Source organism: Pseudomonas sp. GL-RE-29 (genome assembly GCF_019947275.1).
Taxonomy (GTDB): Bacteria; Pseudomonadota; Gammaproteobacteria; order Pseudomonadales; family Pseudomonadaceae; genus Aquipseudomonas; species Aquipseudomonas fluorescens_A.
In genome coordinates this window covers 1-53,865 of the sequence record NZ_JAGYGD010000032.1, presented here as the reverse complement: position 1 = coordinate 53,865, position 53,865 = coordinate 1, and the positions used below count along the sequence as shown (strand labels likewise).

The 53,865-nt window shown below is 59.0% G+C and carries 67 protein-coding genes (1 of these 67 only partly in view); 30 read left to right on the top strand and 37 right to left on the bottom strand.

The window, feature by feature from the left end; translation table 11 throughout:
* The 9 genes from KGB21_RS22930 to KGB21_RS22890 form a co-directional block, all read right to left on the bottom strand.
* A protein-coding gene (locus KGB21_RS22930) for a recombination protein NinG (protein WP_223506825.1) crosses the window boundary here: on the bottom strand, positions 1–337 show its 5' portion. 248 nt of this gene lie to the left of the window's left edge; only the first 337 of its 585 coding nucleotides appear in the window; its start codon is at positions 335–337; its stop codon lies beyond the left edge, outside the window.
* Positions 334–492: a hypothetical protein gene (locus tag KGB21_RS22925; protein WP_223506824.1), complete on the bottom strand. Its 159-nt coding sequence runs from the start codon at positions 490–492 to the stop codon at positions 334–336. The genes KGB21_RS22930 and KGB21_RS22925 overlap by 4 nt, the downstream gene beginning before the upstream one ends.
* Positions 489–959, bottom strand: a complete 471-nt coding sequence (locus KGB21_RS22920) for a hypothetical protein (protein WP_223506823.1) — start codon at positions 957–959, stop codon at positions 489–491. Before KGB21_RS22920 ends, KGB21_RS22925 begins: the two co-directional genes overlap by 4 nt.
* A 96-nt stretch (positions 960–1,055) precedes the next feature.
* The gene (locus KGB21_RS22915; RefSeq protein WP_223506822.1) at positions 1,056–1,715 is read right to left on the bottom strand and encodes a replication protein P; all 660 of its coding nucleotides are present in this window, start codon (positions 1,713–1,715) and stop codon (positions 1,056–1,058) included.
* The gene (locus KGB21_RS22910; RefSeq protein WP_223506850.1) at positions 1,715–2,476 is read right to left on the bottom strand and encodes a YdaU family protein; all 762 of its coding nucleotides are present in this window, start codon (positions 2,474–2,476) and stop codon (positions 1,715–1,717) included. Before KGB21_RS22910 ends, KGB21_RS22915 begins: the two co-directional genes overlap by 1 nt.
* Entirely contained in the window at positions 2,476–3,132 is a 657-nt protein-coding gene (locus KGB21_RS22905) for a phage antirepressor KilAC domain-containing protein (RefSeq protein ID WP_223506821.1), read from the bottom strand. Before KGB21_RS22905 ends, KGB21_RS22910 begins: the two co-directional genes overlap by 1 nt.
* A gap of 188 nt (positions 3,133–3,320) precedes the next feature.
* Positions 3,321–3,560 (bottom strand): hypothetical protein, encoded by a 240-nt coding sequence (locus KGB21_RS22900; RefSeq protein ID WP_223506820.1) that lies wholly within the window; start codon positions 3,558–3,560, stop codon positions 3,321–3,323.
* A gap of 20 nt (positions 3,561–3,580) precedes the next feature.
* Positions 3,581–3,769: a hypothetical protein gene (locus KGB21_RS22895; RefSeq protein ID WP_110658565.1), complete on the bottom strand. Its 189-nt coding sequence runs from the start codon at positions 3,767–3,769 to the stop codon at positions 3,581–3,583.
* Positions 3,770–3,799: 30 nt separating this feature from the next.
* The gene (locus tag KGB21_RS22890) at positions 3,800–4,006 is read right to left on the bottom strand and encodes a Cro/CI family transcriptional regulator (protein ID WP_223506819.1); all 207 of its coding nucleotides are present in this window, start codon (positions 4,004–4,006) and stop codon (positions 3,800–3,802) included.
* A gap of 106 nt (positions 4,007–4,112) precedes the next feature.
* On the opposite strand from KGB21_RS22890, the gene KGB21_RS22885 reads away from it, so the two are divergent.
* From KGB21_RS22885 to KGB21_RS22825, 13 genes are all read left to right on the top strand, one after another.
* Positions 4,113–4,886, top strand: a complete 774-nt coding sequence (locus KGB21_RS22885) for a S24 family peptidase (protein WP_223506818.1) — start codon at positions 4,113–4,115, stop codon at positions 4,884–4,886.
* 77 nt (positions 4,887–4,963) lie between these two features.
* The gene (locus KGB21_RS22880) at positions 4,964–5,335 is read left to right on the top strand and encodes a hypothetical protein (RefSeq protein WP_223506817.1); all 372 of its coding nucleotides are present in this window, start codon (positions 4,964–4,966) and stop codon (positions 5,333–5,335) included.
* A gap of 428 nt (positions 5,336–5,763) precedes the next feature.
* Positions 5,764–6,204 carry a hypothetical protein gene (locus KGB21_RS22875; protein WP_223506816.1) on the top strand — a complete coding sequence of 147 codons (441 nt, stop codon included), beginning with the start codon at positions 5,764–5,766 and terminating at the stop codon, positions 6,202–6,204.
* 413 nt (positions 6,205–6,617) lie between these two features.
* The gene (locus tag KGB21_RS22870) at positions 6,618–7,040 is read left to right on the top strand and encodes a hypothetical protein (protein WP_223506815.1); all 423 of its coding nucleotides are present in this window, start codon (positions 6,618–6,620) and stop codon (positions 7,038–7,040) included.
* Positions 7,037–7,246, top strand: coding sequence for a hypothetical protein (locus tag KGB21_RS22865; protein ID WP_223506814.1), 210 nt, complete (start codon positions 7,037–7,039; stop codon positions 7,244–7,246). Before KGB21_RS22870 ends, KGB21_RS22865 begins: the two co-directional genes overlap by 4 nt.
* A complete protein-coding gene (locus tag KGB21_RS22860) occupies positions 7,227–7,448 on the top strand; it encodes a hypothetical protein (RefSeq protein ID WP_223506813.1) in 222 nt (73 codons plus the stop codon). The genes KGB21_RS22865 and KGB21_RS22860 overlap by 20 nt, the downstream gene beginning before the upstream one ends.
* Positions 7,445–7,645 (top strand): DUF551 domain-containing protein, encoded by a 201-nt coding sequence (locus KGB21_RS22855; RefSeq protein WP_223506812.1) that lies wholly within the window; start codon positions 7,445–7,447, stop codon positions 7,643–7,645. The genes KGB21_RS22860 and KGB21_RS22855 overlap by 4 nt, the downstream gene beginning before the upstream one ends.
* Positions 7,646–7,802: 157 nt before the next feature.
* Positions 7,803–8,903, top strand: coding sequence for a hypothetical protein (locus KGB21_RS22850; protein WP_223506811.1), 1,101 nt, complete (start codon positions 7,803–7,805; stop codon positions 8,901–8,903).
* A 7-nt stretch (positions 8,904–8,910) separates the two neighbouring features.
* Positions 8,911–9,693, top strand: a complete 783-nt coding sequence (locus KGB21_RS22845) for an ERF family protein (protein ID WP_223506810.1) — start codon at positions 8,911–8,913, stop codon at positions 9,691–9,693.
* Positions 9,677–10,294: a lambda exonuclease family protein gene (locus KGB21_RS22840; protein WP_223506809.1), complete on the top strand. Its 618-nt coding sequence runs from the start codon at positions 9,677–9,679 to the stop codon at positions 10,292–10,294. The genes KGB21_RS22845 and KGB21_RS22840 overlap by 17 nt, the downstream gene beginning before the upstream one ends.
* Positions 10,295–10,303: 9 nt before the next feature.
* A complete protein-coding gene (ssb, locus tag KGB21_RS22835) occupies positions 10,304–10,774 on the top strand; it encodes a single-stranded DNA-binding protein (RefSeq protein WP_223506808.1) in 471 nt (156 codons plus the stop codon).
* Position 10,775: 1 nt separating this feature from the next.
* Positions 10,776–11,132 (top strand): hypothetical protein, encoded by a 357-nt coding sequence (locus KGB21_RS22830; protein WP_223506807.1) that lies wholly within the window; start codon positions 10,776–10,778, stop codon positions 11,130–11,132.
* 81 nt (positions 11,133–11,213) lie between these two features.
* Positions 11,214–11,525, top strand: coding sequence for a hypothetical protein (locus KGB21_RS22825; RefSeq protein ID WP_223506806.1), 312 nt, complete (start codon positions 11,214–11,216; stop codon positions 11,523–11,525).
* Here KGB21_RS22825 and KGB21_RS22820 read toward each other — a convergent pair whose 3' ends face one another.
* Complete coding sequence (locus KGB21_RS22820; protein WP_223506805.1) at positions 11,526–12,104, bottom strand: hypothetical protein; 579 nt, start codon at positions 12,102–12,104, stop codon at positions 11,526–11,528. It abuts the gene before it with no gap.
* 99 nt (positions 12,105–12,203) lie between these two features.
* On the opposite strand from KGB21_RS22820, the gene KGB21_RS22815 reads away from it, so the two are divergent.
* Positions 12,204–13,199, top strand: coding sequence for a phosphoadenosine phosphosulfate reductase family protein (locus KGB21_RS22815; protein WP_223506804.1), 996 nt, complete (start codon positions 12,204–12,206; stop codon positions 13,197–13,199).
* A 7-nt stretch (positions 13,200–13,206) separates the two neighbouring features.
* On the opposite strand, the gene KGB21_RS22810 is transcribed toward KGB21_RS22815, so the two are convergent.
* A complete protein-coding gene (locus tag KGB21_RS22810; protein ID WP_223506803.1) occupies positions 13,207–13,392 on the bottom strand; it encodes a hypothetical protein in 186 nt (61 codons plus the stop codon).
* Between the two features lie 78 nt (positions 13,393–13,470).
* Between KGB21_RS22810 and KGB21_RS22805 the strand changes: the two genes are divergently transcribed.
* The 10 genes from KGB21_RS22805 (at position 13,471) to KGB21_RS22760 (ending at position 23,197) form a co-directional block, all read left to right on the top strand.
* Entirely contained in the window at positions 13,471–15,285 is a 1,815-nt protein-coding gene (locus KGB21_RS22805) for a DNA cytosine methyltransferase (RefSeq protein WP_223506802.1), read from the top strand.
* A gap of 173 nt (positions 15,286–15,458) precedes the next feature.
* Positions 15,459–15,824: a hypothetical protein gene (locus KGB21_RS22800; protein WP_223506801.1), complete on the top strand. Its 366-nt coding sequence runs from the start codon at positions 15,459–15,461 to the stop codon at positions 15,822–15,824.
* Positions 15,821–16,051, top strand: a complete 231-nt coding sequence (locus KGB21_RS22795) for a hypothetical protein (protein WP_223506800.1) — start codon at positions 15,821–15,823, stop codon at positions 16,049–16,051. The genes KGB21_RS22800 and KGB21_RS22795 overlap by 4 nt, the downstream gene beginning before the upstream one ends.
* The gene (locus KGB21_RS22790; protein WP_223506799.1) at positions 16,048–16,197 is read left to right on the top strand and encodes a hypothetical protein; all 150 of its coding nucleotides are present in this window, start codon (positions 16,048–16,050) and stop codon (positions 16,195–16,197) included. The genes KGB21_RS22795 and KGB21_RS22790 overlap by 4 nt, the downstream gene beginning before the upstream one ends.
* Positions 16,198–16,246: 49 nt before the next feature.
* Entirely contained in the window at positions 16,247–16,438 is a 192-nt protein-coding gene (locus KGB21_RS22785; protein ID WP_223506798.1) for a hypothetical protein, read from the top strand.
* Between the two features lie 228 nt (positions 16,439–16,666).
* Positions 16,667–17,848: a tyrosine-type recombinase/integrase gene (locus KGB21_RS22780; RefSeq protein ID WP_223506797.1), complete on the top strand. Its 1,182-nt coding sequence runs from the start codon at positions 16,667–16,669 to the stop codon at positions 17,846–17,848.
* Positions 17,849–17,886: 38 nt separating this feature from the next.
* Positions 17,887–19,659 (top strand): N-acetylglutaminylglutamine amidotransferase, encoded by a 1,773-nt coding sequence (locus KGB21_RS22775; RefSeq protein ID WP_223506796.1) that lies wholly within the window; start codon positions 17,887–17,889, stop codon positions 19,657–19,659.
* A gap of 3 nt (positions 19,660–19,662) precedes the next feature.
* Positions 19,663–21,411 (top strand): N-acetylglutaminylglutamine synthetase, encoded by a 1,749-nt coding sequence (ngg, locus tag KGB21_RS22770; RefSeq protein ID WP_223506795.1) that lies wholly within the window; start codon positions 19,663–19,665, stop codon positions 21,409–21,411.
* Between the two features lie 159 nt (positions 21,412–21,570).
* Positions 21,571–22,761, top strand: a complete 1,191-nt coding sequence (locus tag KGB21_RS22765; protein ID WP_223506794.1) for an osmoprotectant NAGGN system M42 family peptidase — start codon at positions 21,571–21,573, stop codon at positions 22,759–22,761.
* Between the two features lie 208 nt (positions 22,762–22,969).
* Positions 22,970–23,197: a YheU family protein gene (locus tag KGB21_RS22760; RefSeq protein WP_003199186.1), complete on the top strand. Its 228-nt coding sequence runs from the start codon at positions 22,970–22,972 to the stop codon at positions 23,195–23,197.
* On the opposite strand, the gene csrA is transcribed toward KGB21_RS22760, so the two are convergent.
* From csrA to KGB21_RS22745, 3 genes are all read right to left on the bottom strand, one after another.
* Complete coding sequence (gene csrA / locus KGB21_RS22755; RefSeq protein ID WP_034151046.1) at positions 23,186–23,377, bottom strand: carbon storage regulator CsrA; 192 nt, start codon at positions 23,375–23,377, stop codon at positions 23,186–23,188. The genes KGB21_RS22760 and csrA overlap by 12 nt on opposite strands.
* Positions 23,378–23,530: 153 nt before the next feature.
* On the bottom strand, positions 23,531–23,863 hold the full coding sequence (locus KGB21_RS22750) for a YnfA family protein (RefSeq protein WP_223506793.1): 333 nt from the start codon (positions 23,861–23,863) through the stop codon (positions 23,531–23,533).
* A gap of 64 nt (positions 23,864–23,927) precedes the next feature.
* Positions 23,928–24,743, bottom strand: a complete 816-nt coding sequence (locus KGB21_RS22745; RefSeq protein WP_223506792.1) for an SDR family oxidoreductase — start codon at positions 24,741–24,743, stop codon at positions 23,928–23,930.
* 280 nt (positions 24,744–25,023) lie between these two features.
* Here KGB21_RS22745 and KGB21_RS22740 point away from each other — a divergent pair, with 280 nt between their 5' ends.
* Entirely contained in the window at positions 25,024–25,182 is a 159-nt protein-coding gene (locus tag KGB21_RS22740) for a DUF3309 family protein (RefSeq protein ID WP_170948722.1), read from the top strand.
* Between the two features lie 75 nt (positions 25,183–25,257).
* On the opposite strand, the gene KGB21_RS22735 is transcribed toward KGB21_RS22740, so the two are convergent.
* The 10 genes from KGB21_RS22735 to KGB21_RS22690 all read right to left on the bottom strand — a co-directional run bounded on the left by KGB21_RS22735 (position 25,258) and on the right by KGB21_RS22690 (position 34,729).
* A complete protein-coding gene (locus tag KGB21_RS22735) occupies positions 25,258–27,357 on the bottom strand; it encodes an LTA synthase family protein (RefSeq protein WP_223506791.1) in 2,100 nt (699 codons plus the stop codon).
* Between the two features lie 275 nt (positions 27,358–27,632).
* Entirely contained in the window at positions 27,633–28,238 is a 606-nt protein-coding gene (locus KGB21_RS22730) for an START domain-containing protein (protein ID WP_223506790.1), read from the bottom strand.
* Positions 28,239–28,279: 41 nt separating this feature from the next.
* Complete coding sequence (locus KGB21_RS22725; protein WP_034151051.1) at positions 28,280–28,534, bottom strand: YkgJ family cysteine cluster protein; 255 nt, start codon at positions 28,532–28,534, stop codon at positions 28,280–28,282.
* A 155-nt stretch (positions 28,535–28,689) separates the two neighbouring features.
* Complete coding sequence (locus KGB21_RS22720; protein WP_223506789.1) at positions 28,690–29,157, bottom strand: translation initiation factor 2; 468 nt, start codon at positions 29,155–29,157, stop codon at positions 28,690–28,692.
* A 99-nt stretch (positions 29,158–29,256) separates the two neighbouring features.
* Positions 29,257–30,696 (bottom strand): PLP-dependent aminotransferase family protein, encoded by a 1,440-nt coding sequence (locus KGB21_RS22715; RefSeq protein WP_034151053.1) that lies wholly within the window; start codon positions 30,694–30,696, stop codon positions 29,257–29,259.
* 255 nt (positions 30,697–30,951) lie between these two features.
* Positions 30,952–31,764: an OmpA family protein gene (locus KGB21_RS22710; RefSeq protein WP_223506788.1), complete on the bottom strand. Its 813-nt coding sequence runs from the start codon at positions 31,762–31,764 to the stop codon at positions 30,952–30,954.
* Positions 31,761–32,117, bottom strand: a complete 357-nt coding sequence (locus KGB21_RS22705) for a DUF4398 domain-containing protein (protein WP_223506787.1) — start codon at positions 32,115–32,117, stop codon at positions 31,761–31,763. The genes KGB21_RS22710 and KGB21_RS22705 overlap by 4 nt, the downstream gene beginning before the upstream one ends.
* Before the next feature lie 9 nt (positions 32,118–32,126).
* Entirely contained in the window at positions 32,127–32,951 is an 825-nt protein-coding gene (locus KGB21_RS22700; protein ID WP_223506786.1) for a substrate-binding periplasmic protein, read from the bottom strand.
* A gap of 98 nt (positions 32,952–33,049) precedes the next feature.
* Positions 33,050–33,979: an electron transfer flavoprotein subunit alpha/FixB family protein gene (locus tag KGB21_RS22695; RefSeq protein ID WP_116579999.1), complete on the bottom strand. Its 930-nt coding sequence runs from the start codon at positions 33,977–33,979 to the stop codon at positions 33,050–33,052.
* Positions 33,980–34,729: an electron transfer flavoprotein subunit beta/FixA family protein gene (locus KGB21_RS22690; RefSeq protein WP_007987229.1), complete on the bottom strand. Its 750-nt coding sequence runs from the start codon at positions 34,727–34,729 to the stop codon at positions 33,980–33,982.
* Between the two features lie 548 nt (positions 34,730–35,277).
* Here KGB21_RS22690 and KGB21_RS22685 point away from each other — a divergent pair.
* Positions 35,278–36,942 (top strand): electron transfer flavoprotein-ubiquinone oxidoreductase, encoded by a 1,665-nt coding sequence (locus KGB21_RS22685; RefSeq protein ID WP_223506785.1) that lies wholly within the window; start codon positions 35,278–35,280, stop codon positions 36,940–36,942.
* A 192-nt stretch (positions 36,943–37,134) separates the two neighbouring features.
* On the opposite strand, the gene KGB21_RS22680 is transcribed toward KGB21_RS22685, so the two are convergent.
* Positions 37,135–38,025 (bottom strand): AraC family transcriptional regulator, encoded by an 891-nt coding sequence (locus KGB21_RS22680; RefSeq protein ID WP_034151060.1) that lies wholly within the window; start codon positions 38,023–38,025, stop codon positions 37,135–37,137.
* Positions 38,026–38,216: 191 nt separating this feature from the next.
* On the opposite strand from KGB21_RS22680, the gene KGB21_RS22675 reads away from it, so the two are divergent.
* Positions 38,217–39,269 carry an NAD(P)-dependent alcohol dehydrogenase gene (locus KGB21_RS22675; protein ID WP_223506784.1) on the top strand — a complete coding sequence of 351 codons (1,053 nt, stop codon included), beginning with the start codon at positions 38,217–38,219 and terminating at the stop codon, positions 39,267–39,269.
* Here the strand turns inward: KGB21_RS22675 and KGB21_RS22670 are convergent.
* The 6 genes from KGB21_RS22670 to KGB21_RS22645 all read right to left on the bottom strand — a co-directional run bounded on the left by KGB21_RS22670 (position 39,266) and on the right by KGB21_RS22645 (position 45,123).
* Complete coding sequence (locus KGB21_RS22670; RefSeq protein ID WP_034151062.1) at positions 39,266–40,069, bottom strand: IclR family transcriptional regulator; 804 nt, start codon at positions 40,067–40,069, stop codon at positions 39,266–39,268. The genes KGB21_RS22675 and KGB21_RS22670 overlap by 4 nt on opposite strands.
* A 60-nt stretch (positions 40,070–40,129) precedes the next feature.
* Entirely contained in the window at positions 40,130–41,440 is a 1,311-nt protein-coding gene (locus KGB21_RS22665) for an MFS transporter (protein ID WP_223506783.1), read from the bottom strand.
* A 171-nt stretch (positions 41,441–41,611) separates the two neighbouring features.
* On the bottom strand, positions 41,612–42,760 hold the full coding sequence (dgoD, locus tag KGB21_RS22660; RefSeq protein ID WP_007903915.1) for a galactonate dehydratase: 1,149 nt from the start codon (positions 42,758–42,760) through the stop codon (positions 41,612–41,614).
* A 48-nt stretch (positions 42,761–42,808) separates the two neighbouring features.
* Positions 42,809–43,429 (bottom strand): 2-dehydro-3-deoxy-6-phosphogalactonate aldolase, encoded by a 621-nt coding sequence (locus tag KGB21_RS22655; RefSeq protein WP_034151064.1) that lies wholly within the window; start codon positions 43,427–43,429, stop codon positions 42,809–42,811.
* Between the two features lie 19 nt (positions 43,430–43,448).
* The gene (locus KGB21_RS22650) at positions 43,449–44,441 is read right to left on the bottom strand and encodes a 2-dehydro-3-deoxygalactonokinase (RefSeq protein WP_034151065.1); all 993 of its coding nucleotides are present in this window, start codon (positions 44,439–44,441) and stop codon (positions 43,449–43,451) included.
* 199 nt (positions 44,442–44,640) lie between these two features.
* The gene (locus KGB21_RS22645) at positions 44,641–45,123 is read right to left on the bottom strand and encodes a GNAT family N-acetyltransferase (protein ID WP_034151066.1); all 483 of its coding nucleotides are present in this window, start codon (positions 45,121–45,123) and stop codon (positions 44,641–44,643) included.
* A gap of 186 nt (positions 45,124–45,309) precedes the next feature.
* Between KGB21_RS22645 and KGB21_RS22640 the strand changes: the two genes are divergently transcribed.
* From KGB21_RS22640 to KGB21_RS22630, 3 genes are all read left to right on the top strand, one after another.
* Positions 45,310–46,515, top strand: a complete 1,206-nt coding sequence (locus KGB21_RS22640; RefSeq protein ID WP_223506782.1) for an MFS transporter — start codon at positions 45,310–45,312, stop codon at positions 46,513–46,515.
* An 84-nt stretch (positions 46,516–46,599) separates the two neighbouring features.
* Positions 46,600–46,938, top strand: a complete 339-nt coding sequence (locus KGB21_RS22635) for a hypothetical protein (RefSeq protein ID WP_034151068.1) — start codon at positions 46,600–46,602, stop codon at positions 46,936–46,938.
* 39 nt (positions 46,939–46,977) lie between these two features.
* Positions 46,978–47,232: a hypothetical protein gene (locus tag KGB21_RS22630; protein WP_034151069.1), complete on the top strand. Its 255-nt coding sequence runs from the start codon at positions 46,978–46,980 to the stop codon at positions 47,230–47,232.
* Positions 47,233–47,372: 140 nt separating this feature from the next.
* Here KGB21_RS22630 and KGB21_RS22625 read toward each other — a convergent pair whose 3' ends face one another.
* From KGB21_RS22625 to KGB21_RS22600, 6 genes are all read right to left on the bottom strand, one after another.
* A complete protein-coding gene (locus tag KGB21_RS22625) occupies positions 47,373–48,302 on the bottom strand; it encodes a PfkB family carbohydrate kinase (RefSeq protein ID WP_223506781.1) in 930 nt (309 codons plus the stop codon).
* Entirely contained in the window at positions 48,295–49,761 is a 1,467-nt protein-coding gene (locus KGB21_RS22620; protein WP_223506780.1) for a purine-cytosine permease family protein, read from the bottom strand. The genes KGB21_RS22625 and KGB21_RS22620 overlap by 8 nt, the downstream gene beginning before the upstream one ends.
* A gap of 215 nt (positions 49,762–49,976) precedes the next feature.
* A complete protein-coding gene (locus KGB21_RS22615; protein WP_034151071.1) occupies positions 49,977–50,975 on the bottom strand; it encodes an ADP-ribosylglycohydrolase family protein in 999 nt (332 codons plus the stop codon).
* Complete coding sequence (locus tag KGB21_RS22610; protein ID WP_223506779.1) at positions 50,972–51,685, bottom strand: GntR family transcriptional regulator; 714 nt, start codon at positions 51,683–51,685, stop codon at positions 50,972–50,974. The genes KGB21_RS22615 and KGB21_RS22610 overlap by 4 nt, the downstream gene beginning before the upstream one ends.
* 189 nt (positions 51,686–51,874) lie before the next feature.
* Entirely contained in the window at positions 51,875–53,557 is a 1,683-nt protein-coding gene (locus KGB21_RS22605; protein WP_223506778.1) for a DUF2875 family protein, read from the bottom strand.
* Positions 53,554–53,865, bottom strand: a 312-nt coding sequence (locus KGB21_RS22600) for a DUF3274 domain-containing protein (RefSeq protein WP_223506777.1), incomplete at its 5' end; no start/stop codon positions are given. The genes KGB21_RS22600 and KGB21_RS22605, both read right to left, overlap by 4 nt.

Below are 53,865 nucleotides of genomic sequence, written 5' to 3'. Positions count from 1 at the left end.
CAGTTCGATAATGGCCGGAGTGATATTGGCCATCGTGGTACCGCCCGCAGCTGATGCATGGCAGCTCGGCGTCACGTTCGCGCACCCAGGCGTTGAAGGCGATCTGCGTATCTTTGAGGTGCTCGGCCCGACTCTTCAGCTTCTCCTTGCGAACCTTGATTTCCCGGCGTTCAATCTGGGCCAGCGACTTGCGCGCCTTCTCCTGATTCACATCCTTGATGGCTAGGCCGCACTTGGGGCTGCACACAGCCTGTCCCAGACGTTGCGGCGGAAAGCTGATGCCGCAGGCTGGGTTCTTGCACTTCTTCGGGCGTGGCTGTTTTGCGACGAGACTCATGCAGCCACCCCCATCAAATGCTCGGCCAGCAGAACCCAGGCCACCGGCGGCAGCACGAAGCAGACCGCAGTCATCCAGAAGCCTTTCGCCAAAGCGATGCCGCACACCCAGGCGGTGACCATGACCAACATGGAAACGCTATTGGTCGCGCTCATGCCGCCACCTCGCCCAGCAGATCCGTGAACACCACCCCGCGCTCCGTGAAGTCGGACACGATGCGATCGGTGTAGGCGATGCCCTGCGCACGGCTGAACAACCGAGTTACCGGAAATCCGTCCGGACCGAACAGCGAGCACCCCCCCATCATCTCGAGCTTCTGCCCGTAGCTCAGGTGACGCATGGTCTGGTACCAAGCCGCACGAAAATCGTCTTCCTCGTTCAGCAAGATCTGCACGCCGAAGTGCAGCTTGCAGTAACGTCGGGCGTCCTCCACGTCACCGATCTGCGTCATCGCAGCGATGCGCTGGTACAGCGAGAACCACAGTGCGTTTTGGTCCAGGGTGCGATCCTTCCCCGGGCGCAGCGACACAACGACGAACTTCTTCTCGCGGAACATGGTGGTCAGGCTGGTAATGGCCTCAGACAGCTTGGCCTGGCAGTTGACGCTGATCTTGTCGCTCATGACGTCACCGCCATTGTGATCAGGACGCAGAACACGCCGATGGAGAAACCAGCCATGGTGCAGGCCAGCGTGGTCATAGTTTTGTTGGTCGTCGGCTTACCCATGGGCATGCCCTCCCCGGTTCTTGCGCAAGTCAGCCAAGGCCTTGTTGCCGATCGCCGCGGTCACGCGACCGTCGACCCGCTGAGGCAGCGCAAGCGGAATGTTCCGCAGACGCTCACCGGCCAGCATCATTCGGATGGTGATGTCGTAGTTACGGTCGAACAGCTTGCGACTGACTTCGGCCTTCATCGTGTTCAGCGCGTTGAAGCCACACTGGCTGGCGGCGTGGTACACGGCCTGATGCGACCACTCCCTGCCTCCCGCCTTACTCGGGTGAGCATTGGCAACGGATTCGGCGTAGGCGGCTTCGTGGGATGGAATGCCGAGAGCTTCAGGGGTTGGCTGGCACATCTGGATGAACTTGCCCACCGATGGCGCGAAGTCGCTACCGAGCTTGCGGCAGTTCTGCAGGCCGAAGCGGATTTGCTCGATCTGCTTAATGCCTTCGGCCATGAACGCCTTCACCCAAGTGCGTTTGGCGGTCATGAGCGCTTCATCGGTTGGCCACGCTTGCCGCCAAGCGGGGAAGATCGCCTGCAACTCCTTGAACAGCGAGTTCACGACGTCGGCGGTACCGGTGTCGATCTTGAGCGGAGCAGTCTCCACGGAAGGCAGGTTGCCCAAGGTCTGCATGAGCTGATTCGGGGTCTTCATCACAGAACCCCCAAATCATCAGCCCAACTCCGGTCGTCGAAGTCGGGGCCGTTGGCCTGGCGACGTGGCGGGAACGGGTGGACGTTGCTGTACACCTTGACCTCGTCCTCCCAGCGCTTACCGTTGAGCCAGGTGGTCGGCATTGGGATGTACTTCCCGCCATCCTTGATCCAGTCAGCGGACACGACCTGCGCAGCCAGTCCATTGGCGATCACGGCGAACAGATCATCGGTGACCTTGAGCTTCGCCCATGCCTTCTGCGCCTTGGCTTTGTCCTGCTTGCGTGGGTACAGCGACCAGAACTTCGGGAACAGATCATCGGCCGTCGCTTGCGACGTATGCTTTTGATCTATTGGTTCATGGTTAGTGGTTAGTGGTTCTTGGTTAGGTGCCGATTCGTGCACGACTGGTGCACGCTGCGTGTTGTTTCCTGCACGCTTCGTGCGCTTGTCCGCTTCACGCTTTTCTGCAATTTCCTTATTTTTCAGGGCTGTAGCGTGATAGGCGCTAACTTCATCCTGAATGCGGGTCTGGACGTAACGACCATCAACAAGCTCGAAGAACTTGCGCAAAACAAGCTCAACTGCGTCGACTTCGTCCTTATTTCTGGCCCAGCACCAGTCGATTGCTTCTTCCAGCGTAGGGAAGCGTTCACGGTCATAGCACGCATCGAGCAAGAGCGTGTACGCGCCGTGCTCAAGCATGGTGAGGCGCCCGGCCTTCTTGTGGTAGTCACCGATGTTGCGTTTGAAGTAATGCATCATGCGACCTCCCGAATTTGATACTGAGCCCACAAGCCAGCAACCCAGGTGACGCCCTTGGGGGTGAATTTGGACTGGTTGAAGGCATGCCCGCCGTCAGTGGTGCCGGCTCGCACCTCAAAGCGCCCTGCGTCGATGTGAGGCTGATACGCCTGCCATTCGCCGCCCATGCGGTACATGATTTTTTTGTCGATCAGGAATTCACGGAATCGCGACTCGTTGGCCTTCAGAAGCTTGGCGGTCTGGCGAAAGCCCTTGAGCCCCGTCGAATCGACGTACTTCTCGACGAAGGCAATTTTCGGAGCTGCCTCAATCAGGGCCTGACAGGCAGCCTGCTGCAGCTCGAACTGTTCCGCCCAGGCACGGGCGGCGGCGGCCGGATTGGAGAAGTCAGGGAGCGTGGCAATAACCCGCGGCCCCTCCAGCTCTTTCAGCTTTTGCAGCACGGATCGGCGAACGGCTTTCGATTCGCGCATGCCTACGAGCATGCATTGATCGAGGGTCAGCTCGTAGCTGGCCATATCCACGCGGCTTTGGGGGTGTGCAATTGTTTTGCACTCCCCCAGCTCATCGCCGAGCTCGTCTTGCACGCGGATAATGAACTGGTCGTTCCGGACTTTCGGCTCGCCAGCCTGGCTGCGCGCCTCGTTGACCATGTCGCGAAGTTCGATGCTGGAAATTGTGCGCGACACGTTTTGCGGATGGAGAAAATGTGTCGCGGACTTTTTCAGGCCCTGTACATCATTGTTAGAGGTATGCATAATCGGCCTCACAGAGATTTACGCAGTACGCAACTGAAAAAGCCGACCTAGTCCGTCGGTTTTTTTGTGCCTGCGATTTGGGGTCAAACACTTTTCAGGGCCTCATCAGCCCGGCTTTTTGTTTGGGAATAGGGTCGCCTGAACGGCTGGACCGTCCCCGTCATCGTCTTGGGTCTCGTCCTGGTGACGATGAGCTTTTCAATCCTCTCCTTGGCCAACTGCTCGATCGGGATTCCGAGCATGGTGGCGACTTCGTCAAGAAATTTGATGTCGTCTACGTCCGCGATCTGCCGCAGAAGCAGCTCGCTCTGGTTCTCAGGCATAAAGCCTCCATTGGGGGCCTTCAGGCGATGTCTTGAATCCGGGTAAGCTCATCCCTCATCTGCTGAATGGCAGCTTTCAGAATTTCACGGGCCAGCACGGCTTTTTGAGTGCCGTGGATCTTTGCAAGCGAGCGCAGGTATTCGTCGTACTCATCGCTAAGACGAACCTTGGTTTCGTTGTGATTTAGGTGTTTTGGGTCTTCGTACATTTGTTGCTCCTTGCTGCACTGGAAATTTATTTAGGCTGCGGATCTTTTTTCGGGCGCTTGCGAGGGAAAGGGCCGGACTTCTTCGGCGGTATAACTGCCGTCGAGTTGTTGAGTTACGTAGATGTCGCGTCCGACGCGAATCGCCTTACTAAGCCCGCCCTGGGTCATTCCGAGCAGCCGGGCGGCCTCTGCCTGCCCTTTATCAATTGCGAATTGTTTGATGTGTATCCGGCTCATGGGATGCCTCCACGGGTTCTAATGACCAAATATTACCTTTGGCATTTTTAAAAGTAAATACCTATGGCATTTGTTGCATTATTACCGGAAGGAATAACATTTGGAGATGAGCAAAAAACCTTTACCGCCAGACAGAAAAGAGGAATGCCTTCGCTTGAAGGCAATCTTTAACTCACGCAAATCAGAACTGGGCTTGACCCAGGAGAAGCTCGCGCACGCTTTGGAAATGAACCAGAGCTCCGTTAGCCACTATCTGAATGGCGTGAATCCACTCAACGTTCATGTCGCGGCGGCTTTCGCTCGAATTCTGGGCGTAGAGGTTTCGACCTTCAGTGAGCGCCTGGCAGAAGAAATAGCAGCGATGGCTGGGGCGGCGCCCGCCCGATCAGATTTGACTAACGCAGTACTGCTAGGCCCTCTTGACGTATGGGATGATGAGACTCCGCTCGATGATGACGAGGTGTATGTGCCGTTCCTCAAGGAAGTTGAGCTATCCGCAGGTAGCGGACGCAGTGCGGTTCAGGTTTCACCTAAACAAAAACTTCGATTTGGCAAAATCACACTGAGGCGCCAAGGGGTTCAGCCTTCAGAGGCCGTATGCGTGAGCGTCAGCGGCAACAGCATGCAGCCCGTCCTTCCAGATGGAAGCACCGTAGGTGTGGACAGGGGCGCCACGTCTATCAGCGATGGGAAGATGTACGCTATTGACCATGCCGGGCAGCTCCGGGTGAAGACGCTCTATAGGCTTCCTGGTGGTGGTGTGAGAATGCGCAGCTTCAATCGGGAAGAACACCCGGATGAGGAATACACCGCGCAGGAAATGGCAGATGCCGGGATCGAGATTCTTGGTCGCGTCTTTTGGTCTTCAGTCCTCTGGTAACCAGTAAATCTCTGCACCCTAACGATTTATCGCTCTTCCCTATTTAGTAGCACTATCAAGTAGATGGAGATTCAAGCATGGAAGCTGGAGAGAAGAGCTGCCCTTACTGCGCCGAAGTCATCAAGGCCGAGGCAATTCGCTGCAAGCACTGCCAGGCAAATCTCGAATCAACCCCAGCCAGACTTCCAGATCCGCCAAAAAAAGGCATGGGGATGTTTGGCAAAGTTGTGATCGGCCTGGTGGCTGCCATCGCACTCTTTCTTACGTTTGGCGCGATCGTTGGCAACACGCCAGAAGGCAAGGCTAAAGCTCGCGCGCGAAACGCTATCGAGCTGTGTCGGCATGAAGAAAGTAGCTACGCAGGTGGCGCTGGTGCTCGAAGCATAATCACCGGCGCTTGCGAAAAACTGGAAGGAGATTTCAGATCTCAATTCGGACACGCCCCATAAGCTACTGCAAATAAAGAGCCCGCCTTGAGCGGGTTTTTTTATTCCCATTGAAAATATTATTGCCATTGGTATTGACCAATAATAATGCCATCGGTATTGTTAACCCATCGCAGCGACACACAGTCACTGCGAAGGGCCTCAAAGGGCCTGACCGCTCTTTAACAGTCAGGAATCTTCGCGGATCGATCCCCGGCAACGGGCACAGCGCGAAACACAAATTTCGATCTCCATGCCAGCTCTGGAACTGGCCGGGCTCCCTACAAGGGAGAACGCCAAACCATGCAAGCCACCTGGGAAGAACGCCGAACACGAAATGCGTGACCTGGGCAGGTGGGGAAACCGCGGCGCCGAGCATGGGGCGGAAAACAGATTTCACTGGCTGGCCTTGGCGACAGGGCCAGACGGGAAATCAACTGGAGGAAACAAAGATGAATCCGCTCGAAAGTTTGCCCGGCCAGCTGTTGGCCTGCCTCCTTGTCGGGGGGGCATGTTTCTGCGCAATGCTCCTGATCGTCGGGCTTGGAAAAGTTTGGCGCCATGTTTGGGGCTGGATCGATGATTCAGAGCCTGGCCGCAACCCGGTCCTTGAATTCATGGCAAGGCTGCGCGGCTGGACGCAATACGACACCGAGGGCAGCAGCAAGTATTTGTGGTGGAAGGACAAGAAGGGCGAGTCGCATCCCGACGTTTTGCTCTTCTTCTTTCCCATAACGATATTCGCCCCGCTTGCGATCTATCTGAGCATCAAGCTTTACCCTCTTCTGCTGACTGCGCTGACCCTTCTGGTCGTTGCCTACGTCGCACGATTTGCTCGACGGCATCGAAAGTTGTTCGACAAGCATCTGAAAGACCCGAACGCGCACAACTGAACAACCAGCGCCACGTCAGCCTGACGGTAACTGCCCTATACCGGTGATGGTTGAGGAAGTGGGTGGTCACTTCTAATCCGGTTAACCCACCCGAGCACCTGGTACTCCCCAGCACCAGGCCGCATCGGAGAGTGATCGAAGCGTGCCCAAGCGGGCTGCAGCGCTAGGATCGCAAAGCCCCGGAAATCTCCTGAGCCGGATCTGCCGGCCAATACCAGAAACGCGGCGGGAAACAAGCAGGCGTAGCGCCCTGGTGTTTCGATCGCTCTCCGATGCGGACGATTCTGCACCGCGCAATGCGGCCCCCTGCATCGCTTATCTGAAAAGTGGATCGCGCCAAATAGCCCGCGGTCCATATGTTTAAAACGGATGGGCGGCCCTCGCCTACTCCACCTCGCCACTTGGAGGCGATCATGAACGCAACACAGCTTGCTCAGTTGAGGCTTGAACGCCGCCTGCCGCCTCCAGTGAGCGAAAGCCCGCACGATGACGCTCGGGCGGAATGGATTTACAACGCAGCCGAGGACTTGCTGCGCGGCAACAATGTGTCATTCCAGCGCCGTATGCGCGCTCCGCAGGGTGTGACGGCTGAGGAATTCGCTCTGGCGGTCGACGAGTACGTGAATAACCGGCTTGCTGATAGTGAGGTGCACTCGTCGGCACTTGGCTGGCTGCTGATCACGGCGGCGATTGGGAATGCAGACAAGACTGCGGTGGCCGAGTTGTTAGGCCGCAGCGACCACCCGCTGGGCAAGCTTGGCGAGATTGCCGAAGTCCTGCTTGAGCCGCTCGCTGATGACGCGCTCGTCGCCAAAGCCGAAGACGATGAGTTGTGAGCCCTCACATCCAGATAGACAAAGACATCGATGAACTGACCCGCGAAACCTGCCCTCCTCTCTACGAGGTGCTGGCCCTGCGCAACATCGCCAGCTTCCTGCAGGCGAACACGATCACCATCGAAGAATTCCACCACTACTGCGAAAGGCTGAATCGTGCGGTTGCGAGCCGGCCAAGGAGTTGCAATGAGCACTGCACCGGTTAAAACGCTGATCGATGAGCAGCTGGACGAGTTGCCAGAGCATATGGCCGTGCCAAGCGACCGCCTGCTGATGGTGTTCAAGGGGCTGACGATGTGGGACGCCATGCAAGCAGCTGAGCGGGCGCACATTGAAAACCCGCAGGCCTGGAGCCGGCGTGCCTGCCTGTGCGGTGAATGGACTTTGGCATATGAGGTTCGGACATGAGCGATTGGATCAGCATCACCGACAGCCTGCCAGCGCCGAACAAAACGGTTCTGGTGTGTCGCGTAGGCAAAACCCGCCACCAGCCGTTCTTTGCAGTCAGGAAGAATCGCGAACTGAAGCCATGGGAATACATCGACGGCGATACCTGCCACACCAGGATCACACACTGGCTGCCGATCCCGGATATGCCGAAATGACCGCCTACCAAAAAGCCCGCAGGCTCTACGTCTGGCGAGGCTCGGCCATTGTTCTGGCCGGCTCTACCTTCGTCATGCTGGCCAGCTCCTACTGCTCTCAGCTCACCCAATAACCCACACCTTCAAACGCTGCGAGCATCGCGGCCAAGGATTTCTCATGTCCGCAGAACAGCAACTGGCCGTCGTGCCGCCGCAAGAAACCGCCCTCGCCGTCTACTCCGCTGAAAAAGGTCTTGAGCCTTGGCTACAGAAGATCCGCACCGAGATCGACGGCTTCACGCCGGACATCAGCACCCGCAAGGGTCGTGATGCGATCGCCTCCATGGCCTACAAGGTGGCCCGGTCCAAGACCGCTCTGGACGACGTCGGCAAGAAGCTGGTGGCCGACCTGAAGGAAGTGCCCAAGAAGATCGACGCCGAGCGCAAACGCGTTCGCGACACCTTGGACTCATGGCAGGAAGAGGTTCGGCGCCCACTGAACGAATGGCAGGCTGCCGAGGATGCCCGGGTCGATAAGCACAACGACGCGATCGAACGTATCCGGCTGCTGGCCGTAGATCTGGACGGCATCACCGCGGAAGATCTGGCCGACCGCGTAGCTCAGCTTGAAGCAGTTGCCATGGGTGATGACTGGGAAGAGTTCGAACCGGAAGCCGCTCGCGCCAAGGACAAGGCACTGGGGGTGCTTCGCGCTGCCCTCACCGCCCGCCAGCAATACGAAGCAGAGCAGCTGGAACTGGCGCGACTGCGCAAGGAGAAAGAAGAGCGCGACAAGAAGGACCACGAAGAGCGAATCGCCCGCGAGGCTGCCGAGCGCGCCACTCGTGAAGCAGAAGAGAAGGCTCGGCTTGAGCGTGAAGCTGCGGAACAGCGCATCCGTGATGAGAAGGCTGCCGCCGAGAAGCGAGAGAGCGACCTGAAGCTGGCAGCCGCCGAATCCGAACGCAAGGCTGAGCAGGCCAAGCGCGAACAGATCGAGGCCGAGCAGAAAGCGGAGCGCGACCGATTGGCAGCCATCGAAAGCCAGAAGGCGGCCGTTGAGCAAGCCAAGCAGGAAGAAGCGGCCCGCCAGAAAGCAGCGGCTGACGAAATCCTGCGACAAGAGCGGTTGCGCGAACAGGACAAAGAGCACCGCCGCTCAATCAACCTTGCGGCACTTCAAGCCTTCGTGAAGGGCGGCATGACCGAAGAATGCGCGAAGCAGGCAATCACGCTGATCGCCAGCCGCCAGATCCCCGCCATTTCAATTCAATACTGAGGTCGCCATGAGCAATCTTGCAGTGAAAGACCAGGTCGAGCGTTTGCCGGCCATCCAAACCGAGTCGGCGACCATCATGTCGATCATCCAGCAGGTGGCCATGAGCCCCGATGCTGACATCGACAAGATGGAGCGACTGATGCTGATGCACGAACGCTTCCAGGCTCAGCAGGCGAAGCAGCAGTACGACGATGCACTGGCTCAAATGCAGGAAGAAATGCCGGTGATCGGCGAGCGCGGTGGCATCAAGGACAAGAACGGGCGAGTACAGAGCACCTATGCGCTCTGGGAAGACGTCAACGAAATGATCAAGCCGGTGATGGCCAAGTATGGATTCGCCATTACCTTCCGCACCCCTCGCAACGAGCGAGGCATCGAGGTTGAAGGTGTGCTGAGTCATCGCGCTGGCCACCGGGAAGTGACTTCGATTGTCCTGCCTGTCGACGCGTCGGGCAGCAAAAACGGTGTGCAGGCAGTCGCCTCCAGCGTCAGCTACGGCAAACGCTACACCGCAGGCCTGCTGCTGAACTTCACCACCACCGGCGAAGACGACGACGGCAACGGCCCAGCCGCGCAGGTGACGCCGCGCGTGACTTCAGCGCAGGCCGCGCAGCTCGCCATCCTGCTGGAGAAATGCAGCGACAAGGCGAAAGAGGCTTTCAAGAAGATGCACGGCACCCCGGCATCGGTTGAGAAATCTCTGTTCGACCAGGTGCTCGCAATGCTCACCAAGTCAGCGACCCAAAACAGCAAACCGGCCGAGGATAAAGGCAATGAAAATAATCAGTAACGTAGAGCAAGGGACTCAAGAGTGGCTGGATCTGCGCCTGGGTATCGTGACCTGCTCGGAGTTGGACACCCTGCTGGTCAATGGCAAGGGCGAAGCAGGCTTCGGCGCCGGCGCATTCACCTACATGAACACGCTGATCGGCGAGCGCATCACAGGTGAAGCTGCCGATCCGTTCCAGGGTAACCGGCACACCGAGCGCGGCCATGAATACGAGGGCATCGCCCGCGGCCTGTACCAGTCGCAACTGGATGTCACCACCGAGCAGGTTGGCATCATCCTGAATCACGGGATTGGCTACTCGCCAGACTCCCTGATCAGCGAGGACGGCCTGTGCGAGATCAAGACCAAGCTGCCGAAGTTTCAGGTGGAAGTGATCCTGTCCGGCGAGATCCCCAAGGAACACGTCGCGCAGTGCCAGGGTGGCCTGTGGGTGTCGGATCGCGAGTGGATCGACTTCGTCAGCTACTGGCCGGGCATGAAGCTGTTCGTGAAGCGTGCCTACCGCGACGAAGTGATGATTCGCAAGATGAGCGAACGGGTCAAAACCTTCTATGAAATCCTCGACGAGCGCATGAATCGCGTGCTCGGCATCGCCGCTTAAGGACATTCCATGCCAACACTTACCGACGTCGGCCGCATTGGTCGTGACGCTGAACTGCGCTTCACCCCTAGCGGTGACCCCGTGATCAATCTGGCGCTGGCTTGCGATTACGGCCGCAAAGGCCAGGACGGCAAGCGCCCGACCCAATGGGTTGACGCCACCCTCTGGGGCAAGCAGGCTGAAGCCATGGCGCCCTATCTGCTCAAGGGCCAGCAGCTCTACTTCACCATGGAAGACGCCCACATCGAAACGTACGCCAAGACCGGCGGCGGTGAGGGCTTCAAGCTGACGGGCAAGATCATCCTGATCAAGTTCGTCGGCTCGCCGCCTCAGGCCGCCAACCAGCCGCAGCAGTCCAGGCCACAGCAACCCCGGCACCAGGCGGCGAACCGGCCAGCGCAAAACCAGCAGGCCGCCCCGCCCGATAGCTTCGACGACGACATCCCCTTCGCGCCCCTCCACCATTTAAACGGTGTCTGACATGGACCAAGCATTCGAAGAAGCCGCGAAGCGGCAAAGCGGACTGGAGGCGGCGAAAGCTGCCTTCTTTGCTTCTGGGGGTCAGGCGCAACTGATCCCGACTGGCCTCGGCAAGGACAGCCCCGGCATCGCTCAAGTACCGAAACCGGCCTACGGCTATCGGAACATCGAGGCGCCGAAGAGTAAGCGCGGAAGACTCATCAGCGACGATGAAAAGGCCGCTCTCGCCGCTCAGTTGGTGGAGTGCAAAGCAGTCGGCATGACGCGCTACAAGGCCAGCAGGCATCTGGATATCAGCGAAACGCTATGCCGCCGGTTGATCGCCGACTACTCAATCGACTTCCCGGCATCAGCCTGATGCGCAGGATGGCACGCGTGCAACAACGCAAACGACAAACCTGGCTGGCATTGCCGGCCAGCGGCATAGAAGAGGTGTCCCATGGCAGCCCTACCGAAAGAGCGATCGGCAAAGACTGCGACGAAGCGAAAGGCTCGCGGCGAGGAAGAGTTGCGAATGCATGCCATGGCTGGAACCCGGCAGGTGCTGGCCGACTTGATGGAGTGGCATCAGATCGATGAGCAAGGCGAGGCAATGACCTTGGCCCTTCATCATCTGCACGCCCTTGGACCGAAAGGCTCTGCCCCCTTCTTCGCCCCGCCGCGCCACGAATACGTAATCCCCGAAAACGTGTCGCGCAAACTTGAGCTCGCCTACAACCGCGAAGCCCTGCGCATCTGTCACGACGAATGATCACCAGACGCAGATAAGTTCTGCCGCTCCTGGCGGCACAGAAACTTCAACCTTCTTGTCCGCGGGCCAGAAAAGTCTGTATTCAGCTTGCCACTCATCAAGATTGGATTTCAGGAAGTGGTTTCGCTGATGGTCAGCAGTGTAGTAACACGGCCCGGCCTTTGACACGACGCCAATTTGATTGTCCAAATGTCTTTTCAAAAGGTCCATATCTACGATTTTAACGCACGCTTTCTTCTTCATTTTCCGCGCAAGCGTTCCCGTTAGGCGGTAGCTGAAGGAAAGGATTAAGCCATCCTCATGGTAATAGTGTGCATCGTGAATATCTGGAATCGGCATGCCGTTCATTCTGCTGTTCGTTACTGTGAGGCCGCGAACCTCCGCACCTGGGTCAATGTGAATAAATGGGCTAAGCCCCGTGAGATCGACTTCGGATTTATGGATGAGATTCTCGTCAGGGGTAAATATCCCACCCCTTTCCATTCGTCTGTAAAAGCTAGCCGGATTGATCGGTATTACCCCGCCAACCACCCAGGTATCTGCATGCCAATGTTCGTTTAGGTACAGATACAGACTCATAGATCTCCCGTTTCCGGCTCCATGCCGGGCCGAACACAAATACCCCACTTCAACGAATCACGCCAGCCGGCGAGGCAGGCGTCTGCCTGGAAATCACTTATGACCACATACAACATCATCAGTCTGAGCGGTGGAAAGGACAGCGTTGCCACCGGCTTGGTGGCCCAGGCATTGGAAGTGCCCAACCTCCAGGGCGTTTTCGCGGACACAGGCCATGAGCATGAACTGACCTACGAGTATATTCGCTACCTCGAAACGGTCTTCAGCTTCCCCATCCGCCGGGTCAGGGCAGATTTCACGGAGCAGATTGCGAGAAAACGCCGGTACGTCGAAGTTACCTGGCGAAAACAGGACGTGCCGGAAAGCATCGTGTTGGCGGCACTTGAAGTGCTTCACCCGACCGGCATCCCATTTCTTGACCTTTGCATCTGGAAAGGTCGGTTCCCAAGCACAAAGGTTCGCTTCTGCACCGAGGAGCTCAAGCGAAACCCGATCATCGAACAAGTGTTTATCCCCCTGATGAGCCCGGAGAACATGGTTATTTCATGGCAGGGTGTGCGAGCGGACGAATCGATTGATAGACGATTCCTGCCCGAATGCGACGAGGTCGGTGGCGGACTGTTCAATTACCGACCGATCTTGAAGTGGGATGTCGCCGCGGTGTTTGAAGCCCATCGCTATGCCGGCATCAAACCGAACCCGCTTTACCTGCAGGGTGCTGGGCGCGTTGGCTGCATGCCATGCGTCAACTGCGGTAAGGACGAGCTGAGGGAGATCGGCGCCCGCTGGCCCAAAGAAGTGGCGCGATTGCGCGAATGGGAGCGCTTGGTAAGCCTGGCCAGTAAGCGCGGATCGTCCACTTTCTTCACTGCCACCAACGACCCGACAGTCCATAAGCGTGACGACATCGACTTCAAGACCCATGGCATTGATCGAATGATTGAATGGGCCAACACAACGCGTGGCGGTCGGGAGTTCGACATGCTGAAGATGATCGATAGGGCAGACGCTCCAACCAAGTGTGCCAGCGCCTACGGCCTGTGCGAGACCTATCAGAAAATACCCGCAGCGCTTCTCGGTGATGCTGCCGCCTAACCCGCCCTCACCCCTTCCCCTGAAGCGTTAGCTCATCCGCGTAGACAACATCCCGCCATCGGGCCAGCTCGGCAATCACTTTGAGCCCTGCGCGGGTATCTGCTTCCTCAAGCTGGTCATCGGGAAGGCTGAGCAGCCGCACCACTTCATCGCCGATCAGCCGTAACGCCATCACATCGACTTTCGCACTCATCGCGGCCACCGTCAGGTTTGCGCCAAGTGCAAATCATCATCCCAATTTACGAATCACGCCAGCCGGCGAGGATCTTCTATGTCCGCACAACAGAAACTGCCTCAGTTCATCAACCGCCAGCCAAGCATGGGCCTGCCATTCGAAAAGGAACTGGTGGTGGATCTGTTCGCCGGCGGCGGCGGTGCCAGTACCGGGATAGCCCGGGCATATCGGGAGCCGGACGTGGCCGTAAACCACAACCCGATCGCCCTGGCCGTGCACCGCGCCAACCACCCGCAGACGTCGCACTATGTTGCAGATGTGTTCGAGGTGGATCCGGTCCATGCTACGGGCGGTCAGCCGGTCGGCATTCTCTGGGCCTCGCCGGACTGTCGGCACCACAGCAAGGCCAAGGGTGGTGCGCCGCGTGATCGCAAGGTTCGCGGGCTGGCATGGGTTGTAGTCCGGTGGGCGCACGCAACCCGGCCGCGCCTGATGTTCCTGGAGAACGTCGAAGAGTTCTGCGACTGGGGACCGGTTGACGAGGAAGGCCAGCCAATCAAGGCCGAGCGCGGTCGCACCTTCAAATCGTTTATTGCTGCGCTCAGCACCGGGCTGCCGGCCGATCACCCCGACATGCCGGAAATTCTTGAGTCGATCGGTGATTTCGTTCCAGTGGAGGCGCTTGTTCGCGGCTTAGGCTACAACGTCGAATGGCGCGAACGCATCGCGGCAAACGCCAACGCCCCGACAATTCGGAAGCGTCTGTACCTGGTAGCGCGCAGCGACGGAAAGCCGATTGTCTGGCCAGCACCAACGCGCCACAAAGTGCCGACGGCGAAACAGCAGCCTTGGCGCACCGCCGCCGAGTGCATTGACTGGAGCAACCTTGGCCGCACGATCTTCCGTGAAAAGCCGATGGCGGTGAACACCATGCGCCGGGTGGCCAAGGGTTGCTGGCGGCACGTGCTGACCAGCGCGAAGCCGTTCATTGTGCCGATGCGCGGTACCTCGAACGCACACACCAGCACCCACGGCGTCGACGAGGCATTGTCGACCATCAGCGCCGGCGGTACGCATCACGCCTTAGTGCAACCCGTAGCGGCGCCCTTCCTTACCGAATGCGCCAACGGCTCATCACAGCGCAACTTCGATGTACAGGAGCCGCTTCGCACGCAAGTCGCCCAGGTCAAAGGCGGTCACTTCGCCATGGTCGCCGGACACCTGACTCACTTGACCCATCATGGCGACCGCAGCGGGTACTCGTTAAATGAGCCGGCGCGCACCGTTACTGGTGCCAACCGCGGCGAACAGGCAGTCGTTGCCGCTTTCTTCGAGCAGGCGAATGGTGGCTTCTACAATGGAGATGGCCGCGCAGCCGATGCGCCGCTCTCGACCATCTGCCAGTCCGGTGCCAACCAGCGCTTGGTCAACGCCTACCTGGTGAAGTATTACGGCAACGAGAAGGACGGCATCTCGCTCACCGAGCCGATGCACACCCTGCCGACGAAAGATCGAGTCGCGCTAGTTGAGGTCGTGCAGGTGCCGGACACCTTGACGCCTGAGCAGTTGGTGGGTGCGCGCCGCTGCGCTGCTTTCATGCATGAACATCTGCCGGAACACTTCAAAGACCCGGCGGACCTGGTAATGGTCGGCGGTTATGTGCTGGTCGACATCACCCTTCGCATGCTGCAACCGCCTGAGCTGAAGGCAGCCCAAGGCTTCGATAAGGACTACATCATTGATCGCGGGCTGTTCGTCGACCCGGTGACCGGCGCCGAAGAATGGCGCGACATCAACAAGACCGACCAGGTCCGGCTGATCGGCAATAGCGTCTGTCCGGACGAAGCCGAGGCACTGGTCAGTGCCAACGCCGCCGACATCATTGAGCTCTACCAGCGTCTGGCAGCATAACGAAAGGAGTACATCTGTACTCCATCCCCCTGTAACTCCCTCCCCCTTCAAAGTCAGCCGCATCCTGACTGGAACAGAAAATCTTAACTCCGCCTAGAAAATCTTAATTTTCGGCACTTTCCCTCAATTTTCCTTAATTCAAAGTCAGCCGCTATAGCGGCAAGGACGAAGTCATGCCTGAAGAAACTGTTTTGATTGATGCCCTCCCAGTCGAACGCGATGCACAAGGCTGGTGGTCCCATCCCGACTACCTGTCGGAGTTCGACGACGAGATCACTGAGGCGCAGTTTCAGGAATGGTGTCTCCGCCACCAAGTGGAAACCAAAATCACCTACATGGAAAGCGATGTGCCCATCGACGTATTCGATTCCTACATGGATGACGGTCAATGCGATTGCTCAGCTTGGGATATCCAGCATCCAGCCGAATCGGGCTGGTTCATCCTGTCGATACATGACGCCGAAGACGGTCCTGTCTGCATCTGGGGCCGTCGAGCGGTGCCAGTCCCGAAGCTTCCAGGTGCGAAGGTGACGCCATGAGTCTTCGCCAGCAGATAACCACCTACATGAGCGGCGCTGGCGGTTCCCGGGATAACTGGTTCTGCACCTGGTGGTTCAGGTTTCACGTCGAGCCGTTCACCACCAAGCAAATTCGCCATGAGCTGGAGTTGATGAAGCGCGAGGGCCTGGTCGAGTCGGATCACAGCCAGAGCAACAACACCAAGTGGCGGCTCACCAAGTACAAGCCTGAAGCGGTGACGCCATGATCCACCAACCCAAAGGCGGCATGTGCGCCACCTGCGCCCACGCCCACCGCAATTGCAGCCACCTTCCCTTCAGTACCATGCCGCCGCTATCCCGCGATGCGCAAACGGTGATCGTCCGCTGCACTGACTTCCAGCGCCGCAAGTAACCCTCTTCAACCTACCAGCCTGCCGGTGAACGGCGGGCGAGGAATCCCTATGGCTTTCATTCTTCCAGCCGCCGTCAAATGCCCCAAATGCGACTACACCGGGCACGCCCTGCGTGAGACCGCAAAAGGCGGTTACTGCCCAAAATGTTTCGATGAATTCATCCAGCGGCATGTACCGAGATTGGTGCCTGACCCTGATGGGAAGAAATTCGACCCCAACAGTCAATTCGTCACCCTTTAACCGTAATCACCTTCGGCCGCCGCGCGCGGCATGGAGCATCACTATGGCGGCAGCCGAAAAGCTGGGCGATGAGTCCGGCCACGACAAGGTCACCGAAAAGCGGATGGCCGAACTGCTGGGCACCACACCGAAAGCCCTACAGCGAAAGAGAGAACGTAACATCATCCCCGCCGGCGTCTGGTCGAAAATCGACGGGCGAATCATGTACAGCAAATGGAGGTATGACGAATGGCTAGAGAGCCAATGGAGCTGCCAACCGGCGTTGAGCTTGTCGGAAAATCGGTCCGGATCAGGTTCTCCTGGAACAAGAAGCGGCACTGCGAAACGCTCGCTCTCCCGCAAACCGCAAAGGGAATCGCAGCAGCCGAGGCTTTACGTTCTCAAGTGACGCAACTGGCCAAACTCGGCGCCCTCACACCTGAAAAATACCGCGAGCTGTTCCCCAACAGCCGAAGCGACTCGACTGGGCAGATGCCGATTTTTTTCGACTATGCCCAGGACTGGCTGAACAGCCTTCAGATCGAAGACAGCACACGCAAGAACTACCGCAGCACCATGCAAAACTACTGGGTTCCACACCTGGCCCAGTACCCGCTCGATAAAATCACACCGGTACTGATGCGCAAAATTGTCAACGGGATTACGTGGACTTCGCCAATCCGCAGGAAGGGCGCGATCCGGCTTGTCACCAGCCTGCTAACCCAGGCTGTCAACGATGAACTGATCCTGAGGAATCCTGCCAATTCCATCCCGCCGACACGGGTGACCAAGCGAGAGATCGACCCTTTCAGTCGCGAAGAAGCGGACGAGCTAATTGCAAAACTGTACGAAGTGACGAGCGGTCTACAGACAATCTATGCGTGTTTTTTTGAGTTTTCTTTCTATACAGGAATGCGTCCAGGCGAGGCTATGGCCTTGCGCTGGAGCGAGGTTGATGCACGCTCGAAGCGTGCCAAGGTTTGCCGTATCAGGTTGTACGGCAAGATCAAGGAGAGGACGAAAACGAAGGTGTCGCGGGAAGTTTTATTGAACGATCGCGCTTTGCAGGCGCTCGAAAAAGCCAGACTCCTTACGGCGGCGCGCTCTGATTATGTTTTCGCGCCGGAAGGATCGGGTGAAAGATCAGAGCTGTACATCCGATCCGAAACAGGGGCTAAGCGTTATTGGTTGGCAGCGTTGCGCAAGATTGGAATGCGATATCGCCGGATGTACGACACCAGGCACACCTACGCAACGATGTGCTTGATGTCAGGAATGAATCCAGCGTTCATCGCTGCGCAGCTTGGACACAGCGTTCAGGTGTTGCTTTCAACCTATGCCAAGTGGATCAGTTCTTCGAGTGATTTCGCGGAGCTTGAAAAGCTGGATTTACCTAAAAACGGTACAAAATTGGTACTTGAATCACGGTAGATGCGCTTAGGCCCAGCAGACACAAGGCCTTTTGGAATATGTGTGGATTAGCTGGCGAGTTACGTTTTGACAATCAACCTGCAGACCTTGCAGCCATTGAACGAATCACCCATCACCTGGCGCCCCGTGGCCCTGATGCATGGGGTTTCCATAGCCAGGGTCCGATTGCCCTGGGCCATCGACGCCTGAAAATCATGGACCTGTCGGACGGCTCGGCGCAGCCGATGATCGACCAGCAATTGGGCTTGTCCCTGGCCTTCAACGGCGCGATCTACAACTTCCCGGAATTGCGCACTGAGCTGGAAAGCCTGGGTTACGCCTTCTATTCCGGTGGTGACACCGAAGTGCTGCTCAAAGGCTTTCACGCCTGGGGCGAAGCGCTGCTGCCAAAACTCAACGGCATGTTCGCCTTCGCCATCTGGCAGCGCGACACGCAAAGCCTGTTCATCGCCCGCGACCGTCTCGGTGTGAAGCCGCTGTACCTGTCCCGCACCGGTGAGCGCCTGCGCTTTGCCTCAGCGCTGCCAGCATTGCTGAAGGGCGGCGACATCAACCCGATCCTCGACCCGGTGGCGCTCAATCACTATCTGAATTTTCACGCGGTCGTCCCTGCACCACGCACCTTGCTGGCAGGCATCGAAAAACTGCCGCCGGCCACCTGGATGCGCATCGACGCGGATGGCCGCACCGAGCAGAAAACCTGGTGGACCCTGCCCTACGGCCCACACGCTGACGAGAAAAATCTGACACTCGAAGACTGGCGTGATCGCGTACTCGACAGCACCCGCGACGCGGTGGCGATTCGTCAGCGTGCGGCGGTCGATGTCGGTGTATTGCTTTCCGGTGGTGTCGATTCAAGCATGCTGGTCGGTCTGTTGCGTGAGGTCGGCGTGGAAAACCTCTCGACCTTCTCCATCGGTTTCCAGGATGCCGGTGGCGAGCGTGGCGACGAGTTCCAGTATTCGGACCTGATCGCCAAACACTACGGCACCCATCACCATCAATTGCGCATCGACGAAAAAGAAATCATCGAGCAACTGCCCGCCGCGTTCCGCGCCATGAGCGAGCCGATGGTCAGTCATGACTGCATCGCCTTTTATCTGCTGTCCCGTGAAGTGGCCAAGCACTGCAAAGTGGTGCAAAGCGGCCAAGGGGCAGACGAACTGTTCGCCGGCTATCACTGGTATCCGCAAGTGGACGGTGCGAGCGATCCGTACGCGGCTTATCGCGAGGCGTTTTTCGACCGCTCCTACGACGATTACGCGGCCACCGTGCAACCGAAATGGCTGACCGCCAATGACGCTGCCGGTGACTTCGTCAAAGAACATTTCGCACAACCCGGCGCCGACGCAGCGGTGGACAAAGCCCTGCGCCTGGACAGCACGGTGATGCTGGTGGATGACCCGGTCAAACGCGTCGACAACATGACTATGGCTTGGGGTCTGGAAGCGCGTACGCCGTTTCTCGACTATCGACTGGTGGAATTGTCGGCCCGCATTCCGGGCAAATTCAAACTGCCCGACGGCGGCAAACAAGTGTTGAAAGAAGCGGCGCGCCTGGTCATTCCAAGCGAAGTGATCGACCGCAAGAAAGGTTATTTCCCGGTGCCGGGCCTCAAGCACTTGCAAGGCGAAACGCTGAACTGGGTGCGTGAACTGTTGCTCGATCCGAGTCAGGATCGCGGCCTCTTCAACCCGGCGATGCTCGACCGCCTGCTGACCGACCCGCAAGGTCAGTTGACCCCGCTGCGCGGCTCCAAGCTGTGGCAATTGGCGGCCCTGAACCTGTGGCTCAGTGAACAAGGAATCTGATCGATGAAACCTCACGCCACGGCGATCAACCAACGCTTGTTGCGCGGTCAGACGCCCTCTTATGAACGATTGCAGGCGCGCCTGGCCGAAGACGGCAGCACGCTGGGCGCGGCGCCGATTGCGGTGCATTGCGGCTGGGGCCGGTTGCTGATCGGCCACACTTTTGCTGATGCGGCCAGCCTCGCCCAGGAGTTGCTCAACGAACAACCCGGTGAGCGCGACATTGCCCTGTATGTCGCCGCGCCCCAGCAAGTGCTGGGGCTGGAGCCGACCCAATTGTTCCTCGATCCGTCGGACACCTTGCGCCTGTGGTTCAGCGATTACCGTCAGGCCACCCGGGTGTTTCGCGGCTTTCGCATCCGTCGTGCCCAGAGTGACGCCGACTGGAACGCGATCAACCAGCTGTACCAGGCTCGCGGCATGCTGCCGATCGATGCCACGTTGCTGACTCCGCGACACTCCGGCGGCCCGGTGTACTGGCTGGCCGAGGACGAGGACAGCGGCGCGGTCATCGGCAGTGTCATGGGACTCAACCATCACAAGGCTTTTAATGATCCGGAGAACGGCAGCAGCCTGTGGTGCCTGGCGGTCGATCCGCATTGTTCTCGACCCGGCGTCGGTGAAGTGCTGGTGCGCCATTTGATCGAACACTTCATGAGTCGCGGGTTGAGTTATCTCGATTTGTCGGTATTGCATGACAATCGCCAGGCAAAAAATCTTTACGCCAAGCTCGGTTTTCGCAACCTCTCGACGTTCGCCATCAAGCGCAAGAACGGCATCAATCAGCCGCTGTTTCTCGGGCCCGGCCCAGAAGCCGAGTTCAATCCCTATGCGCGGATCATCGTCGAGGAAGCGTTGCGCCGGGGCATCGATGTACAGGTCGACGACGCCGACGCCGGGATGTTTACCCTGAGTCATGGCGGGCGCCGGGTGCGTTGTCGCGAGTCCCTCAGTGACCTGACCAGTGCTATCAGCATGAGCCTGTGCCAGGACAAAAGCCTGACCCACAAAGCACTCAAGGCCGCCGGGCTGAACCTGCCGTCGCAGCAACTGGCGGGCAATGCCGATGACAATCTGGCGTTTCTCGACGAGCACCAACGCGTCGTGGTCAAACCGCTGGACGGCGAACAAGGGCAAGGCGTGGCGGTGGATTTGCAAACCATCGAAGACGTCCAGCACGCCATCGAAGCTGCGCGCCAGTTCGACGGCCGGGTGTTGCTGGAAAGCTTCCACGAAGGCCTCGACCTGCGAATTCTGGTGATTGGTTTTGAAGTGGTCGCGGCTGCGATCCGTCGCCCTGCGGAAGTAGTCGGCGATGGTCAGCACTCGATTGGCGCATTGATCGAAGCCCAGAGCCGTCGTCGGCAGGCAGCCACCGGTGGCGAAAGCAAAATCCCGCTGGACCACGAAACCGAACGCACCTTGCAATCCGCCAATTACGACTACAGCAGCATTCTGCCGGCCGGCGAGCATCTGTTCGTACGGCGGACGGCGAATCTGCACACCGGCGGGATTCTCGAAGACGTCACCGCGATTCTCCATCCGACGCTGGTGGATGCCGCCGTGCGCGCGGCGCGGGCGCTGGACATTCCCGTGGTGGGACTCGACCTGATGGTGTCTGCCGCCGATCAACCGGAGTACGTATTTATCGAAGCCAATGAACGCGCCGGACTGGCCAACCATGAGCCACAGCCGACGGCTGAGCGGTTTGTGGATTTGTTGTTTCCGCATAGCCAGCCGGTTGTTTCCTAGTGATGTAGCGCCTGTCAGGCCGCCATCGCTGGCAAGCCAGCTCCTACAGGGGATCAGCGGTCCAATGTAGGAGCGAGCCTGCTCGCGATGGCGGCTGAACAGACGACAACGATCTCACTCATCGAAACCATCGATGCTCTTCACTCATCAGGAGTTTCCATGACCCGCCAATACCCAGAACCGGACCTGACTTACCTGCAAAAAGTCCTGCTGGAAATGCTCGCCATTCCCAGCCCTACCGGGTTCACCGACACCATCGTGCGTTACGTTGCCGAACGCCTCGAAGAACTGGGCATCCCCTTCGAAATGACCCGGCGTGGGACCATTCGCGCCACCCTCAAGGGCAAGAAGAACAGCCCGGATCGCGCCGTCTCCGCGCACCTCGACACCATCGGCGCCGCCGTGCGCGCGGTGAAAGATAACGGCCGACTGACCCTGGCGCCGGTGGGTTGCTGGTCCAGCCGTTTTGCCGAGGGCAGCCGCGTCAGCTTGTTCACCGACAACGGCGTGATCCGCGGCAGCGTGTTGCCATTGATGGCCTCCGGGCACGCGTTCAATACCGCCGTGGATGAAATGCCGATCAGTTGGGATCACGTTGAATTGCGTCTGGATGCCTACTGCGCAACTCGCGCCGATTGCGATTCCCTGGGGATCAGCGTCGGCGATTTCGTCGCCTTCGACCCGCTGCCGGAGTTCACCGAAAGCGGCCACATCAGCGCCCGTCACCTCGACGACAAGGCCGGTGTCGCGGCGCTGCTGGCAGCGTTGAAAGCCATCGTCGACAGCGGTGAAGAATTGCTGATCGACTGCCATCCGCTGTTCACCATCACCGAGGAAACCGGTAGCGGCGCGGCAGCGGCACTGCCTTGGGATGTCAGCGAATTCGTCGGCATCGACATCGCACCGGTCGCCCCCGGCCAACACTCCAGCGAGCACGCCGTCAGCATTGCCATGCAAGACTCAGGCGGGCCGTATGACTATCACTTATCGCGACACCTGCTGCGCCTGGCCAGTGAAAACGAGTTGCCGGTTCGTCGCGACCTGTTCCGTTATTACTTCAGCGACGCGCACTCGGCGGTCACCGCAGGTCATGACATCCGCACCGCCCTGCTCGCCTTCGGCTGCGACGCCACCCACGGCTACGAGCGTACCCACATCGACAGCCTCGCGGCCCTCAGTCGCCTGCTCGGCGCCTACATTCTCAGCCCTCCGGTATTCGCCAGCGATGCGCAACCGGCCAAAGGATCGCTGGACCGGTTCAGTCACCAGATCGAACACGAAACCCAGATGGAAAGCGATACGCGGGTGCCTTCGGTGGACAGCCTTGTAGGTCAGCGCAACGACAGCTGATCCTGAATTTTCATCGTCTGGTTTGACGCCATCGCGGGCAAGCCCGCTCCCACAGGTTACCCGTCGATCAGGGATTTTGTGATCGGCGCAAAATCTGTGGGAGCGGGCTTGCCTGCGATGGCGTCAGATCAAACGACATAGAACCCAAAGGCTAGCCGCAACCAACCATTCGCCGTAGCATCGCGCCATTGATTGATTCGAGGTGCCTATGCTCATCCCACACGACCAACTTGAAGTCGACACCCTGACCCGCCTGATCGAAGATTTCGTCACCCGTGACGGCACCGACAACGGTGATGACACGCCGCTGGAAACCCGTGTCCTGCGCGTGCGCCAGGCATTGACCAAGGGCCAGGCATTGATTGTCTTCGACCCGGAAAGCGAGCAATGCCAATTGATGCTCAAGCATGATGTGCCCAAGCATCTATTCGACTGATTTTTTCTGCCGGGCCAGTTTGCGCTGGATTCGCTCGTAGATCTCGGAGCGGTGCACATAGACGTTCTTCGGCGCTTCGACGCCAAAGCGCACGTTTCCTCCGTTGACGCCAACAACGCGGATTGAAATGTCGTCACCGATGGAGATCAATTCGCCCACAACGCGGCTGAGTACAAGCATGGCTTCTGTCCTTCAGGGATACCGGACCTTGAAGATGCCCGGCACACAACCGCCCTTCAAGACAGCAGCAACAATCCAGACCGGTCTGACAACCCAGAGGCATCACTGCTGACGGAAACGTCTGACAAGCCGGTCAAATGAAGGACCGATCCTTCAGGATGCGGAAAACCGCGGACCGAACAGGATGACGCTCGCCCCGATCACGCACAGGGCCACACCGATCCAGTCCGAACCCAGCGGTCGAATCCGCTCGACCACCGCCAGCCAGCCAATCGAGGCAATGATGTAGATGCCACCGTAGGCGGCATAGGCGCGACCGGCGTAGCTCGCTTCGACGCGAGTGAGCAACAGCGCAAACAAGGTCAGGCTGAGCAGTGCCGGCACCACCCAGCAGACGCTTTTGCCCTGGCGCAGCCACATCCAGAAGGCGAAGCAACCGGCGATTTCAAACAGCGCGGCGAGGAAAAACCACAAGTAGTTGAGCATGCAAACGTCTCGCGAGGATGGCCAGTTGCGGCCACCCTAACGACGGTGTTGCGTGTGGGCAAGGTCAGCCTGCGGTTTGTTTGGCCTTGGCGCGCATTTTGTCGGCCATCACGGTCATTTCGTTGTAGAGCAGTTGCGGGTTTTTCTGTTTCAGCGCCCAAGCCATGCGGCCCTGTTCGTGGGGCAGAATCATGAACTCGCCGGCAGCGACCTGCTGATAGATGTAGTCGGCGATGTCCGCTGCGCTGATTGGCGAACTCTCCAGCAACTTGCCGACCTGGGCTTTCATGGCCGGGGTCGGGCCGCGGAACGAGTCGAGCAGATTGGTCTGGAAGAACGACGGGCAAACCACGTGCACGCCCACTTCCTGTTGCGCCAGTTCGATCAGCAAGCTTTCCGACAACGCGACCACACCGGCCTTGGCCACGTTGTAGTTGCTCATGGCCGGGCCTTGCATCAGCGCGGCCATCGACGCGATGTTGATGATCTTGCCTTTGCTCTTTTCCAGCAGCGGCAGGAAGGCCTTGCAGCCCTTGACCACGCCCATCAGGTTGATTGCGATCTGCCAGTCCCAGTCTTCCAGGGACAGTTCGCTGAAGAAACCGCCCGACGCCACGCCCGCGTTATTGACGATGACATCAATACCGCCAAGTTTCACTTCGCACGCCTGGGCGAACGCCGTCAGTTGGCTGTAGTCGCGCACATCGCAGCGCTGGATAAAACCGTCGCCGCCGGCTTCGCGTACCAGTTTCAGGGTTTCCTGCAGGCCGGGTTCGCTGACGTCCGACAAAGCCAGTTGCCAGCCTTCACGCGCCCAGCGCAGCGCGATTTCGCGACCCAGGCCAGAGCCCGCACCAGTGATCATCATGCGATTTTGCATAGCAAACAGCCTTGTTGTTCCGGGGAAGATGCGTCGAGTGTAGCGAAGGATATTGCCCGACCCACGCTCCATCAGATTGCTGAATGGGACGAGCAAACCCTGGAAGCGTCGCCCATAACTAATGCCAGTCGAAACGAAATAACGCTTTGTTCGAAAAACATTAAAAAAACTTGGAATTTTCTTCCTTGCGCGGCAGTCGGAAGTTTTAAGCAGCTCGAATTAAATGCATTCCCGCTGACCGATAAAGACTGGGTCATTCCTGAATTCTTACAGCAAGGAAATAGACATGGGCACAATTCTTCTCATCATTTTGATCCTGTTACTGATCGGTGGTTTACCGGTCTTCCCGCACTCCAGAAGTTGGGGTTATGGCCCGTCCGGTATTATCGGCGTGGTGTTGGTGGTGATACTGATTTTGTTGTTACTCGGCAAAATATGAAGACCCGAGCGTAAAAAAGAGGCCCTTCGAGGGCCTCTTTTTTATTGCGTTGCTATTGGCTCGGTCTTGCCAGTTTTAGTCCGGCTTGCCATCGACCACACCGGCGGTGTTGTCGATCAGGCTCTTGGTCGCCGTTTGCAGGAACGATTCGAGCTTGGTTTTCAACTCGGCGGTGCGCGGTGCATCCGGAACGACCACGGCGCGAGGCGTAGCACCCAGTTCGTACTGGTACATCTTCGGCGCCATGTCCTTGTCCTTCGGCAATACCAGAATCTGGTCAGCCGTGATGATCGCCGTTGTCTGCTCGCTACCCGATGGCTTGATCACACCGAAACCGGTGTCACCTTCAGGCAAGTTGAGCAGATCGCGACCCCAGCACTGGTGGCGTACTTCACCACCGATCCGGCCCATGATGGTCGGAACGATGTCGACTTGAGTGCCGACGGTGTGGTCAAGCGTACCGAACTTCTCCTGAATGCCTGGAGCAATCATCAGCATCGGAACGTTGAAACGACCAAGGTCCATTTCGGTGATTTGACGCTCGTTGCCGAAGCCATGGTCGCCGACGATGACAAACAGGGTTTCCTTGAAGTACGGCTCCTTGCGAGCCTGTTCGAAGAACTGGCCCAGCGCCCAGTCCGAATAACGCATGGCGGTCAAGTGCTCGTTCAAGCTGCCGCGATCGGTCACGCGCTCGACCGGCAATGGGCTCGGCAAGGCGTACGGTGTGTGGTTGGACAGGGTTTGCAGCAAGGCATAGAACGGTTTCTTGTCCTTGCCGTCGCGGGCTTTCAACTCTTCCAGGCCACGGTTGAACATGTCCTGGTCGGACACGCCCCACGTGGGGTCGGAGAACACCGGATTAACGAAGTCGTTACGGCCGATGAAGTTGGTCATGCCCTGGTTGCTGAAGAAACCCGACTGGTTGTCCCAGGCGAAATCGCCGTTGTAGACGTATACGTCGTCGTAATCACGGGCGCTGAGCAACTGCGGCAGGCCAGACAGTTTGTGGCTGCCTTCCGGCGTCTGCATCAGGTATTCGAAACCCGGCAGGTTGGGGAAGCAGGCCATGGTCGCGAACATGCCCTGGTGGGTGTGGGTCCCGTTGGAGAAGAAGCGATCGAACAGCAGGCCTTCCTTCGACAGTTTGTCGAGGTACGGCGTGATGTTGCCCGGTGCGCCCAGAGCGCCCACCGAGTGACCGGCCATGCTTTCCATGAGGATCACAACGACATTCTTGATCGGCAGGGTCTTGTCCGCCGGCGGCATGTAGTCACGACGCACCGCGGCCGTTTCGCCATCGACCAGTTTGTCGTCCTTCATCACCAGCATGTCGCGCACGGTCTGTTGCGCCATCGGTTGTGGCAACGTGGCTTTCCAGATGTTGTCGCGGTCTTCGGACATCCGGCTCTTCGCCGCCGCCACCAGGGAAAGTGTGCCATTCAGGCCCAACTGGTTGGCGAAGTTGGAATCGGTGGTATAGACATCACCCCAACGCATTGGCGGGCCTTGACGCAAGGTGCCACGGGCGGCAACCACGCAGATCAGCAGGCAGACCACGAACACCGCGGCGCGCGTGTACCACGGGGCCACTTGGCGGGTGCTGATGCTGCCACCGCTGAACGGACCGCGAGGACGGGTAGCCCGGTCGGCGCCCTTGAATGCCAGGCTCAGGAGCCAGGTGCCCACCGCCCATGCCAGCAGGTAGCGAACCACCGGGAAACCGTACCAGAGCATGCTCATCACGGTTTTCGGATCTTCCTTCACATACTGGAACACCAGGCCGTTGAGGCGCTGGTGGAACTCGCGATAGAAGTCCATCTCCATGAGGCCGAGGAACAGCGCAATGCTCGAGGCAATGGTCAGCCAGAAACGGAAGAACCCGCGCGCCGCCATGGCCCGGACACTGAACAGCGCCAGAATCAGCGGGACGCTCAGGTAAACCACCAGGCGCAGGTCGAAACGCAGACCGTTGGCGAATGCCTCGATGAACGTCGAAGCTGGTGTATCGAGGATCATTTCACGGTTGTAGACCAGCAGCGCGACGCGCAGCACGGAAAACATCACCATCATGACCAGCGCACACAGCAGCGTGTAGGCCAGGTGCGATTTGACGGTCGGTTGCAGCAGGCGACTCGAAGCTCGCTGCTGAGTCAGGGCGTCCGGGATTGCCATGTCGTTTTAGGACCCATTGGAAGTTGAAGTTTCAAAAGTACAGCTGCGCCCTGCCCTCTGTTGGCCAGTACTTGGCCCCGGGGTTCGCGCGGTGCGCAAATGTTGCACGATCAACCGCAGCATTGCCATTGATAACTGTTCGTTGATGCAAGCGCGGGCGAATTGTCTTGGAGGCTTCGTGAAAATTTCGTGCAACGCATATCCGGAAACAAAATAAAGGCAAAAGATCGCAGCCTTCGGCAACTCCTACAGGGGCTGCGATCTTTTGATCTGCATTACTTCTCCGCGCGTTCTTTCAGGGCTTTCAACGTATTAAACGGGGCATCGACCACAAACTTGTTGGCAACCATCGATGGCACGCTGCCACCCGGCTCGGTATGTACCTGATAGGTCACTTCAACCTGATCGCCCTTGGGTACGAACTTCCAGAAACCGTCGACCTTGGCGACCCGGACAAAGCCTTTTTCTTCAGGAAGGTAATTCGGCACACCCTCGAGCTTGCGGGTCAGGCTGCCATCGGCGCCAACAGTCGTGGTGATGTGCACCACCGAATCACGCGGCGTGACCGGCCATGGCGTATTGAACTGGGTGTAAGTCCAGCTCTGGTCGCCTTCGCGCTTGAGCAACTTCTGGGACTTGCACTCGTGAATCCAGGCGCAGGTGCCGACCACGTCTTCCTGTAATGCGCGCAGCTTGGCCACGGTGGTCTTCATCAGGGTGACGCCCTGATAGGCCTTGTAGTCGGAGCCGGGCACTTCACTCAGGGAAATCTTGATGCCGTCTTCGTTCTTGGCGACTTTCCAGTCTTCGGCCTGGGCGACCGATGTAGCCAATACAGCCGTCAAACCACACAGCACAGCAATACGATGCAGCGAACCCATAATGTTATTCCTTATTGTTGAAGTTCCGTTCGTTGAAAACATCACGCGGCCGTCATTTGCTCCCACCAGCCAATCAACCTGATGGCCTCTTCACTGCTGGTGCCGCACACCTCGACGTCAGCCTCGAACGCCGAGCAAACTGCCGGGCGTTCCGGTTTGCCGAAAATCGAGCACAGGTTTTCGGCAGACAATTGCAGGCAACGTTCGCCGGCGGCTTTGCCGTTGGGCATGCCGGGAATCGGTGAACTGATGGAAGGGGCTATGCAACAGGCGCCACAGCCTTCACGGCATTTCATGACGACGAGCTCCTCGCGACGGGCGATGTATTAAAGGACGGGGCACAGAGTAACCGCTAAAACAGTTGTTTTAAATTACCGGACCTCGGGTTTTTACCTGCAAGCGTGCGTGACCGGGCAGTCTCCGACAAAGCGTCTGGCTCGCGGCTGGGGATTTACCGCTTGAACTCGAATTCCAGCTCCGCACCTTCAACTTCTCGGCGCTCTTCGTTGCGCAGTTGCAACTGCATTTCGTTGTTGATCAGCCTTCCGTTGAGCTGGAACTGGCTGCTTTTGTCACCGAACATCTGCGGCAACACCGGTTCGCGCTTGGGCAATGGCACTGTGCCGACCGGTTTCAGTTCTTCGACCATGTCTTTGGGCAGACTCAAATCCAGGTTGGCTGAGGGTATTGGGGTTTTCACCACCTCACTGGCCGGTTTTGACTTGGAGGCAATCGACGGACGCTTCTTCGCCACAGGGGCTTTCTGTTTTGCAGGTGCGGAGTTTTTGGCGGGAGCCGGTTTTTTCGAAGTTGCGTTTGCTGGCGGGTTTTCCTGAGCGGAAGCGGCCATCACGGATACCGGCTGAGCACTCAATAACAGGCAAATCATCAGCGAGGCGGCGGGAAAAATCGGTTTCATGGACCCAACGGCGCAAACAGCGCGAACGACAGAGGGGACATATGCTCGCCTGTTGTTGTCATCATGACAAGCACGGGCAGGAATAACCTGCCCGACCTGCTACAGACCGCCCGCCATTTCCTGGCAGAGCTGGGTGGCCAGCATGCCCAGGGTCATCAACGCACGCTCGGCTTCACGGTTCCACGGGATCCCGCAGTTCAGCCGGATACAGTGGTTGAATTGCTCGGTGTTACTGAAAATCAGCCCCGGCGCAATACTGATGCCTTGCTGCAATGCACGCACATGCAGCTCCTGGGTGTTGACCCGTCCAGGCAAACTCACCCACAAAATGAAACCGCCGGTAGGCCGAGTCATCTGGGTGCCTTCGGGGAAATACTGCTGCACCGCCAACTGGAAGGCGCTGAGGTTCTTGCGGTACTCCTGACGGATGTAGCGCAAATGTCGGTCGTAACCGCCGTTTTCCAGATAGGCGGCAATGCCCATTTGCGTAACGCTGCAGGCTGAATGGGTACTGAAGGTCTGCAAGCGCTGGATTTCCTGCTGATACTTGCCGGCAATCATCCAGCCGATCCGCACGCCCGGCGATAGAGTTTTGGAGAAACTCGAGCAATAGATCACCCGATCCAGCCGGTCATAAGCCTTGAGCGACTTGGTACGCCCCTGCTCGAACATCAGCTCACCGTAGATATCGTCCTCGACAATCTGGATATCGAAGTCCGACGCCAGGCGCAGCAATTGTTTCTGCCGCTCTTCGGGCATGGTGCCGCCCAATGGATTGCTCAGACGAGTGGTCAGTACCAGTGCCTTGATCGACCACTGGTTGGCGGCCAGCTGCAGGGCTTCGAGGCTCATGCCGGTGGACGGATCGCTGGGGATTTCGATGACCTTCAGACCCAAGAGATCGGCCAATTGCAGAAGGCCGTAGTAGGTCGGCGACTCGGCAGCGATCAGATCGCCCGGCCGGGTCAGAACCCGCAAGGACATCTGCAAGGCATCGACGCAGCCATGGGTAATCACCACTTCCGAGGGATCGACCACCACGCCGGCATCGCGCATGCGGATCGCCACTTGCCGACGCAACGGTTCAAAACCGGGGCTGAACATGTAGCTGAATGCACGCGGGCTATGGAAACGAGTGACTTTGGCCAACTGCTGATGAAGCGCCCGCACCGGCAGATAATCGACACTCGGCACCGCCGCGCCTAACGGGAACACGCCTTCGCGGCGGGACTCGACCAATACCTGCTGGATGATGCTGCTACGAGTGACCAGGCCCGGGCGCTCGACCCGGGCGATGTCCGGTGTCGGCGCGGTCAGGGCCGGTGTCTGGTGCACGTAGTAACCCGACTGCGGCCGGGCACGGATCAGCCCCTGATCCTCGAGGTTGGCGTACGCCTGCAAAACCGTCGCATGGCTGACATTGAGCTGCGAGCTCATCTTGCGCACCGAAGGCACGCGCTCCCCTGGTTGATAGACACCACGGCGGATGTCTTCGGCCAGTTGTTGAGCAATACGTTGGTAAAGCAAGAGATTGGTCATGACGCAGCACTCGATTTCACGGGCATTTTATTCTTGTGTGAAACAATACCGGAACAGTTTAGAAGTGTACTGGGACAGTTGCCACAATAGTCGACAGGACAGTGCAGTGTCAGCAAGAACTGTACTGTTTTGAGAGATATTTGGCAGGCGTAAAAAAACCCGGCGCTGCATCGCAGGCCGGGTTTGTTGAGAATCCACGTTGATGCCATCGTCAGCAAGCCGGCTCCTACGGAGTGCGTGGTTAGGTAGCGCCCACTATCGGGCGGCGCCCAACTGGCCTTTTTCGTCGGAGAACACAATTTCCACTCGACGGTTCTGGGCGCGGCCACGCTCGGAGGCGTTCGCGTCCACAGGGTATTCATCGCCGTAGCCTTCAACCTGGATGCGTTTGTCGTCGATGCCCAGGTCCATCAAGACGTCAGCCACCGATTGCGCACGGTCGCGCGACAGCTTGAGGTTGTCCTGCTTACCGCCGGTGCTGTCGGTGTAGCCTTCGATCCGCACCACGCGCTTGGGGTTGAGCTGGAGGAATTGCACGATTTTCAGCACCACGCGATTGGCCGAGTTTTTCAACTCCGCTTCACCGGTATCGAACAGCACATCGCCGAGGGTCATGACCAAACCACGGTCAGTCTGGGTGGTGGCCAGCGCAACAATCTGCTCTTCGAGCAACTTGCCTTGCTGTTGCACGCTGAACAGTTTGGATTCACGCAAAGCTAGTTGCAGGCGTTGACGCTCCAGTTCGAGCTTCGCGGCGCGCTCTTCGTTGAGCGCCAGATTGGTGTGCTCGCGGGCGATTTCGCTGTAGCGCTGGCTCAAATAGGCGTATTGCACCACGTCCGAGCCACTGCCCCAATAGCTGGACAACCGATCGGCCCGGGCCAGGGACTCACCGGCTCGAATCACGTCCTTGGGCGCGATCCGCAATACGTTGGAGTCTTCCTTGACCTTCTGGAAGTCAGCACTCGCCTGTTGCAGAGCCGCTTCACTGTGCTGACCAGCGCAGCCATAAAGGCTCGCGCAACCGACCAGGATCAAACCGCCGAGGGCTTTGGTCTTGAGGCTCATTGGGCATCTCCCAGTTGCTTGCGCAGACGGGTGATGCGGGTATTGAGCATGTTCAACTGCTCTTCGCTCTTGAGGGTCAGAACCTTGGCCTCAGCCAGACGCGCATCCAGTTCGGCCTGTTCAGCCCGCATGCGCGCATTCCTGAAGGATTGGTCGGCCATGCTGCCCTTGGCACGGTTGAACTTGTCTTCGGCCAGTTTCATTTCCGGCACTTCGTCAGCGGTGGCGCCAACGGCCTTGGCTTGTTCGAGTGCCTGTTCGGTCAGGCGCATTTGTTCATTCGGCGCCGGATCGGCTGCACAACCCGCCAGAGCCAGAACGGCCAGGGCAGCGAAAAGAGGTCGAATACTCACTAAAAATCCCTACTGTTTTGGGGTACTGACAGGTTGCTTCTGCTGCGCGTTCCAACGCTCGATATTGCGTTGCAGTACAGCCTCCGTCAGTCCGGACGCGGGCAATTCTGTCATCTTTTTGGCCAACTGTCCGCGCAACCACGGATCGTTGCAGGCGGAGTTGTGGGAAACCGCCAGAAATAGTCCCGGTTGGTCAACCGGTTGAGCGCGGGCGATCAGATCCTTGGCCATGCCCAGTGTCTGCGCCATCGCCATGCCGGAGTAACGACCGGCCAGGACAAATTCCACCTCGCCCAAGAGCAATTTCTGAAAGGCCTGGGTAAGGTTTGGCGTGCGTGTGAGGGTCAATTGCTGTTCAGCGAAAGTGCCGAATTCCGGAGTCAATCGAGACTTTTCCGACAAAGCGCCGGAGTGACCGTGCAGGTCCTGTAGCTGGTTGTAGACCAGTGAAGAATCCTTGCGGGTCCAGACCAGGTAATCATTTTCCAGCAGTGGCGGATGAATGTAGTCCAGGGATTCGAGCTCAGCGACCGTCAGTGGCGCATCGGCCAACATGTCCATGCGTCCGCTACGCACTTCGTCCAGCGCCTGGGAGCGTTTGCCGGAGTAGAGCATTTCCACCTTGATGCCCAACTGCCCCGCTACCTGCTGCAACAAATCGGCACTGGCGCCAATCAGGTGCTTGGGGTCTTGCGGGTCTTGCCACAGGTACGGTGGCGCATCCGGGCTGCCGGTTACCACCAGGCGTTCGCACTTGCCCGCGGCGATCGACAGTGTCGAAAACACCGTCAGGCCCAGCAGCATTGACCAACCGAACACTCGCTGCACATCCATAGCAATACACTCCACTCAAGCCCCGTTATATCCCCTGTAGGAAAGGCAAAAAAAAACCCGACCATACGGTCGGGCTCTTTATAAGTGAAGCAGCAGGTTTAGACCAGCTTCTCCAGCTCAGGGATGGCTTCGAACAGGTCCGCCACCAGGCCGTAATCGGCCACCTGGAAGATCGGCGCTTCTTCGTCCTTGTTGATCGCAACGATCACTTTGGAGTCTTTCATGCCGGCCAGGTGCTGGATCGCGCCGGAGATACCGACGGCGATGTACAGCTGTGGAGCAACGATCTTGCCGGTCTGACCGACCTGCATGTCGTTCGGAACGAAACCTGCGTCGACCGCGGCGCGCGAAGCACCAACGGCAGCGCCCAGCTTGTCAGCCAGGGCGTACAGGTGTTTGAAGTTGTCGCCGTTCTGCATGCCGCGGCCGCCGGAAACGACGATCTTGGCAGCGGTCAGTTCCGGACGATCGGACTTGGCCAGTTCTTCGCCGACGAAGCTGGAGATGCCAGCGTCGTGAGCAGCGGCAACGGCTTCAACAGCGGCCGAACCACCTTCAGCGGCAACCGGGTCGAAACCGGTGGCACGCACGGTGATCACTTTCACTGCGGCGTTCGATTGCACGGTAGCGATGGCGTTACCCGCGTAGATCGGACGCTTGAAGGTGTCAGCGCTTTCTACCGAGATGATCTCGGAGATCTGGTCAACGTCCAGTGCAGCGGCAACGCGCGGCAGGATGTTTTTGCCGTTGGAAGTGGCGGCAGCCAGGATGTGGCTGTAGCCCTTGCCCAATTCAGCGACCAGAGGAGCAACGTTTTCCGGCAGCTGGTGTGCGTAAGCGGCATTGTCAGCGTTCAGGACTTTGCTCACGCCAGCAATTTTCGCAGCGGCTTCAGCCACGGCGCCAGCGCCTTGGCCTGCAACCAGAACGTGGATGTCACCACCGATTTTAGCGGCGGCAGCGACGGTGTTCAGCGTGGCCGGGGCCAGCACTTTGTTGTCGTGTTCAGCAATAACCAAGATAGTCATTTAGATTACCTTCGCTTCGTTTTTCAGTTTCTCGACCAGTTCAGCCACCGACTTGACCTTGATACCCGCGCTGCGTGCAGCAGGCGCTTCGACTTTCACGGTTTTGTTGGTGGAGGCGGTGGAAACGCCCAAAGCGTCCGGAGTCAGCACTTCGAGAGGCTTCTTCTTGGCTTTCATGATGTTTGGCAGAGACGCGTAGCGCGGCTCGTTCAAACGCAGGTCGGTGGTGACGATGGCCGGCAGCTTCAGGGAAACTGTCTGCGCGCCGCCGTCGATTTCGCGAGTCACAGCAACGCTGTCGCCGCTGATTTCGACTTTCGAAGCGAACGTGCCCTGACCATAACCGCTCAATGCAGCGAGCATCTGGCCAGTCTGGTTGTTGTCGCTGTCGATGGCTTGTTTGCCAAGGATCACCAGCTGAGGCTGTTCCTTGTCGACAACAGCTTTCAACAGTTTGGCCACGGCCAGGGAAGTCAGATCTTCGGCGGATTCGACGAGGATGGCGCGGTCGGCACCCAGAGCCAGCGCGGTGCGCAGTTGCTCTTGAGCGGTGGACGGGCCCACGGAGACGACGACGATTTCAGTCGCAACGCCTTTCTCTTTCAGGCGTACGGCTTCTTCCACTGCGATCTCGCAGAACGGGTTCATCGACATCTTGACGTTGGCAAGATCGACGCCGGAATTGTCCGCCTTGACGCGGACCTTGACGTTGTAATCCACAACGCGTTTGACAGCTACAAGAACCTTCATGGATTCCTCGTTACTCTCCGGTGAAAAGAAAGTCGCCTAGGCGAACCTGGCGGTTGATGCTCATCGGGCGCAAGGGCACCTCTAAAAACGCCGGCATTCGTGTCAAGTGATCATCGCTCATGATGTTGATGACCGTTCGTCAGTCGTGACTAACAAGTCATTCAATATCGCGACGTGTAAACTTCGCGCCAAACCTGCGCGGTACATCACCTGCCACTGCCATCGCCCTGTCTTTAGAGGTGCTCTTGAAACCTATAGTCAGCCTACGGCGAGCGCAAAACCGCCCGTATCTTGACCGGAACACCTATTCCGGTCAATACGCCAAAATGGCCGTTCATAAGCCGGGTGACTTTGATTTCTCTGGCTTTGAGCAGTTTCAAACAAACGTTTGTATTGGACGCTGAGAGTGGTGTAGATATAATGCGCCACCCAAAGAGAAAGGTGGTTAATCGATTGTCCTCTCCCGACGTTGTGCCGGGATTCAAGGATGCGACACCCAACCTCCAAAATTAGAAAAAAACTGTTGAGCCTTGAGTAGGAGATAGCCTGTGGAACGCGAATACATGGAATTCGACGTGGTCATCGTCGGTGCCGGCCCCGCTGGCCTTTCCGCCGCCTGCCGATTGAAGCAGAAGGCTGCTGAAGCCGGTAAGGAAATCAGCGTCTGCGTGGTCGAAAAAGGCTCCGAGGTCGGTGCTCACATCCTGTCCGGTGCCGTGTTCGAACCACGGGCCTTGAACGAACTGTTCCCGGATTGGAAAGAACTCGGCGCACCGCTGAACACGCCAGTCACGCGCGATGACATTTTCGTGTTGAAAAACGCCGAAAGCGCGCAAAAAATTCCTGACTTCTTTGTGCCCAAGACCATGCACAACGAAGGCAACTACATCATCTCCCTGGGCAACCTGTGCCGCTGGCTGGCCCAGCAGGCCGAGAACCTGGGCGTGGAAATCTACCCGGGCTTCGCCGCTCAGGAAGCGCTGTTCGACGAAAACGGCATCGTTCGCGGGATCATCACCGGCGATCTGGGCGTTGACCGCGAAGGTCAGCCGAAAGAAGGCCTGTACACCCCGGGCATGGAACTGCGCGGCAAGTACACGCTGTTCGCCGAGGGTTGCCGTGGCCACATCGGCAAGCAGCTGATCAAGCGCTTCAACCTGGACACTGACGCTGATACCCAGCACTACGGCATCGGCCTGAAAGAAATCTGGGAAGTCGACCCGGCCAAGCACCAGCCAGGCCTGGTAGTCCACACCGCCGGTTGGCCGATGGACATCATGGGCACCGAGAACACCGGTGGCTCGTTCCTCTATCACCTGGAAAACAATCAGGTTGTAGTGGGCCTTATCGTCGATCTTTCCTACAGCAACACCTACCTGTCGCCGTTCGACGAGTTCCAGCGCCTGAAACACCACCCGGTACTCAAGCAGTACCTGGAAGGCGGCAAGCGCATCAGCTACGGCGCCCGCGCCATCTGCAAGGGCGGCCTGAACTCGCTGCCGAAAATGGTCTTCAAGGGCGGCGCGCTGATCGGTTGCGACCTCGGCACCCTGAACTTCGCCAAGATCAAGGGCAGTCATACCGCGATGAAGTCCGGCATGCTCGCAGCTGAATCGGTGGCTGACGCGCTGTTCGCCGACAAGGATGGCACGGAAGAGCTGACCTCTTATGTCGACGCCTTCAAGAACAGCTGGCTCCACGAAGAACTGTTCGCCAGCCGCAACTTCGGCCCGGCGATCCACAAGTTCGGCGCGATCGTTGGTGGTGGTTTCAACTGGCTCGACCAGAACATCTTCGGCGGCAAACTGCCGTTCACTCTGCACGACACCAAGCCGGATTACGCTTGCCTGAAACTGGCGGCCGACTGCAAGAAGATCGACTACCCGAAACCGGACGGCAAGATCAGCTTCGACAAACTCAGCTCAGTGTTCATCTCTGGTACTAACCATGAAGAAGAGCAGCCGTGCCACCTGAAGCTGACCGACCCGAGCATCCCGATCAGCAAGAACTTGCCGCTGTACGATGAGCCTGCCCAGCGTTACTGCCCGGCAGGCGTATATGAAGTGATCACCAAGGAAGACGGCGAGAAGCGCTTCCAGATCAACGCCCAGAACTGCGTTCACTGCAAGACCTGCGACATCAAGGACCCTGCACAGAACATCACCTGGGTGACGCCGGAAGGCGCTGGCGGCCCGACTTACCCGAACATGTAAGCCGAACCGCACACATCAAGGCTCCCGAATGGGGGCCTTTTTGTTGCCCGGGATTCAGAGCATCACACACCACCCCTGTAGGAGCGAGCCTGCTCGCGATGGACGTTAACGATGGCGCGGGGATCCTGGATTCAAGCGGTGCATTTGAGACCATCGCGAGCAGGCTCGCTCCTACAGGGGGTTATCAATAACTCAAGCCGCGCGTTCTTCTCCGGGATTACGCTCGAAGTAGCGCTTGTACTCGCGACTGAATTGCGACGTGCTTTGATACCCCACCCGATGCGCCACCTGCGCCACGCCCATGCCCTCCCCCACCAACAACTGCTGCGCCCTGAGCAAACGCAAACGCTTCAGATACTGCACCGGCGACAGCAACGTACTGCGCTTGAAATGCTCGTGGAAGGTCGACGCACTCATGTTCGCGCAACCGGCCAGGGTCTCGACATTCAAGGGTTCGGTGTAATGCGCATGCAGATGGCTAAGCGATGCCGCGATCCGGGCGAATTGACCCTGCTGCTCAACCAGTGCCCGCAACACATCGGCCTGGGGCCCGCGCAAGGCGACGAACAACAATTCACGCAATCGCGCTTGCCCCATGATCTGGCATTCCAGCGGATCGTGCAGGCAACGCAGCAGCCGTTCGACACAACCACGCATGGCATCGTCGAGCACAGCCGAGGTCATGGACTCCGGCGTTTGTGCCGGAATATGCCGTCCCGGCGCCAACCCCATCGCCATCACCAACTCGCCCAGCATCACCCGGTCGATAGCCACGGAAACACCCAACATCGGCCCGTCCGGTGCGGCAAAAGTTTCACACTCGAACGGCACAGGCAGTGCCTGAATCAGATAGTGCCCGGCGCCATATTCGAGGGTGCGTGGCCCGAGATACGCCAGTTTGCTGCCTTGGGCGATGATCACCAGGCTCGGCTCATAAATCTGTGGTCCACGGGCCACATCACAACTGGCACGTAAAACCTGTACGCCCGGCAATGCAGTCGGGACGAAACCGTCGCGGGTCGACAAAGGCTCGATCAGCGATACCAGCATGGCATTGGCATCAAGGTGACGGGTCAACAGCATCGGCGTTCTTCACAAAAAAAGTTACGGAAAAAGGGACGAAAGCATCATCGCAGATCCGCCGGCCAATACGACGACTGACACCTGCATGCCGGAGGATTAGGCATGACACCCGGAGGAATCGCCATGGCCGGTACAGGGTCCGACGCCCAGAATGCGCCGCCTCACCTGTTAACGCTTTTGCGAGGTTCACCATGTACACCGCCATCGGATACGCCGCCCAGTCGGCCACCACTCCCCTCGCCCCCGTGAAATTTGAACGTCGCAGTCCACGGCCCGACGACGTGGCCATCGATATTCTCTACTGCGGCGTCTGCCATTCCGACATCCATCAGGCCCGTAACGAGTGGGGCATCGCCGTCTATCCGCTGATGCCCGGCCACGAAATCGTCGGAAAAGTTACCGCCGTGGGTGCGAATGTCACCCAGCACAAAGTCGGCGATCTGGTTGGCGTCGGCTGCATGGTCGATTCCTGCCGTAGCTGCGAAGCCTGCCAGGCCAACCTCGAGCAATACTGCCTCGAAGGCCCGACCATGACCTACGCCACCCCGGACCGCGTGGATGGCAGCAACACCATGGGCGGCTACTCCGACAGCATCGTGGTTAGCGAACACTTTGTGGTGCGCATCCCCGAGAAACTCGACCTGGCCAGCGCTGCGCCGATCCTTTGCGCCGGCATCACCACCTATTCGCCGCTCAAGCATTACGGGGTCAAGGCGGGCGACAAGGTCGGGATTCTCGGCATGGGTGGCCTCGGCCACATGGGCATCAAGTTCGCCAAGGCGATGGGCGCCGAAGTGACCTTGTTCACCCGATCGGCGAGCAAGGCTGAAGAAGGTCGTCGTCAGGGTGCGGACCACGTCATCGTGTCCACCGATGCCGAACAGATGAAAGCCGCTGCCGGGCATTTCGACTTTCTGCTCGACACCATTCCGGTGCAGCACGACCTCAATCCGTACCTCGATACGCTGCGCTTCGACGGCGTGCACATTCTGGTGGGTTTGATCGAGCCGGTGGACCCGCCAGTGCATGCCGGCAAACTGGTGATGAGCCGCCGCGTACTCGCCGGTTCGTTGATCGGTGGCATCGCCGAAACCCAGGAAGTGCTGGATTTCTGCGCCGAGCACAACATCACCTGCGACATCGAAATGCTCGACATCCGACAGATCAACGAAGCTTACGCGCGCATGATTGCTGGTGACGTGAAGTATCGCTTCGTCATCGACATGGCCACGCTCAAGCTCTAAACCTTAGCCCCGAGTTCCGCCGAGAGCCGAGCCGTGACTCCTTTGATCAGGGGAATCAGCTCGGCCATTTTTTCCAGCGGCATGTACGGCACGGTGCTGGCGATGCTGATGCCAGCGACGATGCGTTTGCTGGCATCACGGATCGGCGCCGCCACGCAGCGGATCGACGGTTCGTTGTCTTCCAGGTCGAAGGCATAACCTCCGGCCACGTACTCAATCATGCGCTGTTGGAATTGCTCCCAGGACTGCTCCGGGTGCTGCGGCCAAAACAGATTTTTCCCACCCGCCGGCAGGCTGACTTCGTACAGCCGTTGCCATTCTTGCGGCGTGTCATCGAGCATCAGCGCCTTGCCGATCCCGGTGCGCGCCAACGGCATGCGATGGCCGACCCGCGAACGCATTTCCGGGCCATTGCGCCCCGGATTCTTGTGCAGGTACAGCACCTCGTCGCCTTCACGGATCGCCAGATGAATGGTGTCGCCGGTCAATGCCGACAACTCATCCAGGTACGGCCCGGCCAGGGTCACCAACGGCAATTCCTCGCGCGCCTGGAATCCCAGCTCGATCAGCTTCGGCCCCAACAGATAACCGACTTGCGGCACCACCCGCAGATAACGCTCGTCCACCAGGCAACTGGCCAGGCGATGGGTGGTGCTGCGCGTGGTGCCGATCAACCGGGCGATTTCCTTGAGATCGCGGGCACCGCTGGCCACAGCCTGAACCACACCCAAACCGCGAAGCAGAGTCTGAGTACCGGTCGGTGCGGCGTCCTTGGCGTTTTTTGGGGCATCTTCCTGCATATCCAGCCTTTACCGTTGAGCGAGTGAACGGGCGGCATTATGGTCGCCCGCGTGCCACGACTACAACTTGATACGCTCGACCTTGCCGACCAGCAAGATGTAGGAAAGCGCACCAATCAACGCCAGAACCGAGATGTAGGTAATTGCCGGGGCAAACGAATCACCGCTGGCGAGGAAACCGATGACGATGGGCGTGGCGATGGCCGACAGGTTGCCGATGAAGTTGAACACGCCACCGGTCAATCCCAGCAACCGCGCCGGTGCGAGGGTGGAAACCAGCGACCAGGTGATCGAAGCCAGGCCGTTACCGAAGAACGCCAACGCGAGGAAGGCAATCACCAGCGGCGTTGACTCGACGAAGTTGGCGCCGATGATCGAGGTAGAAATCAGCAAGCCGCTGATGATTGGCAACTTGCGGGCGAACCCTACGCTGTAGCCGCGACGGATCAGGAAGTCCGAGAAGAACCCGGAACACAGCACGCCGACAAACGCCGCGAGAAACGGCAGCGACGCCAGCAGGCCAGACTTGATGAAGTCCATGCCGCGATATTTCACCAGATAGGTCGGGAACCACGTCAGGAAAAACCACAGTGTCGAATTGAGGCAAAACTGGCCGAGGTAAATGCCCCAGAGTTTGCGCTTGGTCAGGACAATGCCCAGATCGGTCCAGCTGAATTTGGCTTTGACCTTGGCTTGTTCGGCCTGGATATCCACCAGCCCGCCGCCCTCGCGGATCAAATCAATTTCTGCGTCATTGGCGCCTTTGAAATCACGCGGTTCGCGATACACCGCGTACCAGATCACCGCCCAGAGAATACCCACCGCGCCGGTTGCGACGAACACCATGTGCCAGCCGAATTCGTGCTGAAGCCAGGCCAACACCGGCGTCAGAAAGGCCAGGCCGACAAACTGCCCCGAGGTGTAAAAACCGATGGCTGTGGCGCGCTCGCGTTCCGGGAACCAGGTGGTGACCACGCGGCTGTTGATCGGATACGCCGGTGCTTCCAGGGCACCAACCGCCATGCGCAGGACGAACAGCGCAATGAAGCTGCCGGCGAACCCGAGCATCACCGTGGCAATCGACCACAGCAGCAGCGCAACGGTGTAGAGGATACGCGGTGGCACCCGGTCCACCAGCCATCCGCCGGGGATCTGCATGGCGGCGTAGGTCCAGCCGAACGCGGAGAAAATCAGGCCGACGTGAATGGGGTCGATGCCCAGGTCGCTGGTCAGCGCCGGCGCGGCAATCGACAGGTTGCTGCGGTCCAGGTAGTTGATCACCACGGTGATGAACAGCAGCACCATGATGAAAAAACGCTTGCGGCTGGGCGCCGCCAACGACGCCTGCCCGGTGAGGGTTTGCGGTTGCATGGGGAGTGCCTCTTTTTATGTTTATTGAGGTCGTTCTTAGACTGGCGCTATCCCTGTAGGAGCCGGCTTGCTGGCGATGGCGGAGTGTCAGGCAACATCAATGCTGGATGATGCGCCGCTATCGCCAGCAAGCCGGCTCCTACAAGGATATTGCGGTGTGTCAGGTGGCACTCACCACTCGGCAAAGCTGCCATCGGCATGACGCCAGATCGGGTTGCGCCAGCGGTGGCCGACGGCGGCGCGTTCGATCACGTATTCCTCGTTGATCTCGATCCCCAGGCCCGGGCCGTTCGGGATTTTCACGAAGCCTTTGTCGTAGTCGAACACCCGTGGATCCTTGACGTAATCCAGCAGGTCGTTGCTCTCGTTGTAATGGATACCCAGGCTCTGCTCCTGGATGAACGCGTTGTAGCAAACCGCGTCCAGTTGCAGGCACGCCGCCAGCGCGATCGGGCCCAGCGGGCAATGCAGCGCCAGCGCCACGTCGTAGGCTTCGGCCATGTTGGCGATCTTGCGGGTTTCGGTGATGCCGCCAGCGTGGGACGCATCTGGCTGGATGATGTCGACGTAGCCTTCGCTGAGCACACGCTTGAAATCCCAGCGCGAGAACAGCCGCTCACCCAGGGCGATCGGCGTGCTGGTCAGCGGTGCCAGTTCTTTCAGCGCTTCGTAGTTTTCGCTGAGCACCGGCTCTTCGATGAACATCAGTTTGTACGGGTCGAGTTCCTTCATCAGCACCTTGGCCATTGGCTTGTGCACTCGGCCATGGAAGTCGACACCGATGCCAACGTTCGGGCCGACCGCGTCCCGCACGGCGGCGACGTTGGCCAGGGCCAGGTCGACTTTTTCAAAGCTGTCGAGGAATTGCAGCTCTTCGGTGCCGTTCATTTTCACTGCAGTGAAACCACGGCTGACCGCTTCTTTCGCTGCCCGCGCGGTGTCCGCCGGACGGTCGCCGCCAATCCACGAATACACGCGAATCTTGTCGCGCACCTGACCACCGAGCAAGTCGCTGACCGACACACCGAGCGCCTTGCCCTTGATGTCCCACAACGCCTGGTCGATACCGGCCAGGGCACTCATGTGGATTGCGCCGCCACGGTAGAAGCCGCCGCGATAGAGCACTGTCCAGATGTCTTCGATGTTGCGTGGGTCTTTGCCGATCAGGTAGTCGGACAATTCCTCAACGGCAGCAGCAACGGTGTGGGCACGACCTTCGACCACGGGCTCGCCCCAACCGGTGACGCCCTCGTCGGTTTCGACCTTGAGGAAGCACCAGCGCGGCGGAACGATGAAGGTGGTCAGTTTGGTGATTTTCATCTGATTGTCTCTCTTGTTAGATGCAGCGCTCGCAGCGCCAAAAAAGTCTTAGCGAAGGGATTTCCAGGCAGCGACATAGGCCTTGGCATTGGCCGCCACTTGCTCCGGGGTCATGCCCGGTTTGAACAGACCGGAACCAAGGCCGAAACCTTTGACGCCGGCGTCGATAAACACCTGCATGTTGTCCGGAGTGATCCCGCCGACCGGCGCCAGAATCGTTCCCGCCGGCAGCACCGCGAGCCAGGCTTTGACGACCGCCGGCCCCATCTGCTCGGCCGGGAACATCTTCAGCACATCCGCGCCTTCGGCCAGCGCCGCGAAGGCTTCGGTCGGCGTGGCAACACCCGGCGACAGGAACAGGCCGGCAGCCTTCGCCGCACGCAGCACCTTGGGATCGCTGTGAGGCATGACGATCACCTGACCGCCCGCGGCTTTCACCTGCTCGACCTGCTCCGGCGTCAGCACCGTGCCCGCGCCGATCAGGCAATCGGCGGGCAAGCTACTGCGCAGGATGCGGATACTTTCGTACGGCTCAGGGGAATTGAGCGGCACTTCGATGACGCGAAATCCGGCGGCGTACAGGACTTCTCCGATAGCCGCTGCTTCTTGTGGACGCAGGCCGCGCAGGATCGCGATCAGACCGTTTTGCGCCAGTGCTTGTTTAAGCATGTCAGGACTCCAGTCAGGTTTAACGGGATGGATTGGGCGTGACCAGGCCGGCGGCTTGCGCCAGTTGCCACAACCCGCGTTCGGTGGCTTGCTCGGCCAGGGTCACCCGGGCAAATCCGCAGGCATCGAGGGCGCGGCTATAACGCGTACAGAGTTGGGTGTTGCCGATCAGGATGATTGACGGCAGATGCACGCTGTTGCGTCGACGGCGCTGGACGCTGGCCAATGCCGACAATTCGTGGCCGATCATCAGCCCGGATAGATAATCCGGTTGCGCGGTGGCGCTCAGTTCACCGGTAAGCCCCAGGCTGCGGGCGCTGAATAAGGTCGACAGCACGCCGATTTCACCGTCCGCCGACAAGGCCACTTGCACGCCGCGATCGAAGGCTTCGCTATCGAACGATCCGCCGCGCTGCTGGGTACGCCCCAGAATGCTGTGTTCGCTGAGCACCGCAAAGACTTCGCCGGTCATGAAGGTGTCGAAATGGACGATGCAGCCATCGGTGACTTCCACCCATTTCGAATGGCTGCCCGGCAGGCCAATCAGCACGTCAGCGCCCGCCTCGCTCGACAGGTTTTGCAGCACGCCGAGTACCTGGGTTTCTTCGCCGCGCATCACGTTCGGCAGGCGCGAGCGTTGAATCACGCCCGGCACGATGTGCACATCAACACCACGAAGACTGCGTACGGTTTGTAGGGATTTTCCGAGATTGGCGACATTCGCCGGCGTATCGCAGTAGGCCGCTTCGCGCCAGCCCTGGGCGCTGCCAACCATGCCGCAGGCAATCACCGGCAAGTTTGGTTGTTCGTCGAGCCAGTCACCGCAAGCCTCGTCGAAGGCCAGTTCAAAACCGTCGGCGCATTCCCGCCCGGCGATGATTCGCGGCGCCTTGGGCAGCTGCATGATCCCCGACGACAGCGAACGCTGTTCGAGCACCTGGCCACCCGCGGCAAGTTTGTAAGCACGTAGTGAGGTTGTCCCCCAATCCAGCGCGATCAATTGCGCCCGCATCGCTTCACCTGTTCTGTTTTTTGGCAGTGAGTGAGCGGGACTATAAACCCAGATACTGGAAAATCTCAATATATAAATGTCACTCCCATATATCGGGATTTGTTTGTGCGCATAAAAAAAGATCGCAGCCTTCGGCAGCTCCTACATTGGAATGCGTTTCCTGTAGGAGCTGCCGAAGGCTGCGATCTTTTAAGGGCGATCAATTACCCGAAGCAAAATCCCGCAGCACGGCCCCATCCATGCGATACCGAACCCACTCTTCCTGCGGCTGCGCGCCCAGAGACTTGTAGAAATCAATGGCCGGCGTGTTCCACTCCAGCACGCTCCACTCAAACCGCCCGCAATCATTGGCGCAGGCGATTTTCGCCAGGTGCCGCAGCAGGGTTTTACCCGCACCGCCGCCGCGTTGTTCCGGGGTGATGTAGAGGTCTTCGAGGTACAGGCAGTTGCTGCCCAGCCACGTCGAATAGCTGAAGAAGAAAACCGCAAATCCGATCGGCAAGCCATCGCGCAGGCAGATCAGGCCGTGGGCGGTCGCGCCTTCGCTGAACAGGCTGCGCTCGATGTCGGCGACGCTGGCGATGACTTCATGGCGGGCACGTTCGTAGTCGGCCAGCTCCGTGATGAACGCGAGAATTTGCGGGGCATCACTGGGGGTCGCCGGGCGGATTTCGATCGTCATGGACATGCCTTGTCAAAAGTTGAAAACGCCATACTAAGTCGCCACAGAAAAACCTTTCAACTGCGGGAATTATTGCGACTTACTCCGGCCGGCGCTAACCCTGGCATCGCGAACCTCGGACCTAACATAGTCGCCTTGCGTGATAGATAAATGACTTGGGTATCTATCGGGTCAAGGAACCGCGTCATGTCCACTGCAACACCACCAGTCTCCGGCAAACTGTTCGGCTTGTTTTGCCTGGCCAGTTATCTGCTGTCGTTGTCCTACGGCTCGACCTTTTTGCTGTCGCTGTTGATCGGCTCGCGCGGAGGCAATGAGCACGATGCCGGCAGTGTCATTTCGACGGCGATGCTCAGCACTTTTGCGGCTGTGATTGTGTCCGGTCACTTGTCCGACGTGCTCGGTGCCGCGCGTTCAGTGGCGTTGTTCGGCATCTTGCTGGTGGCCGCCAGTCTGGGCTTCGCCTTGTCGCCAGGTTTCGGCCATCTGCTGCTGTTTTTCGGACTGCTGCTGGGATTGGGTTGGGGGGTGTTCTACACGCTTGGGCCGATCATCGTCGCGAGCCTGGTGACGCCCGCGCAACGGGCCAAATACTTCGCGCTGCTGTCGGGCAGCATGATGACCGGGATCGGCAGCGGCCCGTTGCTAGGGCGCGCCGCAAGCGCTCTCGGCTATCCGCTGACGGCGGCATTTTATCTCGCTGCGCTGTCAAGCCTGGTTGGGGTGCTGCTGTTCTGGCGCCTTGATCGACAACTGAAAAACGCGACGCTGCAGTCAACCGCAGTGTCGCGGATTTCCTGGCGTGCAACGGCTCAGGTGCTGTCGTCCAGGGCGGTGTTTGCGATCATCATGGTCGGCCTCGGCGGTTGCGTTTTCGGTGGCTTGTCGAGTTTCCAGACCAGTTACGCAGCGGCGCGCTCGCTCGACTATTCGCTGTTCTTCCTGGGCTTCATGAGCGCGGCGATCAGCAGTCGCCTGTTGATTGCCGGTTTCGTGGTCAAGCGCGATCCGTTGCGCGCATCCTGCCTGCTGTCGGGGTTGATGCTGGGTTCGATCCTGATGTTCGGTTTCGCGGTCAACGACGGTTTTAGCTACGTGCTCGCGGCGGCGATGCTTGGGGTTGGCTACGGCCTGACGTACTCCGTGATCAACGGCCTCGCTGCCAATGACGCACCGAACGGCACCACCGCGCAATCCTTGCTGCTGTTCAGCCTGTCGTATTTTATCGGCGTGTTTGGCTTTCCATTACTCGCCGGGAAAATCATCGTCGAACAGGGCATGGCGACATTGCTGCTCACCGTCATGGCGGTAGCCCTGTTCAACTGGCTGATCACCGTGGGCCGGTTGATCTGGCGTCGAGTCTGCACAACCAGGGCGTTGCAACGGGCCTGAACCGTTCGTCGTCGGTCAGGCACCAATTCGAAACGGGGGCGGACCAACATCAGGTAAGGACTTTAAATCAATGGAGACACCACCATGATCTCGTCCCGGTTGACCGCCCTCGCCCTCGCCGCCCTGCTGTCCCCGTTCGCCATCGCTGCAACCACCGCCGCTGGCACGGGACCGACCAACCCGGTCGAAAGCCCCAAAGCCCCTGCCATCCAAAGCGCCCCCGGCATAAACACCGACGGCACGGGCGTCGACAACAGCCTGCCACCCTCCACCGGCACCGACCCACGGACCCAGGGCAACGACACCGGCCGACAAGGTGGTTTGAACCTTCCAGACACCAAGACACCCGATAACGCCGGCCCTGGCGTGGGATCGAAAACCACAACGGGTGGTTCGGGCTCGGAAGGTGGGGCCAGCCAGTAATTCGCCGCAATACCTACCCATCGCCATGAAGAGGTAACCATGAACGTCGATAAAAACCTGGAAAAAGAAGTCCTGACCCGCCTGCTGCACGCCCACCCAAGTGGCCTGGGCAAGGAGGTCCTGGACAATTACCGGGGGGAGAAAGTCGTGGCCAGCACCCTCGCCACCTTGCAGGAACGCGGGCTGATCCAACATGGGCACGTGGTATGCAACGAAGCGGGCGAGCATACGCTGAACCTGCCGATCAAACTCAGCGCTGCCGGGGTTGAGGCGGCGCGCAAGCTGGATGCCTGACGGCGCTTCACATTGCCGGGCATTTAGCCGGGTTTTGTATTGAAGCTGGTGGACCTATCGCGAGCAGGCTCGCGCCTACAGGGGATTTGTGTCGGACACAGAAAATCTGTAGGAGCTGGCTTGCTAGCGATAACGATGGTTCAGGCGCCGAATATATTTCGGATCAACTCATCAACCTCAGCAGCCCCCGGCGAAGTTGCCGGCCCCCACCGTGTCACCGCCAACGCCGCAGCCGCATTGGCCCGGCGCGCCGCGTCAAACGCCGACAAGCCCTGCGCCAATCCTGCAACAAACACCCCAGCATGGGCATCACCGGCACCATTACTGTCCACGGCCTCGACCTTGAATCCCGGCACATGCCTGCGCTCTGAACCCTGGCTGATCCAGCAACCCTGCGGCCCGTCACGCACCACCATGAGCACCTCGCGCGGCAGGTACGCGACCAGTCGATCCAATGCCTGGGCGATGTCTGTCGCGCCGGTAATCTTCAGCGCTTCGACGCTATTGCTGGTCCACACATCGATGCGCGGCAGCAACGCCTGCATCAGTGGCGCATCCGGCGAATCCACCAGCGGCCCCGGATCAAACACCACGTTGACGCCTTCCGGCAGCATCAGCACCCAGTCCACCAACGGTTGTGCTTTACCCGCATGCAACAGGCTGTAGCCGCTGACGTAGACATAATCCCCCGCCTCGGCCGGCACACTGGCCAGGTCTTCAGCAGACAGCTCACCTTCGGCACCGATATAGGACACAAAACTGCGTTCGGCGGAGGCATCAGTGATGGCGACGCACAGTCCGGTATCGCGTTCGGCACGATCAGCAATGCCGATCTGGATGCCTTCCACGTTCATCGCCTCACGGGCCAAGTCACCGAAACGCCCAGTGCCGTGGCGACCAAGGTAAACCACCGGCAGACCGTTACGCTGCGCAGCGGCCATCACATTGAAGCCGCCGCCGGCTTCGAAACTGGCGGACTGCGCCAGCACGTCGCCACCCGCTTGCGGCAATTTATCCACGGCCATGACCAGGTCGATGATGACCTGGCCGGTGTGCAACATCTTAGGCATGAGCATTCTCGGTCAGCGCAGCACGACGATCCTTCGCCCCGCCGAGTACACAATAAATGCCACCGGCGACCACAAAGGTCACGATCCAGCCGAGGCCGTTATGGCCCAGCCATGAGTCGGACAGGAAGCCTTTGAACCAGACATTTTCTGCCGTGGTGCCGATGGTGGTGAAGCTGAAGCCCAGCACGATCGCCACCGCCCAGGCACCGAACGCGCGCCACTCGACGCCGCCGCGATACCAATAGGCGCTGCTCGGGCTGACGTCCAGCAGATCCTTGGGGCTGTAGTAATGACGGTGAATCAGGTCGACCACGAAGATCCCGACCCACGCGGTGATCGGCACCGCCAGCAGGGAAATGAAGGTGATGAACGGGCCGTAGAAACTGTCGGCGATCAACATGAAGTAGATCGAGCCGGCGAAGATCGCCACGATGTCGACCACCACAGCATAGACGCGCTTGACCTTCAAACCGAGCGTCAGCGTGGTCAGGCCGGCGGAGTACACCGACAGGTTGTTCGACAGCAGCAAGCCACCGAACGCGGTGATCAGGTAAGGCACGGCCATCCACGTCGGCAACATGTCGCGGATCGCGATGATCGGATCAGTGGCTTGGGCCAGGTCGTTGTTGCCCACCGACAGCAAACCGCCGAGGGTGATCAACAGCACCAGTGGAATTCCCGCACCGAAGGCCGCCGACGCCACCAGGCGCACGGCTTTGACGCTGCGATGCTGGTAGCGCGACATGTCCGCGCCGGCGTTGGCCCAACCGATCCCGGTGCCCGCCGCCATGGTGCCGACGCCGATGATCATGGCGCTCATTGGCGCAGGCGTAGCGTTGAACACCGCGCTCCAGTCGATGGTGGCGCAGAGGAAACCACCGACCAGAATGTTCAGCGCGCCGAACACGTAGGTCGCCCACTTCTGGATCACCAGCAGAGTGGCGTGACCGAGGCCAGACACCGACAAGGTCAGCAGTACGAAAATTGCGATGAACAGCAAGGTCAGCAGCGGCGCGCTTTTCGCTTCAACCGGCGAGCCGAACAGGATCGAACACAGCGACAGCAACACGAACGCGGCGGTGGTGGTGTTGACGGTTTCCCAGCCCAGGCGCGACATCAGCGAGACTAGGGTCGGGCCGATATTGCCGCGTACACCAAAGATCGCCCGCGACAGGGTCAGGCTCGGCGCACGGCCACGGCGACCGGCGATGGAGATGATCCCGACCACCGCGAAGGAACCGGCGGCACCTAGGATCGCAACAATGATTGCCTGCCAGATCGCCAAGCCGCGAAAAGCCACGAGCGTCGCGCCCAGCGGCAGGCCGAGAATGGAAATGTTGGCGGCGAACCAGACCCAGAACAGCTGCAAGGGGTGACCATTGCACTCGGCTTCCGGCACCGGTTCGATGCCACGGGTTTCCAGTTGCCCGGCACTCTGCCCGGCGTTTGATGTACTCATGAAAAATGCTCCTGTTGCCATTTTTGTGGTTGTGGCAATGACGCAAAACGATAAGACATTTGTGGCGAGGGAGCTTGCTCCCGCTGGGCCGCGAAGTAGCCCCAAAACCTGCGACAGTAGTGAGGCAGGCACACCGAGTCGTCAGAGTTTACGACTGCTGCGCAGCCGAGCGGGAGCAAGCTCCCTCGCCACGGGAAATCGGGTCGACCCTAAAATCAGCGCAGAGTCAGCAGTTGCTGTACCAAGGGCTCCAACTCAAGATCGTTCACCGCCTTAACAGTGTCGATCATCTCCACAGGCCAACTCTCAAGACCCAGGCAGGCCCCGAGCATCGCGCCAAGTATCGCCGCGATGGTGTCGGTGTCGCCGCCAAGGCTCGCAGCCATGCACAGCGCTTCGAAGGCGTTCATTTCGCCGATGGCCACTTGCTGGGCCAGGGCAAACGACACCACCACCGATTCCTGTGATGCCACCGACGTGCCGATCACGTCGTACAGCAAATCGGCGAGCAATGCCTTGTCGCTGTCGACGCTGATGCTGCGCGCCCAACTGATGCGCGAAGCAATGCGCCCGCCAGCGACCCAGTGGCCATGGCTTTCGGCTTGCTGGGCGATTTGCTGGCCGAGGTTCAACGCCTCGCCCAGGTCCATGCCATTGATCCCGGCTGAAACCACCGCCGCCACTGCCGCTGCGCTGGAAATCCCCAGCGTGGTGTTGTGGGTGACCTGACAGGCCTGCACCACGGCCCTGATGAAACGCTCGGGATGGGCGACATCCGCGGCGATCCCTACCGGAGTGATGCGCATCGCCGCACCATTGGTGGTGCCGTAGCGCCCTGCTTCCTCCGGCGAATGACCAGCGAGGATCATTTCGATGGCCCGTTTGGTCGAGGGGCCGAGCAAATCTTGCGAGCCCTTGGCCTGCATCTCGGCTTCCCATTCGATCAGGCGTTGAGCAAGCAGCGCCGGTTCGATCCAGCCCTTGCCATCGATCAGCAACTGTCCGACCAGGATCGCCTGTTCGGTGTCATCGGTGATCGAGCCTTTGGGCATGTTGGCAGCGATCGGTTGATCCGGGCCGGCGTCTTGCAGGTCGGTGATTTCGCCGAAGCGCGCCTTGATCTCGGCGCGGCTCAGGGATTGGGTCGGCATGCCCAGCGCATCGCCGAGCGCCAGGCCGTAGAACGCGCCCAAGGCACGATTGAGCGCGGTCATTTCGAGTTTCCAAATTGCAGGTGCAGACGGAAGTGCACGGGATCGAGCAGGCTTTCCACCTGTTCCATGAAACGGTTTTGCCGGTCGTAGGTGGTGCGCAATGCTTTGAGGAACACCGTTCCGACCGGGCGACCCAACAGTTCAGCGTCTTCGGCGTTCAGCGGTTCGGCGCCAATCCATTGATCGCCGCGCTCACCGATATAGCCGTAGGCCGCCAAGGTGATGGTCAGAGAATTGTCGATCAGGCCGACACGCGGCAGGCTTTCCAGGCCTCCGCTGGCGGGCATCAGTGAACGTTCGAGGGACACCAGCGTGCCGTCATTGGAGCGGCGACGACGGTCGAGGGTGATGAATTGGTCGATGCCGAAACGTGACAGCAAGTCCGGACGGGTCACCGCCTCCAGCCGCAGCAATTCGGTGTTGACCAGCGCGCCGCTGTCGGCCAGGGCCTGGGCCCAGCCGCTGCGCTGGTCGAGCGCCACACCGTCGAAGGTGACGATGGAACCGACCCCGCTTTGCGTCGCGATGTAGTTGCGCCGTTTCAACTCGGCCAGGGCTTCACGCAAAGTACCTCGGCTGACTTTGAATTCTTCAGCCAACTGATGCTCGCCCGGCAGATGAAAGCCGTCCTCCATAAGGCCGCTTTCAATGCGCCGGATGAGCTCGTTGACCACCCGTTGTTTCTTGTCAAATCGTACCTGTCTAATCATGTACAAATTGATAACCGAAACGGGTTGGGATCGGCAAGGACTATTTACGGCATATGGCCAAAGGGCTTGCTTGTGTCGAGCGCGATGTACAGGGCTCAGCGAGTTCGCGTTCAGGATCTATGCTTTCAAGCTGGCAGGAAACCACGGTGCCGCTGCTGCTGGTGGCATCCCCTAGGCAGACAGGATGATTCATGGTCTGGCTACGCCACCGCTAGGGGAACCGAACTTGAACGGGTCGGCGCCACGGTTCTCGCGGTTTTTCTCTTTGCGCGCCGCGTCCGGTGGGTGGATCATTTGTACCGTCAGGCTACCGTCTGCACCGGCGTAAACCACGGCACTGGCTCCACCGTCGAGGTAGCTGGCGATGGTGGCCAGGTTGATTTCCACCAGTGCGCTGCTGACCCCGGTATTGCCCAAGCGTCGTCCGATGTTGTAACCCTCGTCGACATTGCCCGGGTCGATACCGTGGCCGTCGGTATTCAGGCTGTGCAAGGCGTTGGTCAGGGCGAACTCTGCCTCCTGGTTGTCGGTGGTGTCGTAGAACACCCGCACCGGTTTCTGCCCTTCGGGTAGGGTATCCAGCGCCTGTAACCAGCCTGCCTGCAAGGCCCTGGCCTGCAGCGCCGGTTTTAGCCGTTTGCCGTTTTCATCCTGCATCGAGACCTTGATCGGGCGGTGCAAGTAACCCAGCACCGGCGCGGCGTCGAATTCTTTGACCTGGTGCTGGGCCCAGCGGATGGGCAACCAGGGCGAGGGTTGGAATTCTCCTGGTCCGCGGTTGCTGATGGTTTTCCAGAGGGTGGGGAGTTGGGATTGCCAGTAGGCGGTGGACATGGTGCCGGGGCCATAGGGGTGCTTAATACCCTCAGCGCGCTTGCCTTCTTCATATACTTTTCTGAACTTAGGCGAGTGTTCCCAATAAAACGCCCATAGCTTGCCCAAATCAGTACTTTTGTTCTGATTATCCTCACGCTCGTGGGTGGCATAGCGGCGAATATACCGATCCACCCGATCCGATCGGGTGACCAGCAACCCGGTCATGCTTTCGTATATCGTCGGGACGACTTGGCTGTTCTGTAACCCGGGAGTGCCTGCGACCCGCAAACCGTCTCGCGTGACGTCGCCATCCTCGCTCACAATCAAGGCCTGGGGCACTTCGGGGTTGTCATCAAAGAACTGGAACAATCGCTCGATCATGCCCTGAGCATGGGTTGTGTTTTCGGCGTCCTGCCACAAAAACAGCGTGACCCCGAGTGTGGCGGCATTGCGACCGTTAAGAATGTTACTCGCAGCCCCTGTATCTGACGGTTGCTTGGGCGGCGCGATGGAAAACACAGGGATTGGCCAATACGCTACTGACCCGTTCGCTGAATGTTTGAAGGCCACTCGAATGTTGATATCCCTGGTGATTTTCCGAGAACTCAAAGAAGAATCGTAGTCCTTGGGGTCACGTGAATAGATTGAAGTGAAGTTGTTGTTTGTTTTTTTGGTTTCTCGCCATATCGATGATTGATGCCAATCATCCACAGTTAGCCCTACTCCCCGGATTTCCAGCGCGTAAGTCCGCTCTTGCGTGGCCTGCTGCTCGGCGATTTGCGCCATGACGTTGGCTTTGTAAGCGGCAAGCCCCGCCTTTTCACTGGCCACGGCCTTGCCCCACCAATGAACGCTGAAGATGAGCAACATCGGACTCAAAATAGCTGCAATACCCCAGCGCAGTACCGGGTTCATGTCACGCAGCTCCATGTTGAGTTCCTGTGCCTTGATTTGGACGAGCCAGACGAAGCCAAGCCAAAGAAGCAGTAACATACCGGCTATAAGTAAGTAGCCTTTTAGTTTGGGTCTCAGCTGTCCATATTTTTGAGCCTTCATTTGATTACACCTTTTTCTAAAGGAGGCCCAATCAGTAGTGAAGGTGGGGTGATTGGTACCAAGTTGGCCGAGGGGAACTCCCCTTCCTGATAATAAAAATAACTCGCCTCTACCAACGCTTGAGCGTCGGTACTGAGGCGCGACCAACCCGGTAACTTAATGACGTAGTCGAACTGTTTTGTGTCCATCTTCCAATCCGCAATCGCCACCAACACCTCACGCATGAACGGATTATCGAGGCAGTGCGCCTGGCCAATGGCAATGTCCATCGCCGTCACCCAACGCTGGTTTTCCGGGCTGCGCAGAAT

Coding starts and splice junctions, on each gene's coding strand:
- KGB21_RS22745 (WP_223506792.1), bottom strand. CDS start 24,743: ATGCAAAATCGCATGATGATCACTGGTGCGGGCTCTGGCCTGGGTCGC.
- KGB21_RS22760 (WP_003199186.1), top strand. CDS start 22,970: ATGCTCATCCCACACGACCAACTTGAAGTCGACACCCTGACCCGCCTG.
- KGB21_RS22780 (WP_223506797.1), top strand. CDS start 16,667: ATGGCTAGAGAGCCAATGGAGCTGCCAACCGGCGTTGAGCTTGTCGGA.
- dgoD (WP_007903915.1), bottom strand. CDS start 42,760: ATGAAAATCACCAAACTGACCACCTTCATCGTTCCGCCGCGCTGGTGC.
- KGB21_RS22710 (WP_223506788.1), bottom strand. CDS start 31,764: ATGAGCCTCAAGACCAAAGCCCTCGGCGGTTTGATCCTGGTCGGTTGC.
- KGB21_RS22680 (WP_034151060.1), bottom strand. CDS start 38,025: ATGCTGTTGACCCGTCACCTTGATGCCAATGCCATGCTGGTATCGCTG.
- KGB21_RS22890 (WP_223506819.1), bottom strand. CDS start 4,006: ATGAGCCGGATACACATCAAACAATTCGCAATTGATAAAGGGCAGGCA.
- KGB21_RS22800 (WP_223506801.1), top strand. CDS start 15,459: ATGCCTGAAGAAACTGTTTTGATTGATGCCCTCCCAGTCGAACGCGAT.
- KGB21_RS22925 (WP_223506824.1), bottom strand. CDS start 492: ATGAGCGCGACCAATAGCGTTTCCATGTTGGTCATGGTCACCGCCTGG.
- KGB21_RS22655 (WP_034151064.1), bottom strand. CDS start 43,429: ATGCTTAAACAAGCACTGGCGCAAAACGGTCTGATCGCGATCCTGCGC.
- KGB21_RS22730 (WP_223506790.1), bottom strand. CDS start 28,238: ATGGGTTCGCTGCATCGTATTGCTGTGCTGTGTGGTTTGACGGCTGTA.
- KGB21_RS22790 (WP_223506799.1), top strand. CDS start 16,048: ATGATCCACCAACCCAAAGGCGGCATGTGCGCCACCTGCGCCCACGCC.
- KGB21_RS22870 (WP_223506815.1), top strand. CDS start 6,618: ATGAACGCAACACAGCTTGCTCAGTTGAGGCTTGAACGCCGCCTGCCG.
- KGB21_RS22785 (WP_223506798.1), top strand. CDS start 16,247: ATGGCTTTCATTCTTCCAGCCGCCGTCAAATGCCCCAAATGCGACTAC.
- KGB21_RS22695 (WP_116579999.1), bottom strand. CDS start 33,979: ATGACTATCTTGGTTATTGCTGAACACGACAACAAAGTGCTGGCCCCG.
- KGB21_RS22665 (WP_223506783.1), bottom strand. CDS start 41,440: ATGCAACCGCAAACCCTCACCGGGCAGGCGTCGTTGGCGGCGCCCAGC.
- csrA (WP_034151046.1), bottom strand. CDS start 23,377: ATGCTTGTACTCAGCCGCGTTGTGGGCGAATTGATCTCCATCGGTGAC.
- KGB21_RS22750 (WP_223506793.1), bottom strand. CDS start 23,863: ATGCTCAACTACTTGTGGTTTTTCCTCGCCGCGCTGTTTGAAATCGCC.
- KGB21_RS22860 (WP_223506813.1), top strand. CDS start 7,227: ATGAGCACTGCACCGGTTAAAACGCTGATCGATGAGCAGCTGGACGAG.
- KGB21_RS22670 (WP_034151062.1), bottom strand. CDS start 40,069: ATGCAGGAAGATGCCCCAAAAAACGCCAAGGACGCCGCACCGACCGGT.
- KGB21_RS22625 (WP_223506781.1), bottom strand. CDS start 48,302: ATGCCTAAGATGTTGCACACCGGCCAGGTCATCATCGACCTGGTCATG.
- KGB21_RS22720 (WP_223506789.1), bottom strand. CDS start 29,157: ATGAAACCGATTTTTCCCGCCGCCTCGCTGATGATTTGCCTGTTATTG.
- KGB21_RS22765 (WP_223506794.1), top strand. CDS start 21,571: ATGACCCGCCAATACCCAGAACCGGACCTGACTTACCTGCAAAAAGTC.
- KGB21_RS22810 (WP_223506803.1), bottom strand. CDS start 13,392: ATGAGTGCGAAAGTCGATGTGATGGCGTTACGGCTGATCGGCGATGAA.
- KGB21_RS22845 (WP_223506810.1), top strand. CDS start 8,911: ATGAGCAATCTTGCAGTGAAAGACCAGGTCGAGCGTTTGCCGGCCATC.
- KGB21_RS22815 (WP_223506804.1), top strand. CDS start 12,204: ATGACCACATACAACATCATCAGTCTGAGCGGTGGAAAGGACAGCGTT.
- KGB21_RS22715 (WP_034151053.1), bottom strand. CDS start 30,696: ATGACCAATCTCTTGCTTTACCAACGTATTGCTCAACAACTGGCCGAA.
- KGB21_RS22650 (WP_034151065.1), bottom strand. CDS start 44,441: ATGCGGGCGCAATTGATCGCGCTGGATTGGGGGACAACCTCACTACGT.
- KGB21_RS22620 (WP_223506780.1), bottom strand. CDS start 49,761: ATGAGTACATCAAACGCCGGGCAGAGTGCCGGGCAACTGGAAACCCGT.
- KGB21_RS22895 (WP_110658565.1), bottom strand. CDS start 3,769: ATGTACGAAGACCCAAAACACCTAAATCACAACGAAACCAAGGTTCGT.
- KGB21_RS22910 (WP_223506850.1), bottom strand. CDS start 2,476: ATGCATTACTTCAAACGCAACATCGGTGACTACCACAAGAAGGCCGGG.
- KGB21_RS22805 (WP_223506802.1), top strand. CDS start 13,471: ATGTCCGCACAACAGAAACTGCCTCAGTTCATCAACCGCCAGCCAAGC.
- KGB21_RS22885 (WP_223506818.1), top strand. CDS start 4,113: ATGAGCAAAAAACCTTTACCGCCAGACAGAAAAGAGGAATGCCTTCGC.
- KGB21_RS22690 (WP_007987229.1), bottom strand. CDS start 34,729: ATGAAGGTTCTTGTAGCTGTCAAACGCGTTGTGGATTACAACGTCAAG.
- KGB21_RS22735 (WP_223506791.1), bottom strand. CDS start 27,357: ATGGCAATCCCGGACGCCCTGACTCAGCAGCGAGCTTCGAGTCGCCTG.
- KGB21_RS22675 (WP_223506784.1), top strand. CDS start 38,217: ATGTACACCGCCATCGGATACGCCGCCCAGTCGGCCACCACTCCCCTC.
- KGB21_RS22645 (WP_034151066.1), bottom strand. CDS start 45,123: ATGACGATCGAAATCCGCCCGGCGACCCCCAGTGATGCCCCGCAAATT.
- KGB21_RS22610 (WP_223506779.1), bottom strand. CDS start 51,685: ATGATTAGACAGGTACGATTTGACAAGAAACAACGGGTGGTCAACGAG.
- KGB21_RS22855 (WP_223506812.1), top strand. CDS start 7,445: ATGAGCGATTGGATCAGCATCACCGACAGCCTGCCAGCGCCGAACAAA.
- KGB21_RS22920 (WP_223506823.1), bottom strand. CDS start 959: ATGAGCGACAAGATCAGCGTCAACTGCCAGGCCAAGCTGTCTGAGGCC.
- KGB21_RS22640 (WP_223506782.1), top strand. CDS start 45,310: ATGTCCACTGCAACACCACCAGTCTCCGGCAAACTGTTCGGCTTGTTT.
- ngg (WP_223506795.1), top strand. CDS start 19,663: ATGAAACCTCACGCCACGGCGATCAACCAACGCTTGTTGCGCGGTCAG.
- KGB21_RS22880 (WP_223506817.1), top strand. CDS start 4,964: ATGGAAGCTGGAGAGAAGAGCTGCCCTTACTGCGCCGAAGTCATCAAG.
- KGB21_RS22850 (WP_223506811.1), top strand. CDS start 7,803: ATGTCCGCAGAACAGCAACTGGCCGTCGTGCCGCCGCAAGAAACCGCC.
- KGB21_RS22605 (WP_223506778.1), bottom strand. CDS start 53,557: ATGAAGGCTCAAAAATATGGACAGCTGAGACCCAAACTAAAAGGCTAC.
- KGB21_RS22775 (WP_223506796.1), top strand. CDS start 17,887: ATGTGTGGATTAGCTGGCGAGTTACGTTTTGACAATCAACCTGCAGAC.
- KGB21_RS22875 (WP_223506816.1), top strand. CDS start 5,764: ATGAATCCGCTCGAAAGTTTGCCCGGCCAGCTGTTGGCCTGCCTCCTT.
- KGB21_RS22820 (WP_223506805.1), bottom strand. CDS start 12,104: ATGAGTCTGTATCTGTACCTAAACGAACATTGGCATGCAGATACCTGG.
- KGB21_RS22900 (WP_223506820.1), bottom strand. CDS start 3,560: ATGCCTGAGAACCAGAGCGAGCTGCTTCTGCGGCAGATCGCGGACGTA.
- KGB21_RS22825 (WP_223506806.1), top strand. CDS start 11,214: ATGGCAGCCCTACCGAAAGAGCGATCGGCAAAGACTGCGACGAAGCGA.
- KGB21_RS22630 (WP_034151069.1), top strand. CDS start 46,978: ATGAACGTCGATAAAAACCTGGAAAAAGAAGTCCTGACCCGCCTGCTG.
- KGB21_RS22795 (WP_223506800.1), top strand. CDS start 15,821: ATGAGTCTTCGCCAGCAGATAACCACCTACATGAGCGGCGCTGGCGGT.
- KGB21_RS22615 (WP_034151071.1), bottom strand. CDS start 50,975: ATGACCGCGCTCAATCGTGCCTTGGGCGCGTTCTACGGCCTGGCGCTC.
- KGB21_RS22700 (WP_223506786.1), bottom strand. CDS start 32,951: ATGGATGTGCAGCGAGTGTTCGGTTGGTCAATGCTGCTGGGCCTGACG.
- KGB21_RS22725 (WP_034151051.1), bottom strand. CDS start 28,534: ATGAAATGCCGTGAAGGCTGTGGCGCCTGTTGCATAGCCCCTTCCATC.
- KGB21_RS22840 (WP_223506809.1), top strand. CDS start 9,677: ATGAAAATAATCAGTAACGTAGAGCAAGGGACTCAAGAGTGGCTGGAT.
- KGB21_RS22635 (WP_034151068.1), top strand. CDS start 46,600: ATGATCTCGTCCCGGTTGACCGCCCTCGCCCTCGCCGCCCTGCTGTCC.
- KGB21_RS22915 (WP_223506822.1), bottom strand. CDS start 1,715: ATGAAGACCCCGAATCAGCTCATGCAGACCTTGGGCAACCTGCCTTCC.
- KGB21_RS22905 (WP_223506821.1), bottom strand. CDS start 3,132: ATGGTCAACGAGGCGCGCAGCCAGGCTGGCGAGCCGAAAGTCCGGAAC.
- KGB21_RS22830 (WP_223506807.1), top strand. CDS start 10,776: ATGGACCAAGCATTCGAAGAAGCCGCGAAGCGGCAAAGCGGACTGGAG.
- ssb (WP_223506808.1), top strand. CDS start 10,304: ATGCCAACACTTACCGACGTCGGCCGCATTGGTCGTGACGCTGAACTG.